This is a genomic window from Cryobacterium sp. MDB2-A-1 (assembly GCF_004402675.1).
Taxonomy (GTDB): Bacteria; Actinomycetota; Actinomycetes; order Actinomycetales; family Microbacteriaceae; genus Cryobacterium; species Cryobacterium glucosi.
Map to the genome: position 1 here is coordinate 56,510 of NZ_SOFK01000030.1, position 55,494 is coordinate 112,003.

60 protein-coding genes and 1 pseudogene (2 of these 61 only partly in view) are annotated in these 55,494 nt (G+C 67.2%); 16 read left to right on the plus strand and 45 right to left on the minus strand.

Going from position 1 to position 55,494, the window contains the following annotated elements:
- On the minus strand, positions 1–443 hold the 5' portion of the coding sequence (locus tag E3O39_RS12125) for an MFS transporter (protein ID WP_241975193.1). 886 nt of this gene lie to the left of the window's left edge; the window shows 443 of its 1,329 coding nt (coding positions 1–443); the start codon lies at positions 441–443; the stop codon falls past the left edge of the window.
- 229 nt (positions 444–672) lie between these two features.
- The gene (locus E3O39_RS12130) at positions 673–1,464 is read right to left on the minus strand and encodes an IclR family transcriptional regulator (protein ID WP_134448460.1); all 792 of its coding nucleotides are present in this window, start codon (positions 1,462–1,464) and stop codon (positions 673–675) included.
- 175 nt (positions 1,465–1,639) lie between these two features.
- Here E3O39_RS12130 and E3O39_RS12135 point away from each other — a divergent pair, with 175 nt between their 5' ends.
- A complete protein-coding gene (locus E3O39_RS12135) occupies positions 1,640–2,512 on the plus strand; it encodes an NAD(P)-dependent oxidoreductase (RefSeq protein WP_347233245.1) in 873 nt (290 codons plus the stop codon).
- Positions 2,513–2,536: 24 nt separating this feature from the next.
- Here E3O39_RS12135 and E3O39_RS12140 read toward each other — a convergent pair whose 3' ends face one another.
- The 4 genes from E3O39_RS12140 to E3O39_RS12155 form a co-directional block, all read right to left on the minus strand.
- On the minus strand, positions 2,537–3,067 hold the full coding sequence (locus E3O39_RS12140; RefSeq protein WP_134448464.1) for a gluconokinase: 531 nt from the start codon (positions 3,065–3,067) through the stop codon (positions 2,537–2,539).
- Positions 3,068–3,073: 6 nt separating this feature from the next.
- Positions 3,074–4,129: an L-idonate 5-dehydrogenase gene (locus E3O39_RS12145; RefSeq protein WP_134448466.1), complete on the minus strand. Its 1,056-nt coding sequence runs from the start codon at positions 4,127–4,129 to the stop codon at positions 3,074–3,076.
- A gap of 79 nt (positions 4,130–4,208) precedes the next feature.
- A complete protein-coding gene (locus tag E3O39_RS12150; protein ID WP_134448468.1) occupies positions 4,209–4,976 on the minus strand; it encodes an SDR family NAD(P)-dependent oxidoreductase in 768 nt (255 codons plus the stop codon).
- 19 nt (positions 4,977–4,995) lie between these two features.
- The gene (locus E3O39_RS12155; RefSeq protein WP_134448470.1) at positions 4,996–6,054 is read right to left on the minus strand and encodes a D-2-hydroxyacid dehydrogenase; all 1,059 of its coding nucleotides are present in this window, start codon (positions 6,052–6,054) and stop codon (positions 4,996–4,998) included.
- 101 nt (positions 6,055–6,155) lie between these two features.
- Here E3O39_RS12155 and E3O39_RS12160 point away from each other — a divergent pair, with 101 nt between their 5' ends.
- Together E3O39_RS12160 and E3O39_RS12165 are read left to right on the plus strand one after the other, a co-directional pair.
- Positions 6,156–7,094 (plus strand): NAD(P)-dependent oxidoreductase, encoded by a 939-nt coding sequence (locus tag E3O39_RS12160; protein ID WP_134448472.1) that lies wholly within the window; start codon positions 6,156–6,158, stop codon positions 7,092–7,094.
- A gap of 114 nt (positions 7,095–7,208) precedes the next feature.
- Positions 7,209–8,108 carry a D-hexose-6-phosphate mutarotase gene (locus E3O39_RS12165; RefSeq protein WP_134448474.1) on the plus strand — a complete coding sequence of 300 codons (900 nt, stop codon included), beginning with the start codon at positions 7,209–7,211 and terminating at the stop codon, positions 8,106–8,108.
- Positions 8,109–8,170: 62 nt separating this feature from the next.
- Here the strand turns inward: E3O39_RS12165 and E3O39_RS12170 are convergent, their stop codons facing one another.
- The gene (locus E3O39_RS12170) at positions 8,171–9,631 is read right to left on the minus strand and encodes a nitronate monooxygenase (protein ID WP_347233244.1); all 1,461 of its coding nucleotides are present in this window, start codon (positions 9,629–9,631) and stop codon (positions 8,171–8,173) included.
- A gap of 291 nt (positions 9,632–9,922) precedes the next feature.
- On the opposite strand from E3O39_RS12170, the gene E3O39_RS12175 reads away from it, so the two are divergent.
- Positions 9,923–10,189, plus strand: coding sequence for a GlsB/YeaQ/YmgE family stress response membrane protein (locus E3O39_RS12175; protein ID WP_134448476.1), 267 nt, complete (start codon positions 9,923–9,925; stop codon positions 10,187–10,189).
- A 72-nt stretch (positions 10,190–10,261) separates the two neighbouring features.
- Here E3O39_RS12175 and E3O39_RS12180 read toward each other — a convergent pair whose 3' ends face one another.
- A complete protein-coding gene (locus E3O39_RS12180) occupies positions 10,262–10,795 on the minus strand; it encodes a DinB family protein (RefSeq protein ID WP_134448478.1) in 534 nt (177 codons plus the stop codon).
- An 84-nt stretch (positions 10,796–10,879) separates the two neighbouring features.
- Between E3O39_RS12180 and E3O39_RS12185 the strand changes: the two genes are divergently transcribed.
- Together E3O39_RS12185 and E3O39_RS12190 are read left to right on the plus strand one after the other, a co-directional pair.
- A complete protein-coding gene (locus E3O39_RS12185) occupies positions 10,880–11,290 on the plus strand; it encodes a DUF4383 domain-containing protein (protein ID WP_134448480.1) in 411 nt (136 codons plus the stop codon).
- 71 nt (positions 11,291–11,361) lie between these two features.
- Entirely contained in the window at positions 11,362–12,030 is a 669-nt protein-coding gene (locus tag E3O39_RS12190) for a hypothetical protein (RefSeq protein ID WP_134448482.1), read from the plus strand.
- 7 nt (positions 12,031–12,037) lie between these two features.
- Here the strand turns inward: E3O39_RS12190 and E3O39_RS12195 are convergent, their stop codons facing one another.
- Positions 12,038–13,330: an ATP-dependent RecD-like DNA helicase gene (locus E3O39_RS12195; protein WP_134448484.1), complete on the minus strand. Its 1,293-nt coding sequence runs from the start codon at positions 13,328–13,330 to the stop codon at positions 12,038–12,040.
- A 150-nt stretch (positions 13,331–13,480) separates the two neighbouring features.
- Here E3O39_RS12195 and E3O39_RS12200 point away from each other — a divergent pair, with 150 nt between their 5' ends.
- The gene (locus E3O39_RS12200) at positions 13,481–14,563 is read left to right on the plus strand and encodes a hypothetical protein (RefSeq protein ID WP_134448486.1); all 1,083 of its coding nucleotides are present in this window, start codon (positions 13,481–13,483) and stop codon (positions 14,561–14,563) included.
- A 16-nt stretch (positions 14,564–14,579) separates the two neighbouring features.
- Here the strand turns inward: E3O39_RS12200 and E3O39_RS12205 are convergent, their stop codons facing one another.
- From E3O39_RS12205 to E3O39_RS12275, 15 genes are all read right to left on the minus strand, one after another.
- Entirely contained in the window at positions 14,580–16,589 is a 2,010-nt protein-coding gene (locus tag E3O39_RS12205) for a cytochrome c oxidase assembly protein (protein WP_174774570.1), read from the minus strand.
- Between the two features lie 154 nt (positions 16,590–16,743).
- Positions 16,744–17,031 (minus strand): HU family DNA-binding protein, encoded by a 288-nt coding sequence (locus E3O39_RS12210; protein WP_134448488.1) that lies wholly within the window; start codon positions 17,029–17,031, stop codon positions 16,744–16,746.
- 310 nt (positions 17,032–17,341) lie between these two features.
- On the minus strand, positions 17,342–17,647 hold the full coding sequence (gene rpsN, locus E3O39_RS12215; RefSeq protein ID WP_134448490.1) for a 30S ribosomal protein S14: 306 nt from the start codon (positions 17,645–17,647) through the stop codon (positions 17,342–17,344).
- A gap of 3 nt (positions 17,648–17,650) precedes the next feature.
- Positions 17,651–17,818, minus strand: coding sequence for a 50S ribosomal protein L33 (gene rpmG / locus E3O39_RS12220; protein ID WP_134448492.1), 168 nt, complete (start codon positions 17,816–17,818; stop codon positions 17,651–17,653).
- Positions 17,818–18,054, minus strand: coding sequence for a 50S ribosomal protein L28 (gene rpmB, locus E3O39_RS12225; RefSeq protein WP_134448494.1), 237 nt, complete (start codon positions 18,052–18,054; stop codon positions 17,818–17,820). Before rpmB ends, rpmG begins: the two co-directional genes overlap by 1 nt.
- Positions 18,055–18,229: 175 nt before the next feature.
- Positions 18,230–18,637, minus strand: a complete 408-nt coding sequence (locus tag E3O39_RS12230) for a Fur family transcriptional regulator (RefSeq protein ID WP_134448496.1) — start codon at positions 18,635–18,637, stop codon at positions 18,230–18,232.
- Positions 18,634–19,506, minus strand: coding sequence for a metal ABC transporter permease (locus tag E3O39_RS12235; protein WP_134448498.1), 873 nt, complete (start codon positions 19,504–19,506; stop codon positions 18,634–18,636). The genes E3O39_RS12230 and E3O39_RS12235 overlap by 4 nt, the downstream gene beginning before the upstream one ends.
- Positions 19,506–20,387, minus strand: a complete 882-nt coding sequence (locus E3O39_RS12240; RefSeq protein WP_134448500.1) for a metal ABC transporter permease — start codon at positions 20,385–20,387, stop codon at positions 19,506–19,508. Before E3O39_RS12240 ends, E3O39_RS12235 begins: the two co-directional genes overlap by 1 nt.
- Positions 20,388–21,179: a metal ABC transporter ATP-binding protein gene (locus E3O39_RS12245; protein WP_134448502.1), complete on the minus strand. Its 792-nt coding sequence runs from the start codon at positions 21,177–21,179 to the stop codon at positions 20,388–20,390. It lies immediately after the preceding gene.
- A gap of 4 nt (positions 21,180–21,183) precedes the next feature.
- Entirely contained in the window at positions 21,184–22,212 is a 1,029-nt protein-coding gene (locus E3O39_RS12250; protein WP_198413434.1) for a metal ABC transporter substrate-binding protein, read from the minus strand.
- Between the two features lie 76 nt (positions 22,213–22,288).
- Complete coding sequence (locus E3O39_RS12255; RefSeq protein ID WP_134448506.1) at positions 22,289–23,047, minus strand: VIT family protein; 759 nt, start codon at positions 23,045–23,047, stop codon at positions 22,289–22,291.
- A gap of 105 nt (positions 23,048–23,152) precedes the next feature.
- Positions 23,153–24,562: a dihydrolipoamide acetyltransferase family protein gene (locus E3O39_RS12260; RefSeq protein WP_134448508.1), complete on the minus strand. Its 1,410-nt coding sequence runs from the start codon at positions 24,560–24,562 to the stop codon at positions 23,153–23,155.
- Between the two features lie 45 nt (positions 24,563–24,607).
- Entirely contained in the window at positions 24,608–25,567 is a 960-nt protein-coding gene (locus E3O39_RS12265; protein ID WP_134448648.1) for an alpha-ketoacid dehydrogenase subunit beta, read from the minus strand.
- A gap of 98 nt (positions 25,568–25,665) precedes the next feature.
- The gene (gene pdhA, locus E3O39_RS12270) at positions 25,666–26,793 is read right to left on the minus strand and encodes a pyruvate dehydrogenase (acetyl-transferring) E1 component subunit alpha (protein WP_134448510.1); all 1,128 of its coding nucleotides are present in this window, start codon (positions 26,791–26,793) and stop codon (positions 25,666–25,668) included.
- A 4-nt stretch (positions 26,794–26,797) separates the two neighbouring features.
- Entirely contained in the window at positions 26,798–27,901 is a 1,104-nt protein-coding gene (locus E3O39_RS12275) for a histidinol-phosphate transaminase (RefSeq protein ID WP_241975189.1), read from the minus strand.
- A gap of 115 nt (positions 27,902–28,016) precedes the next feature.
- Here E3O39_RS12275 and E3O39_RS12280 point away from each other — a divergent pair, with 115 nt between their 5' ends.
- Positions 28,017–28,409: a phage holin family protein gene (locus E3O39_RS12280; protein ID WP_134448512.1), complete on the plus strand. Its 393-nt coding sequence runs from the start codon at positions 28,017–28,019 to the stop codon at positions 28,407–28,409.
- Positions 28,410–28,457: 48 nt separating this feature from the next.
- Here E3O39_RS12280 and E3O39_RS12285 read toward each other — a convergent pair whose 3' ends face one another.
- Together E3O39_RS12285 and E3O39_RS12290 are read right to left on the minus strand one after the other, a co-directional pair.
- Positions 28,458–29,954 carry a hypothetical protein gene (locus E3O39_RS12285; protein WP_134448514.1) on the minus strand — a complete coding sequence of 499 codons (1,497 nt, stop codon included), beginning with the start codon at positions 29,952–29,954 and terminating at the stop codon, positions 28,458–28,460.
- Positions 29,951–30,316, minus strand: a complete 366-nt coding sequence (locus tag E3O39_RS12290) for a hypothetical protein (RefSeq protein ID WP_134448517.1) — start codon at positions 30,314–30,316, stop codon at positions 29,951–29,953. The genes E3O39_RS12285 and E3O39_RS12290 overlap by 4 nt, the downstream gene beginning before the upstream one ends.
- 151 nt (positions 30,317–30,467) lie before the next feature.
- Between E3O39_RS12290 and E3O39_RS12295 the strand changes: the two genes are divergently transcribed.
- A complete protein-coding gene (locus E3O39_RS12295) occupies positions 30,468–30,995 on the plus strand; it encodes a low molecular weight protein-tyrosine-phosphatase (protein WP_134448652.1) in 528 nt (175 codons plus the stop codon).
- Positions 30,992–32,374, plus strand: a complete 1,383-nt coding sequence (gene purB, locus E3O39_RS12300; protein WP_134448519.1) for an adenylosuccinate lyase — start codon at positions 30,992–30,994, stop codon at positions 32,372–32,374. Before E3O39_RS12295 ends, purB begins: the two co-directional genes overlap by 4 nt.
- A 5-nt stretch (positions 32,375–32,379) precedes the next feature.
- On the opposite strand, the gene E3O39_RS12305 is transcribed toward purB, so the two are convergent.
- The 11 genes and pseudogenes from E3O39_RS12305 to E3O39_RS12355 form a co-directional block, all read right to left on the minus strand.
- A complete protein-coding gene (locus E3O39_RS12305) occupies positions 32,380–32,640 on the minus strand; it encodes a hypothetical protein (RefSeq protein ID WP_134448521.1) in 261 nt (86 codons plus the stop codon).
- Positions 32,637–33,263, minus strand: a complete 627-nt coding sequence (locus E3O39_RS12310; protein ID WP_134448523.1) for a DUF308 domain-containing protein — start codon at positions 33,261–33,263, stop codon at positions 32,637–32,639. The genes E3O39_RS12305 and E3O39_RS12310 overlap by 4 nt, the downstream gene beginning before the upstream one ends.
- Positions 33,264–33,378: 115 nt before the next feature.
- Positions 33,379–34,752, minus strand: a complete 1,374-nt coding sequence (locus tag E3O39_RS12315; RefSeq protein ID WP_134448525.1) for an NAD(P)(+) transhydrogenase (Re/Si-specific) subunit beta — start codon at positions 34,750–34,752, stop codon at positions 33,379–33,381.
- Positions 34,749–35,060: an NAD(P) transhydrogenase subunit alpha gene (locus E3O39_RS12320; RefSeq protein WP_134448527.1), complete on the minus strand. Its 312-nt coding sequence runs from the start codon at positions 35,058–35,060 to the stop codon at positions 34,749–34,751. Before E3O39_RS12320 ends, E3O39_RS12315 begins: the two co-directional genes overlap by 4 nt.
- A complete protein-coding gene (locus E3O39_RS12325) occupies positions 35,060–36,223 on the minus strand; it encodes a Re/Si-specific NAD(P)(+) transhydrogenase subunit alpha (RefSeq protein WP_134448529.1) in 1,164 nt (387 codons plus the stop codon). Before E3O39_RS12325 ends, E3O39_RS12320 begins: the two co-directional genes overlap by 1 nt.
- 119 nt (positions 36,224–36,342) lie before the next feature.
- Positions 36,343–37,734: a replicative DNA helicase gene (gene dnaB, locus E3O39_RS12330; RefSeq protein WP_134448531.1), complete on the minus strand. Its 1,392-nt coding sequence runs from the start codon at positions 37,732–37,734 to the stop codon at positions 36,343–36,345.
- A 436-nt stretch (positions 37,735–38,170) separates the two neighbouring features.
- On the minus strand, positions 38,171–38,620 hold the full coding sequence (gene rplI / locus E3O39_RS12335) for a 50S ribosomal protein L9 (RefSeq protein WP_134448533.1): 450 nt from the start codon (positions 38,618–38,620) through the stop codon (positions 38,171–38,173).
- 8 nt (positions 38,621–38,628) lie between these two features.
- Entirely contained in the window at positions 38,629–38,892 is a 264-nt protein-coding gene (gene rpsR, locus E3O39_RS12340) for a 30S ribosomal protein S18 (RefSeq protein WP_035835236.1), read from the minus strand.
- Between the two features lie 61 nt (positions 38,893–38,953).
- Complete coding sequence (locus tag E3O39_RS12345; protein ID WP_134448535.1) at positions 38,954–39,457, minus strand: single-stranded DNA-binding protein; 504 nt, start codon at positions 39,455–39,457, stop codon at positions 38,954–38,956.
- Positions 39,458–39,676: 219 nt separating this feature from the next.
- Positions 39,677–40,045: pseudogene (gene rpsF, locus E3O39_RS19880) on the minus strand (30S ribosomal protein S6); the annotation flags it as partial.
- Positions 40,046–40,313: 268 nt separating this feature from the next.
- Entirely contained in the window at positions 40,314–41,747 is a 1,434-nt protein-coding gene (locus E3O39_RS12355; protein WP_134448654.1) for a CCA tRNA nucleotidyltransferase, read from the minus strand.
- Between the two features lie 79 nt (positions 41,748–41,826).
- On the opposite strand from E3O39_RS12355, the gene E3O39_RS12360 reads away from it, so the two are divergent.
- From E3O39_RS12360 to E3O39_RS12385, 6 genes are all read left to right on the plus strand, one after another.
- Positions 41,827–44,190, plus strand: a complete 2,364-nt coding sequence (locus tag E3O39_RS12360; RefSeq protein ID WP_134448539.1) for a DUF6049 family protein — start codon at positions 41,827–41,829, stop codon at positions 44,188–44,190.
- On the plus strand, positions 44,183–45,802 hold the full coding sequence (murJ, locus tag E3O39_RS12365; protein ID WP_134448541.1) for a murein biosynthesis integral membrane protein MurJ: 1,620 nt from the start codon (positions 44,183–44,185) through the stop codon (positions 45,800–45,802). The genes E3O39_RS12360 and murJ overlap by 8 nt, the downstream gene beginning before the upstream one ends.
- Positions 45,803–45,968: 166 nt before the next feature.
- Positions 45,969–46,943, plus strand: a complete 975-nt coding sequence (gene trxB, locus E3O39_RS12370) for a thioredoxin-disulfide reductase (RefSeq protein ID WP_134448543.1) — start codon at positions 45,969–45,971, stop codon at positions 46,941–46,943.
- A 9-nt stretch (positions 46,944–46,952) separates the two neighbouring features.
- Positions 46,953–47,276: a thioredoxin gene (gene trxA, locus E3O39_RS12375; protein WP_134448545.1), complete on the plus strand. Its 324-nt coding sequence runs from the start codon at positions 46,953–46,955 to the stop codon at positions 47,274–47,276.
- Between the two features lie 137 nt (positions 47,277–47,413).
- Positions 47,414–48,733, plus strand: coding sequence for a PLP-dependent aminotransferase family protein (locus E3O39_RS12380; RefSeq protein ID WP_134448547.1), 1,320 nt, complete (start codon positions 47,414–47,416; stop codon positions 48,731–48,733).
- Positions 48,734–48,774: 41 nt separating this feature from the next.
- On the plus strand, positions 48,775–49,734 hold the full coding sequence (locus E3O39_RS12385; protein WP_134448549.1) for a D-alanine--D-alanine ligase: 960 nt from the start codon (positions 48,775–48,777) through the stop codon (positions 49,732–49,734).
- A gap of 595 nt (positions 49,735–50,329) precedes the next feature.
- Here the strand turns inward: E3O39_RS12385 and E3O39_RS12390 are convergent.
- From E3O39_RS12390 to rpmH, 8 genes are all read right to left on the minus strand, one after another.
- A complete protein-coding gene (locus E3O39_RS12390; protein WP_134448551.1) occupies positions 50,330–51,418 on the minus strand; it encodes a ParB/RepB/Spo0J family partition protein in 1,089 nt (362 codons plus the stop codon).
- Positions 51,418–52,356: a ParA family protein gene (locus tag E3O39_RS12395; protein WP_134448552.1), complete on the minus strand. Its 939-nt coding sequence runs from the start codon at positions 52,354–52,356 to the stop codon at positions 51,418–51,420. The genes E3O39_RS12390 and E3O39_RS12395 overlap by 1 nt, the downstream gene beginning before the upstream one ends.
- An 85-nt stretch (positions 52,357–52,441) precedes the next feature.
- A complete protein-coding gene (gene rsmG, locus E3O39_RS12400; RefSeq protein WP_241985064.1) occupies positions 52,442–53,080 on the minus strand; it encodes a 16S rRNA (guanine(527)-N(7))-methyltransferase RsmG in 639 nt (212 codons plus the stop codon).
- Between the two features lie 6 nt (positions 53,081–53,086).
- On the minus strand, positions 53,087–53,605 hold the full coding sequence (locus E3O39_RS12405) for a R3H domain-containing nucleic acid-binding protein (protein ID WP_134448554.1): 519 nt from the start codon (positions 53,603–53,605) through the stop codon (positions 53,087–53,089).
- 75 nt (positions 53,606–53,680) lie between these two features.
- Positions 53,681–54,658 (minus strand): membrane protein insertase YidC, encoded by a 978-nt coding sequence (yidC, locus tag E3O39_RS12410; RefSeq protein WP_134448555.1) that lies wholly within the window; start codon positions 54,656–54,658, stop codon positions 53,681–53,683.
- Positions 54,659–54,666: 8 nt separating this feature from the next.
- The gene (yidD, locus tag E3O39_RS12415; RefSeq protein WP_134448656.1) at positions 54,667–54,978 is read right to left on the minus strand and encodes a membrane protein insertion efficiency factor YidD; all 312 of its coding nucleotides are present in this window, start codon (positions 54,976–54,978) and stop codon (positions 54,667–54,669) included.
- Between the two features lie 22 nt (positions 54,979–55,000).
- Positions 55,001–55,396 carry a ribonuclease P protein component gene (gene rnpA, locus E3O39_RS12420; protein WP_134448556.1) on the minus strand — a complete coding sequence of 132 codons (396 nt, stop codon included), beginning with the start codon at positions 55,394–55,396 and terminating at the stop codon, positions 55,001–55,003.
- Between the two features lie 8 nt (positions 55,397–55,404).
- Positions 55,405–55,494: the 3' portion of a 50S ribosomal protein L34 gene (gene rpmH, locus E3O39_RS12425; RefSeq protein WP_010204566.1), read on the minus strand. It continues 48 nt past the right edge of the window; 90 of the gene's 138 nt are visible here — the last part of the coding sequence; its start codon lies beyond the right edge, outside the window; it ends in the stop codon at positions 55,405–55,407.

The following is a 55,494-nucleotide window of genomic DNA, read 5'->3' on the forward strand; positions in this document are numbered from 1 at the left end:
AGCAAGGTTCCTGCCTGAATCCCAATGAAGGGGAGGGCCGCGAAGAAGCCGCGTCGGCGAACGGGTGCGTATTCGGCCATAAGGACCGTCGCGCCCGCCTGTTCGGCGCCAGCACCGAAGCCCTGCAAGAGCCGGAGCAAAACCAGGAGAGCCGGGGCCCACAGGCCGGCCTGCTCATAGGTAGGCAAGACGCCGACGAGAGTGGATGCGCCACCCATGATGGCGATCGTCGTGAGTAGAACCCATTTACGACCGAGCTTGTCGCCGATCGTGCCGAAGAAAAGCCCCCCGAGTGGACGTGCGGCGAAGGCCACCCCAAAGGTGGCGAAGCTCGCGACCAGGGCAACGGCAGGTGTGAGGTTGGAGAAGAATACCTTGCTGAAAATCAGGGCCGACGCGAGCCCGTACAGGGCGAAGTCGTAATATTCCAGCGCACTGCCCACGCTTGATGCCAAAGTGGCCCGACGAAGATTCGCCGCGTAATCCGGATCCGAGGCCCCACTGGAACCGCCCGGTTGATTCTCACTGCTCACGATGTCTCACCCTCCATTGGATGACCCCTGAGTCGAATGAATTACTCGGAATTCACCCAAGTCGAGGCGTCGATGCGGGCGTCTGTGCCCGTAGGAATGATGCTACACCCGGCTGAACAGAGTTCGGCATTCTGAACGATTATTTTTCGACAGGAACAATCGTCGGTCGCGTCAGCTCCGCTGCCGCCATCCGAAGAGCCGCCAGGACGCGCGCCCGCTCCTCCGGCGAATCATTCGGGTGCACCAGCGACGCACCGATTCCGAACGATGGTTCTCCGCTTCGCGTCGAAGGGACGAGGACTGCCAAACCGACCACGCTCAAGTGGATCTCACCCTCATCGATGGCATATCCGCGCTCCCGCGTCATCTTCAACTTCCGCTGCAACGTCTCCAGGTCCTTCGTTGAACGATCAGTGAAAGTCACGAGTCGATTGGGGTCCGCGTACAGCGCTTCAACCTCGTCCGGTGGTAGTTCCGCGAGGAGTACCGTACCCACCGCGGTCGCTGACGACGGGTAGCGATCTCCGACGCCCGCAGACAACGGGAACCGCTCCCTCCCTTCGTACGCCGCCAGATAGAGGACCCTGGCTCCGTCCAACATTGCAATCTGCACAAGTTGTGTGGTGAGCACCTCCGACTCCTCGCAGATCCGGTAGAACTCCCGAATCTGGTCGAACCCTGCGAGGTAAGCGCTTCCGAGCTCGACCGCGCGTCTGCCCAGTAGATATCCTCCACCGCTCCGCCGGATGAGCCCGCCCTCTTCGAGCGACGCACACAGATTGGACGTCGACGACTTGGCTATACCCAACTCTCGCGCGATATCGCTCAAGGAACGGGCGCGGCCGGGCGAGAGTGCGAGCAGATCGAGGATCCTGACCGCCTTCAAGACTGCCGGCGCCTGAGCACCCTTTTCAACCTCGATGACGCTCATTCCGCTTCCTCCTTGGCGCCGCGCTGCGCCGCATGGCGGCAGCCGAAACACACCCCGATGGTACCAGTCGCCCACTTTCACGGGGCGACCACCATCCACAGTGGTGAATGCGGTTCTGTATGCTGTTCAAATGTCAACGTTGCCCCCCGCCGAATCAGGTCCTGTATCCGTGGGAATGATCGGGCTGGGAAACATGGGGTTGCCCATGGCCCTGAACCTGCTCCGCGCCAGCGGACCGGACAGGCACATCCGCAAAGTCACGGTCACGGGGCGATCACGAGAACGTTCTGCGGCGCTACTGGCAGCCGGAGCGGCATGGGCAGGCACGCCGCGCGAACTCGCGGAGCAGTCGGACGTCCTCATCCTCATGGTTCCCGATTTGCCTCAGGTGGAGGAAGTTCTTTTCGGGCCAGACGGCGTCGCCGAAGCGTCCACGGAGCTTGTCGTGGTCGTCTCGGCCACGGTCTCAGCTGCCGGACTGCGCACGGTCGACGCTCGACTCCGTCACGGTACGCACGGGCGAATGGTTCTTGTCGACGCCCCCGTCAGCGGCGGCACCGAAGGCGCGGAAGCAGGAACACTCTCGATCATGGTCGGCGGCGACGTCGAACCCGTCGCACGCGTCCTGCCGGTCCTCAGCGCCTGTGGGTCCCCATTGAGACTGGGGCCACTTGGAGCCGGCGCCGTGGCCAAAGCCTGCAACCAGCTCATCGTCGCTGCGACAATGAGCGCGATCGCCGAAGCGAGCGTGATCGCCGAACGCTCAGGCCTTGACCTTGGCGCCCTGTTGGACCTTCTCCAGGGCGGCTATGCGGGCAGCCGCGTTCTGGAGACGAAGGGTCGACGGCTCGTCGAGCGCGACTACACGCCAACAGGGGCGGCCAAATTCATGGTCAAGGACCTGAGTTTCGCGGCAGCCGCTGCTGCAGATACCCGCACGGTGGCCCCGACCCTGGCCGCCGTGCGGGAATCCTTCCTACGGTTGACCGAAGCGGGCCTCGGAGACCAGGATCTCGCCGTCATCCACCGATACGTCGGCAGTCTTTGATTTCATTGGTCGAGGCTTCGGCAGCTACTGAGACACCGCCGGAACCCGCAGGGACGTGACCGCAGCGGCAACAATTTCGCTGACCCCTGCGGCGATGTCGACGACGGTTCCCTCCTCGGTGTCGCAGAGCGGCTCAAGAGTACGGAGTTGGGACTCCAAAAGCTCAGGCGGCATGAAATGTCCTCCGCGGTCGCGGAGGCGCGCCGCCAGTAATTCAGGAGTACCAGAAAGGTGCACGAAGTACGTTCCAGGCGCCTCGGCACGAATCGCGTCCCGATAGCTCCGTTTGAGCGCGGAGCATGCAATGACGAGCCCCTGGCCATCGGCTCGCGCGGCGGAAAGGGCGCCGCCGACGAGCGAGAGCCACGGCATCCGGTCCGCGTCGTCGAGGGGACGGCCTGCGGCCATTTTGGCGATATTGGCCGCGGGGTGGAGCACGTCGCTGTCGATGAACGACTCGCCGATGGCCCGCGAAAGCTGTTCACCGACTGTCGACTTGCCCGCACCGCACACTCCCATCACGACGACAAGCGGATGTTGGACGGAGTTGATCATGGCGTTCTAGTCCCGTTCTTCGAAGCTGAGTAAGACCTTGCCGGATGCAGCGGGGTCACGGGCGATTTCGAAGGCCGCAGCGGCCTCACCAACGGGGAAGACCTGGGTCACGATTCCGCCGACGTCGAGGGAGCCGTCGGCGAGAGCGGCCACGACCTCGTCGATCTCGTCATTGAACCGGAACGATCCGACGAGTTCCAGCTCGCGGACGATCGCCAGCGAGATCAGGGCCGGCTGCTCGCCAGACGGCAGCAGTCCGACCATCACGATGCGTCCTCCACGGGTGGCACCGCGCACCGCCGATTCGAGTCCCCGGTAGTTGCCGGACGACTCGATCACGATATCGGCGTCGACGCGCGCAATCGCGTCCGCATCGGTGGCGAGGAGCGTTTGGGTCGCACCGAGCAGGCGCGCCCTCGACAGGGGCGGCTCGACCGTGTCGACCGCGATGATCTCCGCTGCGCCATGGTGCCGCAGCACGGCGATCACGAGCGACCCGATCGGACCGCACCCGACAACGAGAGCTCGTCTGCCGCGCACCTCGCCTGCTCGCCCAACGGCGTGCCACGCAACGGCGGCCGGTTCCACGAGAGCGGCGTCGCGAAGCGACAGCCCCTTCGGGAGTTTCCGCAGCATCCGGCTGGGCAGCGCGACCCGCCTGGCAAATGCACCCGACCGGTGCGGGAACCGGGCAGCACTGCCGAGATAGGTCCCGCCCGGTGCAAGATTCGGCCGCTCGATCGGATAGCGACTGCCATCACCCGGCCCCGGCGTCAGGGGGTGTACCGCGACACGGGTCCCGGCAACGGGTCCGGATCCGTCCGCGGCCGACGTGACGACCGTTCCGACGATTTCATGCCCGAGCAGAAGCGGCTCTCGGAGAATGGATTCTCCGGCCGCCCCATCGAGCCAGTAGTGCAGGTCTGATCCGCAAATGCCACCGAAGGCGACCTCAACGACGGCCTCATCAGCCTCAGGCCGCGGCTCTCCGATGACCTCGACCCGAAGGTCTCCCTTGGCGTGGGCGACAACGCCGAGAACGCCGGTGTGAATATTCGACATGTTGGACTCCTCTGTCCTGTGAATGTGGTTCCGTTCGCTGAATCCGCTGTGTGCAGGCCAGGTTCCTGACCGGGTCTCGTCACACCACGGCGGTCATTCCGCCGTCGACGAAGATCGTCTGCCCGTTGACGAAGTCCGACGCGGGCGACACGAGGTAGATCAGGGTGCCGACCAGGTCTGCGACATCGCCCCAGCGTCCGGCAGGTGTTCGCGTGCGCACCCAGGAGCTGAAGGCCTCGTCCGCGACCAGAGCCTTCGTGAGCTCGGTCGCGAAATACCCGGGCGCGAGGGCGTTCACTTGGATGCCGCTGACCGCAAGGTCAGCACACATGCCCTTCGTCAGCATGGAGATTCCGCCCTTGGTCGCAGCGTATGGCGCAATGCCTGCTCGCCCGAGCTGGCTTTGCACCGATCCGATGTTCACGATCTTGCCGCTGCCGCGGGTCACCATCCCTCGAGCGGCCTGCTGGCCGACCAGGAATGCACCGGTGAGGTTGGTCGCGACGATGTCGTTCCAGTCAGTGAAGGTGAACTCGGTGAACGGGGCCCTGCGCTGAATTCCGGCGTTGTTGACCAGGATGTCCAGCACACCCCACTCATTCTCGATCGCCGCGATTCCATCGGCGACGGCGGCCGGGTCGGTGATGTCGAAGGTGGATGCGATCGTTTCCACCCGGCCGGATTTCTCCAGCCCGGAGCGGGCCGCGTCAACCTGATCGCGGTTGCGTCCGTGGACGACAACCCGCACTCCCGCGTCCGCGAGGCCGCCCGCGAGCGCAAGTCCGATTCCTCGGCTCGATCCCGTGACGAGTGCCGTCTTCCCCGAGACGTCAAATAGCGTGTTCATCAGTTCTCTCCTGTGTCTTTCAGTAGAACTCGACGGTATCGACCCGGTTTATCAGGGGTTGTCCGTCGAGGAAGCGAGTGGCATTGCGGGTGAAGAGCTCGGCGATCAGCCGGTCCTCTGCAGCGTTGAGAGCGGCGGTGTGCGGGCTGACCAGGACGTTCGGCAGGTCCCAGAATGGGCTGTCGGTGGCGAGGGGTTCTTCGGCGAACACGTCGAGGGCCGCGAACCCGACCCGGCCGTTCCGCAGCGCACGCAACAGTTCGTCCTGGTCGATGACGGTCCCACGTCCCACGTTCACGACGGTCGCGCCCGGCTTGACCCGGGAAAAGAACTCGCTGCCGAAGAGTCCGTTGGTCGCAGCGGTCCCGGGCAGGGTCGCGACGACAGCATCCAGCTCGTGCGCCACGGAGGGGATTTCTTCGGGCTGGATGAAGCGGGAGACTCCCGGGATGTCCTGCGAGCCGCGGGTCGTGCCGATCACGCGTGCGCCGAGTGCGGCAAGACGGGAAGCGACTCCGGCACCGATGCCACCGAGACCGGCGACAAGGACCGTCTGCTCACTCACAAGCCCCATGGTCCAGCGGCCACTCCAGGTGTGGTCGTGCTGCTGGGCAAGGAGGCGCGGCAATGACTTGGCGCCGGCGAGCACCCCGAAGAGTGCGAATTCGGCGAGGGGACCGCCATGCACGCCGGCGGAAGTCGTGAAGGCAACCCGTTCCAGCTGCGCCGCGCTGAGCTCTGCGGCGGCAACCTGTCCGCCGCCGCCCGCCGCCATGGTTTGCACCCAGCGCAAGCGCGGGTTGACTCCGACGGTCTTCTTCAGTGCCGCGGAATCGACGTCCGGGATGCCATAGAGCACATCCGCGCTATCGACGAGGGCCGTGAAACGCTCCTGCTGCGCAGCGGTGCGGTGGAAGGAAGGGTCGCCGTTGAAATCGCCGGGATGGCGCTGCGGGGGCAACAGCTCCTGATCGCGGATGAGCTGCAGGCGGGGTTCACCCGTTTCGATGCGGTGGCATAGTTCCTCGGACAGTGGAGCCGCGACAACGACTCGAAGGCGAGTATCTGATTCGATCACTGTATTTACCCTTTTCTGCGCCGAATAGGGGTCGGTGTGCGGCGCTCCTGAATGTCAAGCTGCATCCATCCTACTGAACAGAGTTCGCTAGAGTGAACGGCATGTCAAACCAACGTAGTTTTCCTGTTGCAAATTCGCTTACTGTCGGAGTCATTGGATTGGGAGTGATGGGCCGCCCGATGGCTGCAAGCCTCCTGCGCAGCCCTGCAGCCTCCTGGAACGTTGTCATCAGCGGACGAGGACGCGAACGCTATTCCGAACTCTTGGATTCGGGAGCCTCCTGGGCGGAATCCCCGCGGCGGCTCGCTGAACAGGCCGACATCATCGTCGACATGCTCCCGGACCTTCCGCAACTTGAACAGGTTCTGAACGGACCCGACGGTATCGTTTCGGGTATCACGACCCCCACTTTGTTGGTGATTTCCTCTACGTCCTCCGCGTCCGGCATCCGTGAGCTCGCGGACAGGCTCGCAACTGAGACCAACGGTCTCCTCCACGTCGTCGATGCCCCTGTGAGCGGCGGCGAAGACGGTGCGGTCGCGGGGACACTCTCGATTATGGTCGGCGGCAGCGCTGACGATGTCGACCTCGCACTGCCCGTGTTACGGGCCATCGGCGCCCCGGCGCACCTCGGTCCGCTCGGTGCCGGCGCAATCGCCAAGTTCTGCAATCAACTCATCGTGGCGGCGAATATTCTGGCGCTCGGCGAGGCTGCGGTCCTGGCGGAACGGAGCGGCCTCGACCTCGGCGCCCTCTTCGACCTTCTCGAAAACGGGTACGCGGGCAGCCGGGTCCTGGACAGCCGGAAGCGGCGTATCGTCGACGCGGACTATCGCCCGTCCGGAGTCGCGAGGTACATGATCAAGGACCTCCGCTACGCACTCGAAGAAGCCGATCGAACCGGCACCGATGCCGCTCAGCTACGTCTGCTGCTCGACACCTTCACCGATCTCACCGCACACGGTTTCGGCGACCAGGACATTGCGGTCACGCGGGCCTATGTCGAGTCGAAGAACCCGCCACCGGTCGCAGTCGCCTGACCGCACCCTGATGGTCCGATGTCTGCCACACAGCGGGCAGGCACCGGCTGAGAATCGCGCCCGCTCATCAACAGTCCCACTGTGGGAAAATCAGGTGAACCCTGGAGGTTTCCCATGTCAACCATTCCCACAGCACTTCCCGTCCTGCCGGCGTCCGTCCACCTCGCCCCCGGCGTCGGCGGGCTCCCCATCGTCCGTGTCACCGGCCGCGCCGGGTCGGCCGAGGTGTACCTGCACGGTGCGCACGTCGCCTCGTGGGTTCCGGCCGGCGGAGCCCCCGTGCTCTGGATGAGCGCGGCGAGCCGCTTCACCCCGGGCACCGCCATCCGCGGCGGAATCCCGATCTGCTTCCCCTGGTTCGGTCCGAACGCAGCGGATACGACGGCGCCGGCCCACGGGTTCGCCCGCGTGACCGAGTGGCAGCTGTCCGGCGCCGCCGAGGTCGCTGACGATGTGGTGCTGACCTTCCACCTGACGGACTCGCCCGCGACGCGCGCGTCGGCGTGGCCGCATCCGTTCGAAGCCCGCTACACCGTGACCGTCGGTGCGACGCTCCGCCTCGAGCTGACCGTGACCAACCGGGACACGGTGGCCGTGACCGTCGAGGAGGCGCTGCACAGCTACTTCGCGATCGACGACATCCACCGGACGACGGTCGCCGGGCTCGAGGGCGCCCCGTTCCTCGACAAGGTCGCGGGCGGCACGCTCGAGCCAGGGGCCGACGGCCCCGTTGGCTTCGTGGCGGAGACCGACCGGATCTACCCCGGCACCACGGCCACCACGGTCATCAAGGACGGGACGCGCAGCATCGCCGTCGCGAAGACCGGCTCCGAGAGCACCGTCGTCTGGAACCCATGGATCGACAAGGCCGCGGCAATGGCGGACTTCGGCTCCCAGGAATGGACCGGCATGGTCTGCGTCGAGACCTGCAACGTGGGCGCAGCCGCGATCACCCTCGCCCCCGGCACGAGCCACACGATGACAGCGGAGTTCACCGTCACTGAAGCAGCTTGAGAGTCACCTTTCCGGTCGAGAGTGACCGCTGTAACGGGCACTCTCGACCGGAAAGGTAGTGGTCAGGAGGCGGTCGGGGAGACCGGGGCGTCGCGGAGCAGCCAGCCGATGGCGTCCGCGGCGCTCCACCCTTCCGGATGTGCAGCGAGGAGCACGGCGGCCCCGTCGATGTCGTTGCCGAGCGTCAGCAGCGGCGCCTCGACGTAGCCGGTCTTGCGGGTCTGGCCGAGGCCGACGGTCGCGGTGAGCGCGTTGCAGAGGCAGGCGCGGCCGGCAGCATCCTCGGCGGTGCCTCCCTTGCGCACGTACATGTGCACGGGTTCGCTCGGGCAGCGGAACCCGACCGTGCCGTCCTTCTTCGCATAGGGCTCGCGCAGGTAGCTGAGGTCGCAGAGACGCACCCGGTCGGCGTAGACCGCCGGTTCGGACAACGTGCCCGGCAACTGGGCCACCTTGAACGGGAATCCCGTCGGCGAGGCGGCGGCGTCGGTGCGGATCGAGAGCTCCGTCGCGTCGAGGCGGCCGAGCACCTGGTCGCGCAGTTCGGGGGCGAGGCCGGACTCCTGGCTGAGCGCGAACAGGGTGCCGACCTGCACGCCCTGTGCTCCCGCGGCGAGCGCGACGGCGAGGCGTTCCGGCTGCCCGTAGCCGCCGGCGAGCCAGAACGGCAGGCCGAGTTCGGCGATCTTGACGATGTTCGCGTCGTCGCGCGGGCCGTAAATCGGCTGGTCGTCGTCGTCAAGGGTGAGCCGGCCGCGCGGGGGCGCGTTGTGCCCGCCTGCCGTCGGGCCCTCGATGATGAACCCGTCCGGGCGGATGTCCGCATCGCGCGCGAGGTAGAACGCGAGCACGTGCGCCGAGACGATGGCGAGGAAGAACGGGCGGAGTAGCGGCGGGAAGATCTCCGGCGTCAGCCCGAGGACGTCGACGGGATCCACGCTCACGGTGTGGACGGCATCCGCTTCGGCCCCGTGCACGTCGATGTCGATCGTGCCGACCCGGCCGGCGGCGAGCTCATCGAGGAGGTGCGGGATCTGGCGCGGGATGCCGGCGCCCATCAGGACGTAGTCGACCCCGGCGAGCATGGCGCCGAGTGCGGCCGGCGGGGTCGCCATCTGCACCTTCTCCATGTAGTTGATCCCGACGATCCCGGTGTGGCCCTCCTTGGCCAGCCAGACCTCGGTGAAGTTGCCGAGCACGCTGAGCTCCTGCTGCTCGCGGGTGGGCTTCAGGGACAGTTTGGGTACGGGAAGGTACGGCTCGCCCTCCGCGCGGCCCTCGGCCTGGAAGTAGCGCTCGAGAACGGGCCCGACCAGTGCGGGAACCGGGAACGCGGCGAGCGCCCGGCGGATGTGTCCGCCGGCGTCGCCGTCCTGAAGCCTGCGTGTGAGGACGGAGTCGAGGGCGACGCCGGAGACGACGCCGAGCTGGCCGGTGCGGGCCACCGCATTGGCGAGCCGCCAGGACGAGACGGCCATGCCCATGCCGCCCTGGATGACCACGGGCAGTGTTCTGTCGGACAAGAGGGCCTCCGTCGATCTGCGCCGGGGCGTCCGCCGCGAGAACGGGGGTGCCACTGCAGTCGCTGAGACCGGGGGTGATCAGTTGCAGGGCGCAGGGCAATCGTAACTCACGGCATATTCCCGAATCGGGTTGCATTCGGGCCGCGACCCCGTGACCGGGATACCGGATCGTGGCAGACTCGATGAGTAAGACGGAGATGGAGGCTGGCCTGCACCCGCGCCAGAGTCTGCGGGCAGGCATGTGATGACACACCATGTGAGACAACGCTTGTAAGCGAAAGGACGCTTGACATGAGTTTCATCGGATTTCTACTTCTCGGCCTGATCGCCGGCGCGATCGCCAAGGCCATCCTGCCCGGCACCCAGGGCGGCGGCTGGTTCGTGACCCTGCTCCTCGGAGTGGTGGGCGCGATCCTCGGCGGCTGGCTCGGGTCCCTCCTCTTCGGCGTCGGCATCGGCGATTTCTTCCAGCTGTCCAGCTGGTTGCTCGCCATTGCAGGGTCGATCATCGTGCTGCTGATCTATGGCGCCGTCGTCAACCGGAGGCACACCGCGTAGCGGCGGCCGCACACGCCCGGTGCATCACCACCGTCACCTGCGCTGCCCGCCTCAGAAACGGCAGCCGCGACTCTAGCGGTGCTCTGACACCGCGGTGACGTCGTGGAGGTGATGCACCGGGTCATGCACGAAGTACTGTCCCATCGTCGTCACAGTGAACCGGGCGCCGTCGCTGCGCCTGCCGACCCGACCGAGTTCGGCGGCGGGGACCGCGGTAAACGCAACGGCCGCGGATGCCGCGGCCTCGGCCAGTTCGACGGCGACCCGTTCCGGGGCCTGCTCGCCGTACCGTTCCGCCACGGCCGTCGCGTCCTGGTCCCAGTTCGGGAACAGGGGGTCGTCCTCCGAGCGCATCAGCGCGAGCCGGACGGTGAAAATACGGAACACATCGCGAACATGGGCGGCGTACTCCAGGGCGGACCAGGTGTGCTCGCTCGGCCGCACCGCGACATCCGCTCGCTCGAGCACGGGCAGCCAGGCCGCGGCGTTCTCGCGGATCAACCGTGGGATGTCCTCGAAGACGACATCCGCGGCGACGAAACCGCACTCGGGGCAGTGGCGCTCGAGCACCCAGGTCCAGTCCTTGGTGTCCGGGGGAATATTCATGCCGCGAGCCTACCAATCCGCTGTGAGGTTCATTCCGAACTACTGGCAACCGCACCCCCGCGGTCTCTACCAGGAGGAAATCTCATGCGCACTTCACCGAACCGCCTCGTCGCCACCGTCTTCGGAGCCGTCTACCTGCTCGTCGGCCTGCTCGGCTTCGCCGTCACGGGCGGGGTCAGCTTCATCGCCACCCAGGGCGGGCTCCTGCTCGGCCTCTTCGCCGTCAACCCGCTGCACAACGTCGCCCACCTGCTGATCGGCGCCGCACTGCTCATCGCCGGCCTCTCGGGCGTCACCGCGGCCAAGTCCGTCAACACCACGATCGGCGCGGTCTACCTGCTCCTCGGCATCGTCGGGTTCTTCATCGCTGGCTCGGAGCTCAACATCCTCGCCCTCAACACGCCAGACCACTTCCTGCACCTCGCCAGTGCGATCGTGCTGCTCGGTGCGGGCCTCGCCGCCGACAAGGTCGTCCGCCACTCCGCGGTCGCCTGAACCGCCGGCCGCTCCACACCCGCATTCGCCACGCAGCACGCCGCACCACGCATCCACGAACAGGAGCTTCGATGACCCCGATCAGCCGCCTCTGGCTCTCCTCTGCCGCCATCGGCGCGGGAACGATCCACCTCGCCGTGGGTGCGAGCGCCCCGGTGCTCCTCATGATCACCCTGGTCGGGCTCGGCGCTGCCGAGCTCGGCTGGGGCGCCGTAACGCTGGTCCGGGGGCGGGCACTCGCCCCCGGGGCAGCGCTCTTCGGAGCCCTGATCCCTGTCTTTGTCTGGGGCGCCGTCGCAACCCTCGGCAGCGGCCTCGGCGTGCCGGCGACCGCGACCGGCCTCCCGCTCCAGCCGATGGCCACCGCAACCCTCTTCGACCTCTTCCTGGCCGGCTCCCTTGCACTCGCCCTGCGCCGCACCCGCCGCGCCGCCAGCACCGGCACCACCACCACCACCGAGCGCGTTCCGAATTCAGGAGTTCAGGCCGAATCCGGCCCGAATCGCCCCGAGCCAACCCGAATCAGGCACCACGTCCTGGATTCGGCACACACCCCAGCGGGTGAGACGGCCGGCGGGTGGCGCTTCCTCGCGGCTCTCACGCTCGCCGCCCTCGTCGTCTCCGGGCTCACCACACCGGCGCTGGCCGCGACGGATGCCGGCGCGCACGCCGTCCCGCACGGCTCGCACGGTCTTCCCTCGGCCCCGACCCCCGAGACCCCGGCCGGCCACCACCACTAGCCGCGGGTCAGGACGCGGGCAGGGCGCCCTGGCTGCCCATGAACCGCTGCACGTCCTCGTCGACGATGATGTCGCTCGGCCGCAGCGGCCGGGTGAGGTAGAGCCCGTCGAGGCCGGTCAGCCGGCTGAGGGCAACGTAGGTCTGGCCGGGGCTGAAGACCCTGGTGCCGAGGTCGACGATCGCCCGTTCGTACGTCGCGCCCTGGGACTTGTGGATGGTGACCGCCCAGGCCAGCCGCAGCGGGAACTGGGTGAACTCGGCGACGACGTCCCTGCTGAGCTTCTTCGTCGCCTGGTTGTAGCTGTACTTGTACTTCTCCCACACGGCCGGCTCCACCTCGTGCGTCGTGCCGTCGATCTCGACGTAGACCGTCGAATCCACCTTCGTGACCGTGCCGATGCTGCCGTTGACCCAGCGCGCGCCGCCGTCGAGCGGGGAGTCGTTGCGCAGGAACATCACCTGGGCGCCCACCTTGAGCTCGAGCACCGCGTCCGCTGGATAGGTGCGGCCGCCGAAGTCACCGGTGACCTCTGCCTTCGCGGTGAGCGCCTTGCCCGGCAGTCGCTTGAGCGCGGCCGCGTTGATCCGGTTGACCGCGTCGTTGCGGGTGGCGAGGGTAATCACGCCCTCTGCAGGCGGGGTGCGGGCGCCCGCTGCGTTGAGCGCGCCGCCGATCTCCGCGGTGACCTGCCCGTAGCGCACGGCGTTCAGCATGTGCCGGAAGTCGGCATCCCGCTGCCGGTGCACCTCGGTCAGTTCGAAGATGCGCAGTTCAGCGCCCTTCCAGACCTTCGCGTCGAAGAACCACATCGACCGGTAGGTGTCGGTGAAGTACGCCCGCTCGTCGGAATCGCCGGGGACGGGCGCGAGCTGGTACGGGTCGCCGAACAAGACGATCTGCACGCCGCCGAAGCTGTCGTTCGGGCGCTGCCTGGCCTGCCGGAGGCTGCGGTCGATCGCGTCCATCAGGTCGGCGTTGACCATCGAGACCTCGTCGATCACGACGGTGTCGATCGTGTTGAGCAGCTTCTTGACCTGGTCGTTCTGGTCGATCGCGTGGTCGGCGATGACCCCGATCGGCAGCCGGAAGAGCGAATGGATCGTCTGCCCGCCCACGTTGAGCGCCGCGACACCGGTCGGGGCGGCGATCACGATCTGCTTGCTGGTGTTCCACGACAGGTGGTTCAGCAGCGTCGACTTGCCGGTGCCGGCGCGCCCCGTCACGAAGACGTTCTGGCGCGTGTTCTCGATGGCCTGGTAGACCTCGGCCTGCTCACGCGACAACGAAATCGGGGACACGGGTCGCTTTCAGTAGGAATGGAGGGAACATTCCACTGTATCCGCCCGGGCCGGTGCCGGGGGCGGATGCCGGGCATCCGTGGACATCGCAGCTCCCGTCCCGCACCCACGCACGCCGGCACCTCAGAATCGCGCCCGTAGAATGTGGACGTGAGCAACCGCGACCGCACGGCCCCGCGCGACCGGGGCCGAACCCTCGTCGCCGTCGTCGTGGTTGTCGTCCTCCTCGTCGCCGCGCTGTTCGCGGCGATCGGTTCGCTCAACCGCGAGGTGTACAGCGCGGGTGGTTTTGTGCGCCAGTACCTCGACGCCCTGGCCAGGCACGACACCGCGAGCGCACTCACCTTGCCGGGGGTGACCCCGACCACGGCAGAGCTGACGGCGGCGGGCCTGCCGACGGAACTTCCCGACACGCTGCTGCGGGCATCCGTGCTCAGTTCGATCACCGCGATCAGGCTCGTCAGCGACACCGTGAAGCCGGACGCCGCCGACACAGGCACAGGCACCGGCACCGGCACCGCCGAGGTGCACAGCGTGATCTACGCCTTCGACCTCGACGGTGCTCCGGAGACGATGGAGTTCCGGGTGGCCAGGGCGGGAACGTACGCGGCGGTCTTCGACTCGTGGCGCTTCGACACCAGCCCCCTCGCGGTGCTCGGCGTCACGGTCTTGCACGAGGCGAGTTTCTCGGTCAACGGCCTCACCCTCGACACGCGCGCGCACGCGGCGGCCGACGCCCCGGTGACGTTCTCGAACCAGGCCGCGTACCTCGCGTTCGCCCCGGCCCGGTACACGATCGCGCACGAGTCGGCCCTGCTGAGCGCGGCGCCGCAGTCGGTTCCCGTGACGCAGTCCGGGGCGACGGATGTCTCGGTCGACGCCGAACCGAACGCGTCCTTCGTCGGGCAGGTCCAGTCGGAGCTCAACGCCTTCCTCGATTCCTGCGCGACGCAGACGGTCCTGCAGCCCTCGGATTGCCCCTTCGGGATCGAGATCAACGACAGGGTCAAGTCGGTGCCGACCTGGTCGATTCCCGAATACCCGGCCGTGACGCTCGCCGCCGGGGACACCGCCTTCGACATGCCGGCGACGGCAGGCAGGGCGCACATCAAGGTCGCCGTGCAGTCGCTCTTCGACGGGGACCTCAGCACCCGGGATGAGGATGTTCCGTTCGCGGTCGCGATCCAGGTCGTGGTCGGGGCCGACGGGTCGCTCGCGATCCAGCTCCGCTGACCGATTCCGGCAGGGACTAGGGCTGCCGGGTGTCCCGCGAGGCGAGCCGCTCGAGCTGGGCGTTGTAGCGGATGAGCTCGGCCTCGCCGGTCCGGTCGGCGTTGCGGTCCTTGCGCCGGGTTTCCTTCTCGTCACTGCGGGACCACTGGATCGCGACGGCGATCGCGAGCGCGATCGTCGGGATCTCGCCGACGCTCCAGGCGATGCCGCCGCCCAGCTGTTGGTCGGCGATCGCACTGACCCCCCAGGTGCGGCCCATCGCGCCGTACCAGTCGGCGAGGAGCAGGCCCGTCCCGGTCATCAGGGCGACCCCGAAGAAGGCGTGGAACGCCATCGTGCCGAGCAGCAGCAGCAGCCGGAAGGCGTAGGGCAGCCGGTACGGCACCGGGTCGATGCCGATCAGGGACTGCACGAACAGGTACCCGGTGATCAGGAAGTGCACGACCATCCACTCGTGCCCGATATGGTCGGTCGTCGCCCAGCTGAACAGGTTCGAGTAGTAGAACACCCAGAGGGAGCCGGCCCAGAGCACTGCGGCGACGATCGGGTTCGTCAGGACGCCCGCGTACCGGGAGTGCACCGCGAGGAGGATCCACTCGCGGGCTCCGCGGCTCTCGTCGGTGCGCTTGTGGATGGCCCGGGCGGCAAGGGTGATCGGGGCGCCGGGCACGAGGAACACCGGCACGAGCATGGTGAGCGCCATGTGCATCAGCATGTGCGACGAGAACAGATACTTCGCGTACAGGTTGGCGCCGCCGTTGGTGATGTAGAAGAGGATGAGCATCCCCACCACCCAGGACACGGTCCGGTAGACAGGCCAGGAGTCACCGCGCTTGTGCAACCGGTAGACCCCGGCCAGGTAGAAGAAGATCCCGAAGGCGCAGAACAGCACCCAGGCCAGGTCGAAGTCCCACTCGGTGAAGTACCGGGCGAAGGTCAGCTCTGGCGGCAGCAGCTCGCCGGTGAGGATCTGCGCGGGGGTCGAGGTGGCGACCTGGGTCGCCACGACCTGGGCGACCGGGGTCGCGGTACGGGCGAGCGCCGCAGCAACCCCTGAGGCGAGTCCCATGAAAGCGAGCTCGCCGACCACGAGCCACCAGAACCAGGTGCCCGCGCTGCGGCCGGCGGCGCCCGGTCCCGCGAGCGTGGCCCGGCGCATCCGCTCGACGAGGAACCGGCGCTGCAACACACCGAAACCGCCGAGCGTGATGAGGGCGACGACCTTCACGAGCACGAGGATGCCGTACGGCGTCAGAAGCCGGTCGATGCTGCCGATCCGCAGTTCGGCGCTGACGTAACCGGAGGCCGCGACGACGATGAAACTCACGAGGGCGAGCGTCGAATACCGGCCGATGACGGCGTTGATACGCGTGCCCTCGAGCTGTTTGCGGAGCACGACGACCGTCAGGAGCCCGCCGAGCCAGATCGCCGCGAACACGAGGTGCAGTCCGAGTGCCGTGATCGCGACGTCGTGGCCCTGGCTGCCCGCTGCGTGGCCCTGGAGCGCCATCGGAACGAGGGCGCCGATCGCGAGGGCCGTGACGAAAACGAGCCCGGTCTGGCTGCGCACCGCGAAGCACAGCACCGTGACGCCCGCGGCGATGAGCGTGGTCGCGAGCCAGGCCTGGCCGAGTTCGATCTGGCTGAAGAACTGGCCGGCGGTCGCGCTGAAGCGGTCGTCGAAGGCCAACGGGACATCCGTCACCTGCAGGAAGGTCAGGAACCCGGTGAGAGCGGAGGCGGCGGTGAAGAGTGCCGCGGCTCCCGCGGCGAAGTCGAGCGAGGTGCCGTATGCGTTCTCGCGGGGGCTGAGCGCGAAGCAGGCGAGCACGAGGGCGCCGATCGTGCCCGCAGCACCGAGGTTGACGAGCAGCTTCGCCACCGGGAGTCCCCAGCGCACGAGCGGCCCCGGGTCTGCGAGCAGTTGCGCAGCAGCGCCGCCGCCGTAGGCGAGGGCCAGCAGGGTCGAGAGCACGGCCACCAGGAGGAGGGCTGCAGGACCGGAGATCCGCACGAGACGAGGCACGGCTCCAGCTTAACCGGCCAGCCGGGTGGGTATGCCGAGAGCGGATGCCACGGACCGGACGCAGAGGAGGGCGCCGGCCGAAGCCGACGCCCTCCTCTGTATGAAGCAGGTGAAGCAGATGAAGCGGGTGAAGCAGGTGGAACGGGTGCCGATGTTACTTGGCGGCGGCCTTCAGCTTGCTGCCGGCGGTCAGCTTGACGCGGTGGCCTGCTGCGATGGCGATTTCTTCGCCGGTCTGCGGGTTGCGGCCGGTGCGCGCCGCGGTGGCGGTGCGCTCGACGCCGAGCCAGCCCGGGATGGTGACCTTGCCGTCGCTCGCGACGGTTTCGGCGAGTGCGGCAAAGAATGCGTTGAGCACGCTGTCGACGGCAACCTGGCTCTGGCCAGAGTCTGCGGCAACCTTGGCAACGAGCTCGGTCTTGTTCAGCGACTTGTCAGCCATTGAGTGTCCTCCTCGGACCTTCGTCTGTAAAAAACAGGTATGCGGGTAATGCGGGCGACGCCAGAAGGCGCATCCGTTGGTCGGTTGGACCGCGTTGAATCTAACAGAGTTCCGGGAACTTCCGCGTATTTCCGGCGTTTTTCGGCATCTTGGGGCGCTTTTTGCCCTTCCGGGAGTGCCATTTCCGCTGTGCGCGGAATCCGGGGTCCCTCGACGAGACATCCGCCCGGGTACGAGAAAGGGGATGTCGACCGAAGTCGACATCCCCTCATTCGCGGAACCGGAGTTCAGCGAAGCGATTCAGCGGGTGTTACCAGCTGGACTTGGTGATGCCGGGCAGCTCGCCGCGGTGCGCCATGTCGCGGAAACGCACGCGCGAGATGCCGAACTTGGAGAGGTGGCCACGGGGGCGACCGTCGACGGCGTCGCGGTTGCGCACGCGCACCGGCGAAGCGTTGCGGGGAAGCTTCTGGAGGCCGAGGCGGGCTGCCTCGCGCGACTCGTCCGTACCGGACTCGTCGACGAGGGCCTTCTTCAGCTCCAGGCGCTTGACGGCGTAACGGGCAACAACGATCTTGCGCTGTTCGTTACGGGCGATCTTGCTCTTCTTGGCCATGTGTTAGCGCTCCTCTCGGAAGTCAACGTGCTCGCGCACTACGGGGTCGTACTTCTTGAGCACGAGACGGTCGGGGTCGTTACGACGGTTCTTGCGGGTCACATACGTGTAACCGGTGCCGGCCGTCGAGCGGAGCTTGATGATCGGGCGGACGTCATGCTGCTTGGCCATTAGATTTTCTCCCCACGGGCGAGCAGGTCCTTGACGACCGACTCAATGCCACGAGCATCGATAACCTTGATTCCCTTGACCGAGAGGGTCAGGGTGACGTTACGGCGCAACGAAGGCACGTAGTACTTTTTGGTCTGTACGTTCGGGTCGAAACGACGCTTGGTGCGTCGGTGCGAGTGCGAAACGTTGTGTCCAAAGCCGGGAACGGCTCCGGTCACCTGGCAGGTTGCTGCCATGGTTCTCCTCCAATACCGAAGGGCGAATGCCCTTCCCAAGATCTCTTGTCGGCCGGGCACAGCAGTTCCACTTCACTGGTTCAGAAAGCGAAGCCGATGTATTCCGGCAGTGCACGCAAAGATATGCGCAGCAACCGCCAACTCTACGGGTCGACGGGTGTCCGCGCAACTCCGCTCAGGCGATGGCGGCGGCGGCGGATGCCGCGGTGCACGCCGCGCACAGGCCGAACACGTCGACGACGTGGGCGGCCTGGGTGAAGCCGTGCTCGGCGGCGACGTTCTTCGCCCAGGTTTCGACGGCATCCGCTTCGATTTCGACGGTGAGGCCGCAGTGCCGGCAGATCAGGTGGTGGTGGTGGTCTGTCGTGCTGCAGGCCCGGTAGAGGCTTTCGCCGTCGGGCGACTGCAGGCAGTCGGCCTCGCCTTCGCCCGCGAGGTCGGCGAGGGCGCGGTAGACCGTCGCGAGTCCGATCGGGGATCCGGTGGCGTGCAGGCGGGTGTGCAGGCCCTGCACGCTCACGAATCCGACCGTGTCGCTGAGGGCGGTGCGCACGGCCTCGCGCTGCCAGGTGTTGCGCTTCATGACTCCCACCCTAGGCTCGCCCGGGCGGCGGCACGACCGGAAGCCGGCCGGGTGGGCAGGGCGGCGGTCCGGGAACTGCCGGCCCGGGAGCGGATCTGACGCACGGCGAGAGCCAGGAGGAAGAACGCTGCTGCGGTGAGCGCGATCGCGGGCCCGGCGGCGACGTCGAGGGCGCGCGAGAGCAGTACCCCGCTGATCCCGGCCGTCGCCCCGAGGACGGGTGCCGCGACGAGGATCTGCCCCGTGGTGCGGGCGAGCAGGCGTGCGGCGGCCGCGGGGGCTGCGATCAGGGCGATCGCGAGGATCGCGCCGACCGCGGGCATCGCGGTCACGACGGTCGCGGTGATGAGGCCCAGGGTCAGGAGTTCCATCGGCCATTCCCGGTATCCGGCCGCGCGGTATCCACTCGCATCGAAGGTCGAGAACAGCAGTTCCTTGCCGAAGAAGACGATCACCAGAACGGCGACCACGAGGACGCCGCCGGCGAGGCCGATGTCGGAACCGGTCGTGGTCAGGATGGATCCGACGAGGAACGAATCGACGTGAACGGGCAGCGACGGGTTGAGCGCCTGCAGGAGCACCCCGAGCGCGAAGCCCGCCGTGAGGACGATGCCAGAGGCCACCTGGCTGCCCTGGCGGCGCACCCGGCCGATCACGGTCATGATTCCGACGATGGCGATGCTCGCGACGAAAGCCCCGAGCGGAATGCTCAGCCCGAGCATGGCCGCGGCGACCGCGCCGGGGAAGGTGGCGTGGGTGAGGGCCTGGGCGAAGAAGGTGCGCCGGCGCAGCACGACAAGGGAGCCGACGAGGCCGCAGAGTGCGCCGATCACGGTCGCGGCGATGAGGGCGGTGCTGAAGTAATCCATCAGAGCACCGCCGCGGGCCGAGGCTGCGGCGCGCGCAGCCGGTCGAGCAGGAGTCGGCCGACGAGGGCGAGGGCGTACCCGGCGACGAGTACGAGCACGACGGTCGCGCCGCTCGGCAGGTTGATGCCGGCCCCCACGGATGCCACATAGCCGAGGGAGAGGCCGAGCCACGCCGCGACGGCGGCGAACACCGCCGCGACCGGGAACAGCAGCCACAGGCGCACGGTCACGAGCCGTGCGACCGCGCCGGGAACGATCAGCACCGCGAGCACGAGCAGGGTTCCGACGGCGCTCGACGCGGCGACGACGACGAGCGCGATCGCCACGTTGAGCACGAGGTCGAGCACGAAGGGCCGGTAGCCGACGGCGGAGAACCCGGTGCGGTCGAAGGCGCGGAAGAGTTGCTCCTTGAGTGTGACTCCCACGAGGAGGAGGGCGATCGCGCAGATCACGATCGTCTGGACGACCTCGACCACGCTGATCGTGAGCAGCCGCCCGAACAGGAGCTGTTCGAGCTGGCCGACGTAGTTGGTCTGCCGGGACACGACGATCACGCCGATGCTGAACATGGCCGTGAACACGATCGCGATCGCGGCGTCGACCGGCACAGCCTTGCGCATCAGCACCGCCAACACGATCGCAGTGAGCACTGCCGCGACGATCGCCCCCGCGAAGAGGCCCTCACGGCCGCCCCAGACGAACCCGATCGCGATGCCGGGAAACACCGCGTGGGTGAGCCCGTCGCTGATGAATTCGAGCCCGCGCAGGTTGACCAGCACGCCGACGATGCCCGCGACGAGGCTCAGCACGAGGAGCACCACGAGGGCGCGGGACATGAACGGCAGGGAGAAGGCGTCGAGAAGCGCGCCCCAGGCATCCACTCAGTGCCCCGTGTGGCTGGGCACGACGACGGTGTGCTCGTCGAGTTCGACCCCGACGGACCGGAAGGTGCGCTGGACGTTCTCAAGGCTGAGCACCTCGTCGAGTGGGCCGAAGGCGACCTGGCCGCCGTTCAGCAGCAGGACCGATTCGCAGACGTCGCGGGCGAGTTCGAGGTCGTGCGTCGAGATGAGCACGGCAACACCGTCGGCCTTGAGTCGCTTCACGGTGTCCACGAGCGCGTTGCGGTTCTCCTGGTCGAGGCCGTTGAACGGTTCGTCGAGCAGGAGCAGGCGGGGCCCGGATGCGAGGGCGCGGGCGAGGAGGCCGCGCTGCTGCTGGCCCCCGGAGAGTTCGCCGAACCGGGTCCTGGCGCGTTCGGAGAGGCCGACGGCCTCGAGGGCCGCTGCGACGTGCGCGCGGTCGCGTTTGCCGGGCAGGCGCAGCCAGCCGAGGGAACGGTATCGCCCCATCATGACCACCTGTTCGAGGGTGACCGGGAATTCCGGGTCGAGCTCGTCGGCCTGGGGCACGTACCCGACCGCGCCTGCGGGGGCCGGGGATTCACCGAGCACTTCGACCGTGCCTGCTGTGCGATGGATCAGGCCGAGCACTCCCTTGAGTAGGGTCGACTTTCCCGAACCGTTCGGCCCGATCAGGGCGACGGCCTCACCCGCGCGCAGGTCGAAGGCGACGTCTTCGAGCGCGGGCGTCTGGGCGTATGCGAAGGATGCCCCGGCCACGTGGAGGGCGAGCGGCGCGGCGGTCCGCGGTTGAGAATCGTTCTCGTTCACGTGTTCACTCTCGCAGGTCTGCCGGTACGGCGGTGGGGACTCTGCCCCAGGACTCGAGGATCAGGCGCACATTGTGCAGCTGAGAGGCGACGTAGGTGGCACCGTCGCTGCCGGCCGGGCCGAGGGAATCGCCATACAGGGCGTCGTCGCCGGAGTACACGGTGACGCCGGCCTGCCGGGCGATCGTGTCGGCGGCCTTGGGGCTGATCGAGGCCTCGGAGAACACGGCCTTGACGCCGGTGGCCTTGATCTTCGTGACGAGTTGGTCGATTTCGGTTGCGCTCGGTTCGGCGTTGTCGTCGAAGCTCGGGATCACGCTGCCGACGTAGGTGATGCCGTATGCGGCCGTGAAATAACCGAAGGCGTCGTGGTTGCTGACGAGAAGCCGCTCCGCGCCGGGGACCGGGTCGATGTTCGCGCGGATCCAGCCGTCGAGCGCGGCGAGCGTGCTTCCGTAGCCGGCGGCGTTGGCCGTGAAGGCAGCTGCCCGGTCGGCGTCGGCGGCACTCGCGGCCGCGAGACCGGCGGCGATGGTGCGGGTCATGGCTTCCGCGTTCGCGACGTCGGTCCAGATGTGCGGGTTGCCGCCCGCGTGGTCGTGTGCGGCATCCGCCGTGTGGGGGGCCTCGTCGTTTCCGGCGCCGCTCTCTGCGATCGTGATGCCCGCATCGGAGTCGATCGTGACGCCATGGAAGCCGGAGGCGTCGATCGCGTCGGTGAGCCATTCCTCGAGGCCGACGCCGTTGATGACGAGCACATCGGCGCGGCCGAGGGCGGTCAGGTCGGCCGCGGACGGGTCGTAGCTGTGCGCGCTCTGGTTCGGCTGGATGAGCTGGGTCAGCGTGACGCCCGGGGCATCCCCGATCACGTTGCGGGCAAGGTCGGCGACCTGGGTGGTTGTCGCGACGACCCGGAGGTCGCCCGATGCTCCTCCGGAGCCTCCGGCCGAACCGGGCGTCGTGGGCGAGCATCCGCTGAGGGTGAGCGCGGCCGCGGCCAGGAGCGCGGGTACGAGGATTTTCGAGGGGGTCACGTAAGCGACGCTATCCCTATTGATAATGATTGTCAAAACCATTAGGTGGGCTCGCCACCGCTTGGTGGCTGGCGGGCTAGACGACGCCGGAGGTGCCGAGCAGGGACCCGATCAGGAAGGTGACCACGAGCGCGGCGGCGCCGCCGAGCACGACGCGGATGATCGCCCGCAGCTTGGGGCTGCCGCCGAGGTGGGCGCCGGTCGCGCCGAGGGCGGCGAGGGCGACGAGCACGGCGCCGAAGGTGATCGGGATGCGCACACTCGCGGGCAGGAGCAGGATCGCCAGGAACGGGAGCAGCGCGCCGAGGGTGAACGCCGCGGCGGAGACCCAGGCGGCATGCCAGGCGCTGACGACGTCGTCTTCCGTGATGCTGTGCTCGGCCAGCAGGTGGGCGCGCACAGGGTCGATCGCGGTGAATTCCGTGGCGACCTGGCGGGCGGTCGCGGGCGCGAGGCCCTGCTTTTCGTAGAGTTTCGCGAGTTCCTCGAGCTCGCCCTCCGGGTCGATGCTCAGTTCGTGCTTCTCGCGCGCGATCAGGGTGCGCTGGCTGTCGCTCTGGCTGCTGACGGAGACGTATTCACCGAGGGCCATCGAGATCGCCCCGCCGACGAGACCGGCTGTGCCGGCCGCGGCAATGACTGCGGTCGAGCCGCTCGCGCCGGCGACGCCGACGACGAGGGCTGCGACGGAGACGATACCGTCGTTGGCGCCGAGCACCCCGGCGCGAAGCCAGTTCAGGCGGCCGGCGTGGCTCTCGGTGCGCTTCCGGTCGTCGGCTGCGGCTTCGACCGCAGGAGCGACGGGGGCGATTCTGGCGGGGGCGATGGAGGTCATTGGAACATCAGACCACAGGGAATCCACGTCCGCCAGCGTGGAAAGCCTTACCTCACCAGCGCGTTAAAGAGCTGGTGAGGTAAGCCTTCCCAAAGTCTGAACCCGCTATTCGAGGAGGAGGGCCGGTTCCTCGATGATGCTCGCGACATCCGCCAGGAAGCGGCTCGCCACGTCTCCGTCGACGACCCGGTGGTCGAAGCTCGCGCCGATGGTCGTGACCTGGCGCACGCGCACCTCGCCGTCGACGACCCAGGGCTTGGGCTTGATCGTGCCGAGGGCGACGATCCCGGCTTCGCCGGAGTTGAGGATCGGGGTGCCGGTGTCCATGCCGAAGACGCCGATGTTCGTGATCGTGATCGTGCCCCCGGCCTGGTCTGCCGGCGTCGTCTTGCCGTCGCGCGCCGTGAGGGTGAGCGTCTCGAGGGCGCGAGCGAGCTCGAGGAGGCTCATGTCCTGGGCTTCCTTGACGTTCGGCACGATCAGCCCGCGCGGGGTGGCCGCGGCGATGCCGAGGTTCACGTAGTGCTTGATGATGATTTCCTGATCGGTGAAGACCGAGTTCACGGTGGGGTTGCGGCGCACGGCCCAGATCATCGCCTTGGCCATGATCAGCATCGGCGAGACCCGCACCCCGGCGAAGTCGGTCGAGGCCTTGAGGCGCTTGACGAACTCCATCGTGCGCGTGGCGTCGACGTCGACGAACAGGCTGACGTGCGGCGCGGTGAACGCGCTGCCGACCATGGCCTGCGCGATCGCCTTGCGCACGCCCTTGACCGGGATGTGCTCCTCACGGTCGCTCGGCCACTCGGGCGTCTGGATGTTGCGGAACACGCTCGCCTGGGTCGCCCCGCGCAGCACGTCCTCGCGGGTGACGTCGCCGACGGGGCCGGTCGCCTCGACGAGGGCGAGATCGACGCCGAGGTCCTTCGCGAGCTTGCGAATCGGGGGCTTGGCGATGACGGGACCGGCGGATGCCGCGCGCGGCGCCCGCGCCTGGGCTGCGGCGGCCGGCCGGGGCGTTTCGATCGCGGGAGGAGCGATCGAGGCGTGCGGCGCGGCACCGTCGGATCCCCGACGGCGACGGGTCGGCACGCTCGGAGCGGCTCCCCGACCGACGAGCACCTTCGGCTCCTCAGCGGTGATGGTCGACCCGGTGTCGAGGGCTGCGCCGGCCAGCTCGGTGACGTGTGCGGCGGGGACCTGTCCTGCTCCGGCATCCGCCGTCACGGCAGCGGGAGCAGCGGCCGGAGCCGGACTGACGGCTGCGGGCTCCTCGGCGGGGACGATGGTGATGATCACCGTTCCGACGTCCACGGTCGTTCCGACCTCCACGAGGATGGCGCCGACGACGCCGACGAACGGAGACGGCAGTTCGACGAGCGACTTGGCCGTCTCGATCTCGACGAGCACCTGGTTGATCGACACGGTGTCGCCGGGGGCGACCCGCCACTCGACGATTTCAGCCTCGGTGAGGCCCTCACCGACATCGGGAAGGGTGAAGTTCAGGACGCTCATCTGGATTCCTTGCTGTGGGTCATGCGAGGTGCGGGGCGGTGCATGTCAGTAGGCGAGGGAACGATCGACCGCTTCGAGGACCCGGTCGGGGGACGGCAGGAAGTGGGTCTCGACGGCCGCGGGCGGGAAGGGGGTGTCGAAGCCGGAAACCCGCAGCACGGGAGCCTCGAGGTGGTAGAACGAGCGCTCCGTGACGGTCGCCGCGATTTCCGAGCCGACGCTCACGAAGCCGTATGCTTCCTGGGCGACGACCAGGTGGCCGGTCTTCTCCACGGAGGTGAGGATGGGGCCGTAGTCGATCGGGGAGATCGAGCGCAGGTCGATGACCTCGATGCTGATGCCCTCGACCGCGGCGAGTTCGGCGGCCTGCAGCAGGACAGTGACCATGGCGCCATGGCCGACGAGGGTGACGTCGGAGCCGGCACGGACGACCCGGCTCGCGTGCAGGGGAATCCCGCTCGCGCCGAAACGGACCTCGCCCTTGGGCCAGTAGCGGCTCTTCGGCTCGAAGAAGATGATCGGGTCGTCGGAGGCGATCGCCTCCTGCATCATCCAGTAGGCGTCGTGCGGGTTCGAGGGGCTCACGACGCGCAGGCCCGGGGTGTGCGCGAAGTACGCCTCCGGGCTCTCCTGGTGGTGCTCGATCGAGCCGATGTGTCCGCCGTAGGGAATCCGGATCACGACGGGCATCGTGACCTGGCCCTCGTGCCGGTTGCGCATCCGGGAGAGCTGGCTGGTGATCTGGTCGAAGCCGGGGAAGACGAAGCCGTCGAACTGGATCTCGCAGACGGGACGGTAGCCGCGGAGGGCGAGGCCGATCGCGGTGCCGACGATGCCGGACTCTGCGAGCGGGGTGTCGAGCACGCGCTTGTCGCCGAATTCGGCGTGCAGGCCCTCGGTGACGCGGAACACGCCGCCGAGCGGTCCGATGTCCTCGCCCATCATCAGGACCTTCGGATTGTCGAGCATCGCCTGCCGGAGGCCGGCGTTCAGGGCCTTGGCCATCGGGAGGTTCGCCGAGGTGGCTGGAACGGCGGATGCTGCCGCGGGCACTGCAGAAGCGGCCGGCTCCCGGACCGGGGTCTCGGTCACGATCGTGTCGCTCACGCGTCGCCTCCTTCGAAGGATGCTTCGTATCGGTCGAGCCAGGCCTTCTGTTCCTGGATCAGCGGGTGGGGTTCGGCGTAGACGTTGTCGAAGATGACGGAACGCTCGGGCGAGCGGATCTCGAGGGCGCGGCGGCGGACATCCGCTGCGTGGTCCTCGGCCTCCTCGTCGACGGCGTCGAGGAAGTCCTGCTCGACGCCGAGGCCCTGCAGGTAGGCGCGGAACCGGACGATCGGGTCTTTCGCGACCCAGGCGGCGAGTTCCTCCGGGTCACGGTACTTGGTGGGGTCGTCTGCGGTGGTGTGCGCACCGACCCGGTAGGTCATCGCCTCGATCAGGGCGGGGCCCTTGCCCGCGCGCGCGTCGTCGAGGTGCTTGGCGGTGACGGCGTAGCTCGCGAGCACGTCATTGCCGTCGACCTGGGTGCCAGGCATGCCGAAGCCGCCGGCGCGGAGGTAGAGCGGGGTGCGCGACTGCCGGGTGACCGGCACCGAGATCGCCCAGTGGTTGTTCTGCAGGAAGAAGACCTGCGGGGTCTGGTAACTCGCCGCGAAGACGAGGGCCTCGTTCGCGTCACCCTGGGAGGAGGCTCCGTCGCCGTAGTAGACGATGACCGCCTCGTCGGTTTCGGGGTTGCCGGTCGCGGTCGTGCCGTCGAGCTGCATGCCCATCGCGTATCCGGTCGCGTGCAGGGTCTGCGAGGCGAGCACGAGAGTGTAGAGATGGAAGTTGCCGTGATCCTCGGGGGTCCAGCCACCGAGGGTGACGCCGCGCAGCATCCGCAGGATGTCGACGAGGTCGAGCCCGCGGATCATGCCGACGACGTGCTCACGGTAGGAGGGGAAGACGTGGTCCTGGGGGCGGGTGGCATACGCGCTGCCGACCTGGGCGGCCTCCTGGCCGTGGCTCGGCACCCACAGGGCGAGCTGGCCCTGCCGTTGCAGGTTCGCCGCCTCCTTGTCGAAACGACGGACGACGACCATGTCACGGTAGAACCTGCGGAGGTCGTCTTCGGTCAGGCGGTCGAGGTAGGGCATGAACTCCGCCGCCGCCTCGCTCGGCTCGACGAGCCCGCTCGTCGAGAGCACCTGAACCAGGGGTGAGTCGTTCTCGCGCGCTGCCATCGTACTAACCTAGCCGCCGGGCCGAATGCCCTATTGGTAGATTTTGTACAAGTTCCGCGCAGGTTCGCAGTAGTTCTTCCACAGATTCTTCCTCGCCAATTGAGATCCGGATCCCCTCGGGGAAGGGCCGCACCACGAGTCCGGCCGCACCGAGCGCCTCGGCGGCGACACCGGTTTCCGCGCCCGTCGGCAACCAGATGAAGTTGCCCTGGGGTGCGGGAGTGTTCCAGCCCTGCTCGGTGAGCGCGCGCCAGATCGTGTCACGACGGGTGCCGATGGTGCGCACCCGTTCCATGAGTTCGTCATCGACATCGAGCGATGCGATCGCGGCAGCACTGGCGACCCCCGTGACCGACAGTGGAATCGCCGTCGCACGGGCAGCGTCGAGGATCGCAACCGGCCCGAGGCCGTAGCCGACCCGGAGCCCGGCGAGGCCGTATGCCTTGGAGAAGGTGCGGAGCACGACGAGGTTCGGGTAGCGGCCCAGCAGGGAGATGCCCCTGACGGCGTCGGGGTCGGTCACGAACTCGGCGTACGCCTCGTCGAGGATGACGAGCAGCGTCGAGGGGACGACCGCCATGAAGGCCTCGAACTCCGCAGCGCGCACGATCGTGCCGGTCGGGTTGTTCGGGCTGCAGACGATGAGCACGCGGGTGCGGTCGGTGATCGCGGCGGCCATGGCGGTGAGGTCGTGGCCGTGATCCGGCCGGTTGGGCACCTGCACGCTCGTCGCGCCTGCGACGGTGACGAGGCTCGGGTACGCCTCGAAGGAGCGCCAGGAATAGACGACTTCGTCCCCTGGGCCCGCCGCGGCGAGGATGAGCTGGGAGAGCAGGGCGACGGAACCGCTGCCCACGTGCACCTCGTCCGGCGAAAGCCCGTAGCGTGCGGCGAGGCGTTCCCGCAGTTCGGACGCGGAGGCATCCGGATAGCGGTTGTACGTCGTCTCGGCGCCGACGGCAGCGATCACACCGGGCAGTGGCCCGAACGGGTTCTCGTTGCTCGAGAGCTTGAAGGCACTCGCGGCTGCCGCCTTTCCCTGCCTGTAGGCCGGGAGGGCGATGATTTCGGGGCGCAGTCGCACCGCTGACTGGTCTGTGGGGCTCACTCGGCGATTCTACGCCGGGGCGTATTCGCGCGACCGCATGAGCCGCGCGGAGACCGGGCGTGCCGCAGGCCGCGCCACCCAAGCGCAGCGCCCGGTCAGGTGCCATAGTGGTCGCATGGCCAGATTCCTGATCAAGCTCATCCTCAATGCCGTCGCCCTGTGGCTCACCACCCTCCTCGTCTCGGGAGTGAGTGTCGAACCCTATGCGCCGGACACCGGCGCCATCGTCGTGACGTATCTCCTCATTGCCCTCATCTTCGGTCTCGTCAACGGCGTGATCGGCGGTTTTGTGCGTGTCATCGCCTTCCCGCTCTACGTTCTGACCCTCGGCCTCCTCGCGCTCATCGTCAACGGCCTGCTCCTCATGCTCGTGGCCCTGATCTCCGACGGCCTCGGCTTCGGCTTGCATGTCGACGGCTTCTGGACCGGGGTGCTCGGGGCACTCGTTCTCGGCATCATCAGCTGGCTGCTCGGCGTGCTCGCGCGTCCCGCCACCGGCCGCCAGTAACCCGCCCCCGCACCTGGTTCACGGCCCGGGTTCACGGCCCGCCCGGGTTCACGGCCCGGTCACGCGGATGCCGCGCCACCGGGTGACCTCGGCCGGTCCGGTTGCGCCGACCCCGGCCAGGGTGTCCCGGAAGCGCAGCAGGTTCGGCTCCGCCGACCCGTCCATCAGGCGGGCGGTGGCCTGGTAGCTCGTGAGGGAATGCGCAGGCAATGCCTGCCCTGCCGGCGCCTCACCGGCGGCGAACGCCCTGCTGCGCACGAGGACCCGGTCGTCGACCCCTGGCGGCATGCCGCCGAACGCCGGAACGATGTCGTCGGTGTGCTCGACGGTGACGGCCTCCACCCCGGCCGGAATGGAGAGCGCTGCCGTCGGGCCGCCGAAGGAGGCGACACCGACGGTGTTGAATTCTCCGGACTCCGCGAGCTGGACCGCGATCTGACCGCCGAGGGAGTGCCCGACCGGGAGCACCGGGTCCTGCGGCTGGACACCGGCGGCGTGCATCGCCTCGACGACGGCGCGATACGAACCGGAGGGGCCGAGGTTGCCTGGGCCCGAACCCGCGTCGCCCGCCGCAGCGCCGGCGACATCGCTGGTCAGGTCGAACGGCTGCCCTGTGCCGGTCGGGTCCCACTCCGCGGTGCCGCCGACATAGACGATCCAGGACGGCGGGGAGCCAGCGTTGCCGGCGTAGCGCTCGATCCGGATCTGCGGACCGTCGGCCCTCGCGTCGGGGATCCGCCGCGCGAGCTCCCCGAAACCGTCAGGGGGCAGGGCCGCGAGGACGGCCGGATGCACCGGGCTCCCGGTCTCGGTCACCCGGTGCACGCTCACCGGCGTCTCCACGAGCAGGCCGAACGGACGGACCAGGAGCAGCGCCGCCCCGGCGACGGAGGAGACTCCGAGCAGGCCGAGTCCCTCGTCGCCCAGTTCGAGTGCTGCGGGAAACGGCAACCCGAGCGCGCCGACGGCCGCGTCGTCGGCGGAGGACACGAGCACGCGCACCGCGGCGACGACGGCCGGGTCGCTCAACACTCCCGGGTTCGCCTGGAACCAGGCCGCGACCTCCGCCAGGCTCCCTCCGGCCACAGAGTCGCCGAAGAGCGCCCGGCTCACGAGGCCGCCGAGGACGAAGGCCGCGAGGTTCGGCAGCGCACCGAGGATCATCAGCGGGGCTGCACGCCCCACGAGGTAGCCGAGCCACGCTCCCGCGACGCCGCTCGCCCGCTCGACCACCCGTTCGACGCGCCCGTATCCTTCCGCGGCCGTCAGGAGCGCGTCGGCGAGCGCCCTGCTCCGCTCACTGATGTCGGCGAGCACGGTGTCGGTCCGCAGGATGCCGAGGCCCGGGTCGGCGTCCGTCCAGCGCACGGCCGGGGTCGGCGAGGACTCGAGCGCCCGGATCCGGGCGAGCCGGGCGCGCCAGGACTCGGATTCCGTCTGGAGCGCCCGGAGCACGGCCGCCTCGGCGAGAACGGCGTCCGTCGCGACGAGGGTTCCACCACCGCCGGAGATCAGTAGTCCCTCGCCGGACCCCGGCCCCCTCACTCCGACCAGCCTCCGGGGGTCGCCCGGGCTCCGCCCGGTGCCTGCGGCACCAACGTCGTCGCAGCGGCCGCTGCCGTCACCTCCTCGGCCGCGAGTTGAGCCTTCACACTGTCGATCCGCGCGAGCACCGCCGTGAGGGTCTCCTCGATGCTCCGCTCCGCCCTGGCCAGGAGCGCGGCGAGTTCCCAGCGGCGGTCGAGGTAGGCGCGCTGCGCCTCGGAGCGCCACTCTGCCGGGGCGCCGGCGGGGAGAAGCCGGCGCGCCGCGAGGGCGATGTCGTCGGCCAGGGTGCGCAGCAGCATCCGCTGGTGCCGCAGTTCGGTCAACCGGTCGGTTTCCGGCGGATACTGCCACCACTGCATCGGCCTGCCCTTCCGCGAGGCCGACCCGGCGGGCCCCGACAGACCGATCCTGTGCGCCACTACCCTCCGGAGCGCCCGCCGACGGGAACCCGGGGAAAGCGAAGTCCCCCGAGCAGGTGTGGAGGAGGCGAAAGTGACGGACAATGGAGCCATGACCTTCTCGGCGATCCGCCCCGACGAGGCGACGCCCTTTCGGATCATCTTCGTCTGCACCGGCAACATCTGCCGCTCGCCGATGGCGGAGATCACCCTGCGCGACCTGGTCACCCGGTCCGGGCTCGGCCGGCTGATCTTCACGAGCTCTGCGGGCACCGGCGACTGGCACGTCGGCGAGCAGGCGGATGTCCGCACGGTCGCCGCCCTCAAACGGCAGGGGTACGACGGCAGCCACCATCGCGCCCGCCAGTTCGACCCGGTCTGGTTCAGCGATTACGACCTCGTCGTCGTGCTCGACCGCACCCAGGAGCGCATCCTGCGCAACTGGGCGGTGAGCGACCGGGACAGGAGCAAGGTGCGCCTGCTGCTCAGCTTCGACCAGGAACAGGCGTCCCTGCACGACGTGCCGGACCCGTACTATTCCGACGATGCGTTGTTTGACTCGGTATTGGGCATGATTGAGAAGGCAAACTTCGCGCTCTTCGCGCAACTAGAGCCCGCAATTCGACAGGGAGTCCGATGAGTCCACTACCCCCCCAGGTCCTCAGCCCGCTAGACGGCCGCTACCGGGCCGCCGTCACCGAACTCGGGGAGTACCTGTCGGAGGCCGGACTCAACCGCGCGCGGGTGCACGTCGAGGTCGAGTGGCTGATCACCCTCACCGATCGCAGCCTGTTCGGTTCCACTCCGCTCGACGCCGGACACAAGGCCTCGCTGCGCGCCCTCGTCACCGGCTTCGGCCAGGCCGAGATCGACGAACTCGCCGTTCTCGAGGCCACCACCCGCCACGACGTCAAGGCGGTCGAGTATCTCGTGCGCCGCCGCCTGACCACGCTCGGCCTCGACCGGATCAGCGAGCTCACCCACTTCGCCGCGACGAGCGAGGACATCAACAACCTCGCGTACGCCCTCACCGTGAGCTCCGCCGTGCGCGAGGTCTGGCTGCCCAAGCTCCGCGCGACCATCGGACTGCTCCGGCTGCGCGCCCTCGAATACCGGGCGGATGCGATGCTCGCCCGCACCCACGGCCAGCCGGCAACGCCGACGACCGTCGGCAAGGAGATCTCGGTCTTCGTGTACCGGCTCGAGCGCCTGGCCGCGCAGGTCGAGGCCAACGACTATCTCGGCAAGTTCAGCGGTGCGACCGGAACATTCGCGGCGCACGTCGCCGCGGATCCCACGATCGACTGGCCGGCCGTGTCCCGCGCCTTCGTCGAGGGCCTCGGGCTGACCTGGAACCCGCTCACGACCCAGATCGAATCGCACGACTGGCAGGCCGAGCTGTACTCGAAGGTGTCCCACGTCAACCGGGTGCTGCACAACCTCGCAACGGACGTGTGGACCTACATCTCCCTCGGCTACTTCCGGCAGATCCCTCAGGCCGGCGCGACCGGCTCATCGACGATGCCGCACAAGATCAACCCGATCCGCTTCGAGAACGCCGAGGCGAACCTCGAACTGTCCTCGGCGATCCTCGACTCGCTCGCCGCGACCCTGGTCACCTCGCGCATGCAGCGGGACCTGACCGATTCGACGACCCAGCGCAACATCGGCGTCGGCTTCGGCCACTCCCTGCTCGCCCTCGACAACATCGTGCGCGGGCTCGGCGAGATCGACATCGACAGGGCCCTGCTCGCTCACGATCTCGACGTCAACTGGGAGATCCTCGGCGAGGCCATCCAGACCGTGATCCGGGCGGAGGTCTCGGCCGGCCGGTCGACGATCGCAGACCCGTACGCGCTGCTCAAGGAGCTCACCCGTGGCAAGCGGATCAACCAGGCCGACCTCGTCGCCTTCGTCTCCGGGCTCGAGATCGGGGAGGACGCCCGGGCCCGCCTGCTCGCGTTGACTCCCGCGGCATACGTCGGCCTCGCCGACAGTCTCGTCGACTACCTCGGCTGACCGGCTTAGGGCTGCTGGCCCTTGTCCTGCTCGTCGATGTCGGTCTTTTCGGCGTCGTTGGGCTTGATGTTGAGCACGAGCATCGCGATCACGACGAGCACGACGATGAACGCGATGCCGAACCCGACCAGGGCGAGCAGCGGCTCCCTCGTGCTCATCAGCACGACGAGCCCGAGGAAGAGGGCCATCACGCCGGCGAGGCCGACCAGTTCGAGCGGCTTCAGTACTTCGGAGCGGCTGGGCTTGCGCGGCGTGTTCTGGGTCACTGAGTGTCCGAATCGTTGGGTGCTGCGGGGTGAATCGAGTCGAGGGGGACCTGGGCGGCGCCGGCCGCCACGGCCCACTTGAGTGAGAACGCTGCGATGCCGAGGTAGACCGCGAGCATCACGAGATAGGCGCCGAGCAGGCCGACGGAGACGACGACGTTCGGCGGCAGCACCAGCACAACGATCGCGAACAGCACGGTCGCCGCGCCCATCACGAGCCAGTCACGGTCTGCAGGGTCCCTGCGCCGGGCACGGATGCCGCTCGACAGTTCCAGGAAGCCGGTCACGATGCCCCAGACCGTGACGAGGTAGAGGAAGAAGCCGAGCCCCCCGCCGTGGAAGCCGAGCGCGAGCGCCCCGGCTACGACACCGGCGACGCCCTGCACGAGGAAGGCGCTGCGTTCACGGGAGTCTGCGAGAGTGCGGCGGCTCAGCACGGCGACGGCGACGCCACTCACGAAGGCGAAGGCGCCGAACACCACGAGCCCGAAGTCCGGGGAGTGGTTCGCGGTGAAGGTGATGAGGATGGCCGGGACGACGGCGATCGCAGCGCGCACGAGGGGCACTGTCCAATACCCCGCGGTGCGGTGGTCCGTGCGGGCGTTGTCGGGTGCGTCGGCCATGCGAAGACCCCTTTCCTGCCTGCGGCTTCCTGCCGGTAGCGGATGCTCGTTGTCGGGTAGCGAGACTGGCCAAGTCTACGCGGGCCGGCTCGGAGCATCCGCTCGGTGACAGAGCCTAGAGCGCGTTGACCGCGCCGAGGATCTTGGTGAGGGAATCCTTGGCGTCGCCGAACAAAAGCGTCGTCTTCGGGTCGTAGAGCAACTCGTTCTCGATGCCCGCGAAGCCGGGGCGCATCGAGCGCTTGAGGAAGACGACCTGGCGGGCGTCGCCGACGTCGAGAATCGGCATCCCGTAGATCGGCGAGCCGGGCGAAGTCTTGGCCGCGGGGTTGACCACGTCGTTCGCGCCGACGACGAGGGCGACGTCGGTGTTCTTGAACTCGGGGTTGACCTCGGCCATTTCCTTGAGCGACTCGTACGGAACGTTCGCCTCGGCGAGGAGCACGTTCATGTGCCCCGGCATCCGCCCGGCGACCGGGTGGATCGCGAAGACGACCTCGACGCCCCTGGCCTGCAGGGTCGTTGCGAGTTCGGCGATCGTGTGCTGGCCCTGGGCGACGGCAAGGCCGTAGCCGGGAACGATGACGACCCGCTGGGCGTAGTTGAGCAGCACAGCGACGTCTTCGGGGCTGGAGGACCGGACAGGACGGTCGCTCTGCGTGGTCGAGCCCGCGGTCGAGCCGCCCTTGAAGGCGCCGAACATGATGCCGCTGACTCCGCGGCCCATTGCGGCGGCCATCGCGCGGGTGAGGATCGTGCCGCTTGCACCGACGAGGGTGCCGGCGACGACGAGCAGGAGGTTGCCGATCACGATGCCGGAGGCCGCGACGGCGAGCCCGGTGAATGCGTTCAGCAGGGAGATGACGATGGGCACGTCCGCGCCGCCGACCGGCAGCACGAGCAGGGCGCCGACGACGAGGCCGAGAACGAGCAGCACGACCGCCCAGCCGGCGGCACCGGTGCCGACGACGAAGCCGCCGGTGACGAGCGCCAGGAGGACGATGCCGCCCATGACCCAGGCCAGCCCGGGGAACACGAGCGGGCGGGAGCTGATCAGGCCCTGGAGCTTGCCGACAGTGACGGCGGAGCCGGCGAAGGACACCGCGCCGACGAGCATCGTGAAGACGACGGCGACCCTGGTCCAGCCATTGGCGCTTTCACCGAGTTCGAGCATGGCCACCAGGGCGGCTGCGCCGCCGCCGACGCCGTTGAAGAGGGCGACGAGCTGGGGCATCTGCGTCATCTGCACGCGGCGGGAGATCGGGGCGGCGATGGCCGAGCCGACGGCGATGGCCACGATGATGGCGGGGATGTTGTCCATCCGGACCGAGAAGAACACGGTGATGACGGCGAGGAGCGCTCCGGCGGCGCCGATCAGGTTGCCGCGCCGTGCGGTCTTGGGCGAGGACAGCCCGCGGAGGGCGAGGATGAAGCAGACGGCGGAGACCAGGTAGAGGAGCCCGGTCCATTCGGGGCTGAGCAGGCTCATTTGGCGGTGTCCTTCGCGTCGGTGCCGGCCGGTTTGCGGGGGGCGAACATTTTGAGCATCCGGTCGGTGACGACGAAGCCGCCGACGAGGTTCGCTGTCGCGAGGAGCACGGCGAGCAGGGCCACGACCAGCAGCCAGATAGTGGTCGTCTGGCCGGCGACGGTGATCGCGCCGATCAGGATGATGCCGTGAATGGCGTTCGCGCCGCTCATCAGCGGGGTGTGCAGGGTGCTCGAGACCTTCGAGACCACTTCAAAGCCGACGAACACCGCCAGCACCACCACGGTCAACAGGGTGATCGGATCCATCAGTCTTCTCCTTGCAGCGCGGCCTGGGCCGCGAGGGCGGCCTTGGTCGGTTCGTGCGTCACTTCGCCCGAGTGGGTGAGGCATGCGCCGGCGATGACCTCGTCGGTGAAATCGGGGGCGACCGTGCCCTCGCTCGTCATGAGAGCGAGCAGGTTCGCGACGTTCTTGGCGTACAGGCGTGAGGCGTCAGCGGGCATCGTGGATGCCGCGTCCTTCATCCCGACGAGGGTGACGGTTCCGTCCCCGCTCGCGACCGGAACGAGGGTGTCGACGCCGGCGACGACGCCTTCGACGTTTCCGCCGGTTTCGGCGGCGAGGTCGACGATGACGGAGCCGGGCCGCATGCCGGTGACCATGTCGTGCGTCACGAGCAGGGGTGCAGGGCGGCCGGGGATCGCGGCCGTGGTGATGAGGATATCCGCCGCGGCGACATGGGGGGCGAGGAGCTCGCGCTGGCGGACGGCGCGGTCTTCGCTGAGCTCGCGGGCGTACCCGCCCGCGCCCTCGACGGCATCCAGGTCGAGCGTCACGAAGGTTCCGCCCATCGAGGTGACCTCGTTGGCGGATGCCGGGCGCACGTCGTACGCGGAGACGCGCGCGCCGAGGCGCTTGGCCGTCGCGATCGCCTGCAAGCCCGCGACGCCGGCGCCGAGGACGAGGACGCGCGCGGGCGGGATGGTGCCCGCGGCAGTCATGTACATCGGGAAGAACCGCGGGAAGCGGATGGCCGCCTCGAGGACGACCCGGTAGCCGGCGACGAGGGCCTGCGAGGTCAGGGCGTCCATCGACTGGGCGCGGCTGATGCGCGGCACGAGTTCGAGGGCGAAGGCGGTGACGCCGGCCGCGGCCAGGGCCGTGACGGTCGGGAGTTCGTTTGCGGGGGCCGCGAGTCCGACCGTGACGAGGCCGGAGTGGAGCCTGGCGGCGAGCGAGGGGGTGAGCGGTCGCACGTGGCAGTAGACGTCGAGGTCATCGAGCGCGAGCTCGGGGACGACGGTGGCACCGGCATCCGTGTATGAGCGATCGGAGAATCCTGCAGCGATGCCGGCGCCGGCCTCGATCAGGACATCGACACCGAGGCCCCGTAGTTGCTGCACAGTCTCCGGTGTCGCGGCGACACGCCGCTCTCCCTCGATGCGCTCTCGCCCAATGCCAACCTTCACGCGGGTATCTCCTTCGCGGCGGCCAGCCACGAGCAAATCCGGACAACCCGAAAGCTTGCGCGGTTTTACCGCCCTCCCGCTAGCGTACCGGGGAAGAGGGGGTCGTTTTAACGCGGAATCTACGAACCGGGCGCGAGATCGGCGAAGCGCGAATAGTGGCCGTGGAAGGCGACGGTGACGGTTCGCGTCGGACCGTTGCGGTGCTTGGCGACGATCAGGTCGGCTTCGCCGGCGCGGGGGTTGTCCTTTTCATATGCGCTCTCGCGGTGCAGCAGGATGACCATGTCGGCGTCCTGCTCGAGCGAACCGGACTCCCGGAGGTCGGAGATGGCCGGCATCTTGTCCGCACGCTGTTCCGGTCCACGGTTGAGCTGGGAGAGGGCGATCACGGGCACCTGCAGTTCCTTGGCCATGAGCTTGAGAGCCCGGGAGAACTCGCTGACCTCCTGCTGTCGGGACTCGACCTTCTTGCCCGATGTCATCAGCTGCAGGTAGTCGATGATGACCATTTTGAGTCCGACGCGCTGCTTGAGCCTGCGGCACTTGGCCCTGATCTCGACGAGGGTCATGTTGGGGCTGTCGTCGATGTAGAGCGGGGCGTCGTTGATGCGTCCGCGGGTGGCCGCGATGGTGGTCCAGTCGCGCGCGTCGACCGTGCCCTTGCGCATGCTCTGCAGGGGCACGGATGCCTCGGCAGAGAGCAGGCGCATCGCGATTTCGCTGCGGCCCATTTCGAGGGAGAAGAAGATGCTCGGCATGTCGTGCTTGATCGAGGCCGAGCGCGCGAAGTCGAGCGCGAGCGTCGACTTTCCGAGGGCAGGACGTGCCGCGACGATGATGAGCTGGCCGGGGTGGAAACCGTTGGTGAGCTCGTCCATGTCCGCGAAGCCGGTCGGCACGCCGGTCATCTGGCCGTCTTTGCCTTTGGCGGCTTCAATCTCGTCGATTGCCGCCGTCACGGCGTCGGTGAGCGGCACGTAGTCTTCGGTCTCTGTGCTGCCGGTGACGGCGTAGATCTCGGCCTGGGCGTTGTTGACGAGGTCGAGCACCTCGCCTTCGCCCGAGTACCCCATCTGGGCGATGCGGGTCCCGGCCTCGACGAGGCGGCGCAGCAGGGCCCGCTCGGCGACGATGGAGGAGTAGAAGCCCGCGTTGGCGGCGGTCGGGACGAGGCTCGTGAGCGTGTGCAGGTAGTCTGCGCCGCCGGCTCGGGAGAGTTCGCCGAGTTTGGTGAGTTCGTCGGTGACGGCGATGACGTCCGTCGGCTCACCCTGCGCATAGAGCGACAGGATCGCATCGAAGATCAGCTCGTGCTTCGGGATGTAGAAGTCCGCGGCGCGAACGGTCTCGACGACGTCTGCGACGGCGTCCTTGCTGAGCATCATGCCGCCGAGCGCGCTCTGTTCGGCCAGGAGATCGTGGGGGAGCGTTCGTTCGGTGTGCCGGGTCTCTGTGCCGTTGCGCAGATCGGTACCGCGTTTGTCCGCCAGACCCAGGTGTGCGATCGACAACCGTGCCTCCTCTGTCCGTGGTGATGTTCTATCAGGGACCGCCGACACCATCGGACGATTCCGGCACACCTCGAAATCCGGCCGCGTGCCCACCATACGGACCGGTTTCCGCTGGAAACAAACCACCCTGTGGATAACACTGTGCAGAATGAGGGCGAAACGCCGCGAGGCTTGTGCACAACCTGTGGACTCGGCTGTGGACAACTATTCTTCTTTGAAAATTTAATGCACTTTGATCAGGCATAAATTCTATTCACAGCTGTGGGTAAAAAGCTGGTTCAAGTACACCTTGAACGTTGGTGCCCAGAAGAAATCCTGTGTACAAATGTGGGGATTCATCAACTGAAATCACCCTCGAAAGGGGTGGTTGGAGCCTTAAACGAGCCTAGCGGCGGACTCCGGTGGGAGTCCGCCGCTAGGCCGGCAGTGTGACTGCTTACTTGGCAGCAACCACCACGAGGGTGATGGTGGCGCTCAGTTCGTCGCGAAGACGAACCGTTGCCTGGTGCTCGCCGACGGACTTGATCGGGCTGAGCTCGATCTTGCGCTTGTCGATGGCACCGAGGCCTGCAGCGGCGACGGCTTCGGCAACATCCGTGGTCTTGACGGAGCCGAAGAGGCGTCCGCCCGTTCCGGCCTTGACGACCAGACGGACCTTGGTGTTCTCGATGGTTGCCTTCAGGGCCTGGGCCTCTTCGAGCGTGGCGTGCTCACGGGCGACACGAGCAGCCTTGATCTGTTCGATCTGCTTCTCGCCTCCGCGGGTCCAGGAAACGGCCCAGCCCTGCGGGAAGAGGTAGTTACGGGCGAACCCGTTCTTGACCTCGACGATGTCGCCGGGTGCACCGAGGCCGGAGACCTCGTGCGTCAGAATGATTTTCGACATTTGGCTACCTACCTGCCTGAGCCGGCGTAGGGCAACAACGCCATTTCGCGGGCGTTCTTGACGGCACGGGCGATGAGGCGCTGTTCCTGGACGGAGACACCGGTGATACGACGGGCGCGGATCTTTCCACGCTCGGAGATGAACTTGCGCAGGGTGGGGACATCTTTGTAATCGATGACACCAACCCGGATCGACTTCGCGGGAGCGGCGTTCTTGCCACCCTTAGCTCCGCGGAGCGGCTTGCGGCGGTCGCCGCTCGACTTTCCAGCCATGATTTCCTTACTTTCTTAAGAAGTGCGTTTCAGCCTGACGGCGCCGGAGCGCCGCGATCGGCTAGAAGGGTGTCTCGTCGCTGAAGTTGCCCGGGGTGTTCCACACGTCGCCACCGGTGTTCACGGCGGCGGGAGGAGTGGCTGCCCAGGGCTCGTCGTTCCCGGCCGCTGCGGAGTTACCGCCGCGCGGGGAGGAGGACGATGCAGCGCGAGTGAGCGAAGCAGTGGCGTACTTGAGCGAAGGACCGATATCGTCGATTTCGAGCTCGAAGCTTGTGCGCTTCTCGCCTTCCTTCGTTTCATAGGAACGCTGCTTGAGCCGCCCAGTAGCGACGACACGAGAACCCTTGGTCAGTGAACCGGCGACGTGCTCGGCGAATTCACGCCAAACGCTCGCGCGCAGGAACAATGCGTCGCCATCTTTCCACTCGTTGGCTGCGCGATCGAAATTGCGCGGAGTGGATGCGATGGTGAAGTTGGCAACCGCCAGCCCGCCCTGCGTGTAACGCAGTTCCGGATCGCTGGTCAGGTTGCCCACCACGGTGATTACGGTCTCGCCGGCCATGGGCTACTTGTCGCTTGCCTTGTCGGCGGTGTCGACGGCTGCTGCGGGTGCCGGTGTGGCGACCGCTGCGGGCTTGGCGACTGCTGCCGGGGTGGCGACTGCTGCCGGGGCTGCAGGAGCTGCCGGGGCTGCGGCCTTGACGGCTGCTGCGGCGGGAGCCGATGCGGGCTTGACAGACGCGGCGACCTTGGCGGTCGGGGCGGCTGCGGCTTCGGCCTTCGCGGCAATGACCTTCGGGTTGGCTGCCTTGCGGGCTGCCTTCTCGGCGGCGAGCTTGCTCGCGACGGCAACCTGGGCGATGCCTTCTTCTGCGCGGAGAACCTTGGTGCGCATGACGGCTTCCGACAGCTTCAGCTGGCGGTCGAGCTCGGCCGTGGCAGAAGCGTTCGCGGTGAAGTCGACGACGGCGTAGATGCCTTCGGACTTCTTGTTGATCTCGTAAGCGAGACGGCGGCGACCCCAAACGTCAACCTTGTCAATCGTTCCACCATCGTTGCGAACAACGTTGAGGAACTTGTCAAGGCTGGGAGCTACGGTGCGCTCATCGATCTCGGGATCGAGGATAACCATCAACTCGTACTGATGCATGACTAACCCACCTCCTTCGGACTAAACGGCTGCAGAATCTCTGCAACAGGAGGGTTGTGCATGTGCTGAAGGCGGAGGCCGGGAATCCGGCGCGCAGACAACCTGCCTAGACTACTCGATGAGGCGGCCAAAAGCCACCACAGCGCCGCGGCGCCCTCCACGCCGTCTGTGTTCACATCAGTCCGAGCATGCCGGGACGCGCGTGGACCGTGCAGCCGGAAGCAGCGCTTGTGGAGAAGTGCGCACATCCGCCCCTGTTGAGGAGTGGCTACTGGCCTTGGCCCGCCCACCACGCCTGAAGGCGGCGCGTTGCCTCCTCGACACCGAGGGGGCCGTCGTCGAGGCGCTGTTCGAGGAGGAAACGGTAGGCCTCGCCGACCTCCCTGCCCGGTTTCACGCCGAGGATCGCCATGATCTGCTCTCCGTCGAGGTCTGGCCGCACTGCGGCCATCTCCTCCTGCTCGGCGAGTTCGCGAATGCGCTGCTCGAGGTCGTCGTATGCGAAGCCCAGCCGGTCGGCCTTGCGCCGGTTGCGGGTGGTCACGTCGGCCCTGGTGAGGATGTGCAGTCGTTCGAGCTGGTCGCCGGCGTCGCGCACATAGCGGCGCACGGCCGAATCCGTCCAGGCTCCCTCGGTGTACCCGAAGAAGCGCAGGTGGAGCTCGATCAGCCGGGAGACGGCCGCGATCGTGTCGTTGTCGAAGCGCAGCGCACGCAGGCGCTTCTTCGCGAGCTTGGCGCCCACCACATCGTGGTGGTAGAAACTCACGATTCCGCCTGGCTCGAGCTTCCGGGTCGCCGGCTTCCCGATGTCGTGGAACAGGGCGGCGAGCCGCACGATCAGGTCCGGTCCGCCCGGGAAGCTCTCCCGGGACTTCTCGTAGCCGATCGCCTGGTCGAGCACGGTGAGGGTGTGCTGGTAGACGTCCTTGTGGTGGTGGTGCTCGTCGACCTCGAGGCGCAGCGCCGGAATCTCCGGCAGGACGATGTCGAGCAGGCCGGAGTCAACCAGCAGCTCGAGGCCGCCGTGCGGGTTGTCCGAGAGGAGCAGCTTGCAGAGCTCTTCGCAGACCCGTTCCGCCGAGATATTGCGGATGCTCGACGCCATCGCGTCCATCGCGATCGCGGTGTCGAGGTCGAGGGTGAAACCGAGTTGGGCGGTGAACCTGGCGGCACGCATCATCCGCAGCGGGTCGTCGCCGAAGGAAATCTCCGGCGAGATCGGCGTCCGCAGGACCCCGGCCATGAGGTCGCCGATGCCGTTCGCCGGGTCGACCAGGGTCAGCCCGGGAAGGCGCAACGCCATCGCGTTGACCGTGAAGTCCCGGCGGAGAAGGTCGTCCTCCAGGCTCAGCCCGAATACGACCTCCGGCTTCCTGGTCACCCCGTCGTAGCTGTCCGCCCGGTAGGTGGTGATCTCCACGGTCTCGCCGGCGACCTTCGCCCCGATGGTCCCGAAGGCCCGGCCGATATCCCACTGCGCCTCGGAGATCGGGGTGACGATCTCGAGGATCTGCTCCGGGGTCGCATCCGTCGTGAAATCGAGGTCGTGCAGGGTCCGGCCCAGGAACGCGTCGCGCACCGGACCGCCGACGAGGGCAAGCTCGTGGCCCGCAGCCTCGAAGGCCAGGGCCAGGCGGGATACGGAAGGAGTGGCAGCCAGGTCGCCCAGCCGCGTGAGGGCTGTCGCGACGCTCTGCATGCCCCCCATGTTAGTTCCTGGTCGCCGGCGCGGCAGCCGCAGACCGGTTACTCAGGGCGCACGCCGTAGAATCCCCTATATGGTGGCCGAGTCAAGTACTGCGCGTCGGCCCGCGCACCCGACGGCGGCGAGCGGCCGCTGGTCGCACCTCAGGGTCCCCGTCTCCGCCCTCCTGATCGGCATCCTCGCCGGACTGCTTCCCCTGGCTTCGTCCGGCTTCATTCCCGGCGCGCCCACCAGCGCGGCCGCCGCCGCGACGGCGACTCCGACGCCGACGCCGACAGCGGATGCTGCGACGACGGACCAGGTCACGGTGACGGTCGCCCCCGTCTCGCTGGCGCCCCTGCGGTCAGGACAGGACCTCGCGGTCACCGTAAGGATCACCAACGGCAGCGCCGAAACCATCACCCCCGGCACGATCGATCTCTACCTCGCCGAACGGGCACTGACCAGTCGCAGCGCACTCACCGCCTGGCTGCATCCCACCAAGACGGGCAAGCCCGGCGACCTGATGCTGCGTTCGGCACTTCCGGCCGCCATCCCGCCAGCGGGAACGGCGACCGTCGCCATCTCGGTGCCCTCCGCGGACGTCGGCCTCACCTCGGGCAACGCGTGGGGCGCCCGCGGCATCTCGGCCACGATCACCGAGGACGGGTCCGTCCTCGCCCAGGGGCGGGGCACCTTCGTCTGGTATTCCAACGAGGTCGTCACCCCGGTGGCCCTCGCTGTCGTGATGCCGATCACGGTGCCGGAGCAGACCGAGGGTCTCATCCCGGCGAAATCACTCGAAACCTACACCGCGCCGGGCGGCAGGCTGAGCCGGCAGCTCGACGGCGTGATCAACCGCGACGTGACGATTGCGATCGATCCGATGATCATCGCGTCGATCCGTATCCTCGGCAACACGGCACCGGCGAGTGCCGTGGCCTGGCTCGGTCGCCTCGGTCAGGCGAAGAACGATATATTCCCGCTCGGCTATGCGGATGCCGACCTCACCCTTCAGCACCAGGCCGCTGCCGGCACCCTCCTGGTTCCCCTCTCATTCGACCAGTCGATCAACGCCTCGGATTTCACCTCCCCGACACCGGCACCGACACCATCAACATCAACTCCGACACCGACCCCGACTCCGACGGCAACCGGCAGCGCCCCTGCCGGCCTGACCGACACGACGACCGACACGACGACCGACACCGCGACTCCGACTCCACCCCCGACCTCAGCACCCGTGATCACTCCGGGCACAGTCCCCACGAGCGAGCAACTCCTGGCCTGGAATTACACGGCAACGGACATCGGCTGGCCGCTGACGGGCACGGTCTCGGCCGCCGACCTCGATGTCTTCACGGCGGGCGGCCTCTCGAGCCTCATCCTCGGCGGGGCAAACACCGCGCAGTCTGACCTCACCGAGACCCCCAACGCGAACGTGGTCCTGGCCGGTGGGCATGGAAACGCCCTGGTCACCGACGAACCCATCTCTGCAGCGCTCCGGACGGCGGCCACCGCGACGACGGATAGCGACTGGCAGGTGGCGATGGCCGAGCTGAGCTCCCAGATCGCGGTGGTCTCCGCCGAGCGTCCCGCGACCGTGCGCACACTCCTCGCCACGTTCGACCGTGACACCGTGCCGGGTGGAGTCCGGTTGAGCGAAACCCTCGCGGCCCTTTCGGGCCTGGGCTGGCGTGCACCGGCGACCGTGGCCGCCGCACGTGCGGCGTCGCCGGCCACGGACGTGAGCTTCCAGTCCCAGGCGGTGTCCGATGCCCGCATCCTCACGGCGCGCACTCTGCTGCACCGTGAAGGTGAGGTGACGGCGTTCTCGACGGCACTCTCCAAACCGCTCGCCATCACCGCCACCCAGCGACTGACGACGCTCGCGCTGCTGTCGACGAGCTGGGCGCAGGATACGGGTGCCTGGAGCGAGGCCGTCGACTCGAGCCTCGCGGACTCCTCTGTACTGCTCTCCTCGATCAGCGTGTCCACGAAGGGTCCGATCAACGTCGTCGGCAGTCAGGTCGACATCCCGATCACCCTCGACAACGCCCTCGGGCAGTCCGTGACGGTGAAAGTCCAGGTCGTCCCGTCCAACGGCCGACTCATCGTCGGCGGCGATGTCATCGAGGCGACGATCGAGGCGTCCTCGGCCAGGACCGTCAAGGTCCCCGTGACGGCCGCTGTCGGGAATGGTGCGGTCACGCTGCGGATCACCCTCTTCTCCCCGGACGGTTCCGTCGTCGGCCAGCCCAGTCAGATTCCGATCAACGTGCGTGCGGACTGGGAGGGCCTCGGTTCGCTCATCTTCGCCGCCCTGCTCGTGCTCTTCTTCGGATTCGGGATCTGGAGAAACGTGCAGCGCCGCCGCCGGGAACGTACTGCGGTCGCGCAGGCGACAGATGCCCCTGTGGAGCCCCCCGTCGATCCCCCGGTCGTGCCGCGTGGCTAGCATCGGGCGCGCGAGCGCCTTCCTCGCCTCGGGCACGATCGTCTCCCGCATCCTGGGATTCGTGAAGGTCATCGTCCTCGCCGGCGTGATCGGCCTGTACGGCACGAGCGCCGACGCGTTCGCGCTCGCCAATCAGCTCCCGAACACCGTCTACACGATCGTCGCAGGCGGAGTCCTCACCGCGGTCCTCGTCCCCCAGATCGTCAGGGCCGGACTCCACGTCGACGGCGGCACCGCGTACATCAACAAGCTGCTGACCCTGGCGCTCAGCATCCTCGCGGTCACCACGCTCGCCGCAACACTCCTGGTCCCGGTCATCACGCCCTTCATCGGCCTGCACCTGCCTCCAGCGCAGTTGGACCTCGCCATCGCCTTCGCTTATTGGTGCATGCCGCAGATCTTCTTCTACGGCCTGTACACGGTTCTGGGGGAAGTGCTCAATGCGAGAAAGTCGTTCGGACCGTTCACCTGGGTTCCGGTTCTCAACAACGTGGTTGCCCTGGCCGGAATCGTCGTCTTCGCCCTCGTGGCCGGGGCCGACCCCAACGGTGATCGCACGGCGAGCGACTTCACCCCGGGCATGGTCGCACTGCTGGGCGGCACCGCCACGCTCGGCGTCGTCGCGCAGGCCGTCGTGCTCTTCTATTTCTGGCGTCGGATCGGACTCCACTTCCGCCCCGACTTCCACTTCCGCGGGGTCGGGCTCGGCGCCGCCGGCAAGACCGCGAGCTGGACCTTCGGCATGCTCCTGCTCAGCACGGCCGCCGGGATCGTCGAAACCCAGGTCGTCACCCAGGCCACGGGCAAGGCGTCTGTCGCCGTGCTCGCAACAGCCTGGCTCATCTTCATGCTCCCGCACTCGGTCATCACCGTTTCCGTGGCCACCGCCTACTTCACCGGCATGAGCGAGCATGCCTCCCGCGGTGACGTTGCGAAGCTCAGAACGGATGCCTCGTCGGCTATACGAGGCACGTCACTCCTGATCGTGCTCGCGTCGACGGTCATCCTGGTCTGCGCCTACCCGTTCGCGGCGGTTTTCACCCAGGGGAAGTTCGAGCAGGTGCAGGGCACCGGGAACGTCATCATCGCCTACATTCTCGGCCTCGTCGCCTTCTGCGTGCTCTTCGTCCTGCAACGCACGTTCTATGCGCTCGGCGACACCCGCACCCCGTTCTTCTTCACCCTGTTCCAGGTCATCCTCGTCGTGACCGGAGTGCTCGCGTGCTCGCTGCTGCCCCCGGCCTGGATCGCCGTCGGCATCGCACTCGTCGTGACGGTCTCCGGAATCCTGCAAACGATCCTGGCCGGCCACTTGTTGCGGCGTCGTCTGGGCGGTCTCGACGGCCGTCGTATCCTGCGGAGCCTCGTCCGGTACCTGGTCGCCGCGATTCTTCCCCTCATCATCGGCCTCGGAATCCTCCTGCTCCTCGGCGGCACTCACGAGGGCGGCTTCGCCGTCTCCGGACGGCTCGAGGCCATCCTGTCGATGCTCATCATCGGCGGCGTGATGTCCCTCGCCTACTTCGGAATGCTGCTGCTCATGCGCAGCGATGAACTCAGGGTCTTCCTGGTGCCGCTGATCAACCGGTTCCGCCCGCGCGGCACGAACTAGTCCGGCACGCCACCAGCAAGGTGGTCCCCGGGCCGGGCACACTGGCAACCGGCCGTGAACGCAGGCCCCCGGCTGGGAGGCGCGGAATAGCATCCGATTAGGATGTGTTGTACCCGGCAGCGAGGCAGCCACACCTGCCCTGCCCCCACTGCGAAGGAGTCTACGCGTGCGTCAGATCATCATCATCGGCTCCGGCCCTGCCGGATTCACGGCCGCCATTTACGCCGCGCGCGCCAACCTCAAACCGCTCCTCATCGCGAGCTCGGTCGAGGCAGGCGGCGAGCTGATGAACACGACCGAGGTCGAGAACTTCCCCGGCTTCCCCGAGGGTGTCCAGGGCCCCGACCTCATGCAGAAGATGCAGGAGCAGGCCGAACGCTTCGGCACCAAGGTCGTCTACGACGACGTCACCGAACTCGACCTCACCGGCGCGGTCAAGACCGTCACGCTCGGTTCCGGCGAGACCCACGAGGCCCTGACCGTGATCTTCGCGACCGGTTCCGCCTACCGCAAGCTCGGTCTCGAAGACGAAGAGCGCCTCTCGGGGCGCGGCGTCTCCTGGTGTGCGACCTGCGACGGCTTCTTCTTCAAAGAGAAGGAGATTGCCGTGATCGGCGGCGGCGACTCCGCCATGGAGGAAGCCACCTTCCTCACCCGGTTCGCGAGCAAGGTCTACGTTGTGCACCGCAAGGACACCCTGCGCGCCTCCAAGATCATGCAGGATCGCGCCTTCGCCAACCCGAAGATCGAGTTCGTCTGGAACTCGACGGTCTCCGGCATCACGGGCACGGATGCCGTCGACGGCCTGGTTCTGCGCGACACGGTTTCCGGCGCCGAAAGCATCCTTCCCGTCGGAGGGGTCTTCGTCGCCATCGGCAATGACCCGCGCACCCACCTCGTCCACAAGCAGCTCGATCTCACGACGGACGGCACGATCGCCGTCGCTGGACGATCCTCCCTGACCAGCCAGGCGGGCGTCTTCGCCGCTGGCGACGTCATCGACCCGCACTACCGCCAGGCCGTGACCGCGGCCGCCTCCGGCACCGTGGCTGCGCTCGACGCGGAGCACTACCTCGCTTCCCTCCCCGCGGAACTGCTGGCCAGCGCCGGCGACTCCACATTCGCAACAGCCACCAACTAAGGAGCACACATGTCCGCACGCGCCGTTACCGACGCGACTTTCGACCAGGAAGTCATCAACAACGAGAAGACCGTCCTCGTGGACTTCTGGGCGGAATGGTGTGGCCCCTGCCGCGCCGTCAGCCCCATCCTGGACCAGATCGCCGCAGAGCACGCCGACAAGCTCGACATCGTCAAGCTCAACGTCGACGACTTCCCCGCCCTCGCCGCGAAATACCAGATCACGTCGATCCCGGCCATGAAGGTGTTCCAGAAGGGCGAGGTCGTCAAGACCGTCATCGGCGCCAAGCCGAAGGTCGTCCTCGTTTCCGACCTGGCCGCATACCTGGCCTAGAGGCCCTCTCCCCGCTTCGGTCGGTTTCACGTGAAACACCGGACGTAGAGATGAACGAAGCCCGCCCGGCACCGTCGGGCGGGCTTCGTCGTATCCGGGTGGGCCTACGATTGAACCCTCACCAGAACGGATGTGACGTGACTGCACAGGGCTCTTCCCAGGCCGGTAACAACCTCGACCCGTGGTACCACCACTACGCCGAGCGAGCCGCCGGGCTGCGGGCCTCCGAGGTGCGGGCCCTCTTCGCCGTCGCCTCCCGCCCCGAGGTCGTCTCACTGGCCGGGGGAATGCCGTTCGTGGCAGCGCTGCCCCCGGACCTCGTGGTCAACGCCATGGAGCGGGTCATGCGTGAGCAGGGTCCCGTCGCCCTGCAATACGGCTCCGGCCAGGGAGTACCCGCTCTCCGCGAACAGATCCTCGAGGTCATGGCCCTCGAAGGCATCCGCGCCCATGCCGACGATGTCGTCGTGACCACCGGCTCGCAGCACGCCCTCGAACTCGTCAGCAAACTCTTTCTCGATCCCGGTGACGTTGTGATCTCCGAGGGACCGAGTTACGTGACTGCCATGGTCATCTTCAAGTCGTACCAGGCCGAGGTCGACCATGTTCCCATGGACGAACACGGTCTCATCCCTGAAGCCCTGCGTGAGCACATCCAGCAGCTCCGTGTTGCAGGCAAGACCATCAAGTTCCTGTACACGATCCCGAACTTCCACAACCCGGCCGGGGTCACGCTGAGCTGGGAACGGCGTATCGAAATTCTCGAGATCTGCCGCGCCAACAACATCCTCGTCCTCGAAGACAACCCGTACGGCCTGCTCTACTTCGACAAGCCGGCACCGGATGCGATGCGCTCCCTCGAACAGGACGGCGTCGTCTACCTCGGCACCTTCTCCAAAACCCTCGCTCCGGGTTTCCGGGTGGGTTGGGCCCTCGCACCCCACGCGATCAGGGAAAAGCTGGTGCTCGCGAACGAGGCCGCCGTTCTGTCGCCGAGCTCGTTCAGCCAACTCGTAATCTCGGAGTACCTGGCCACTGCCGATTGGAAGGGCCAGATCAACACCTTCCGAGGCGTGTACCACGAGCGCAAGGACGCCCTGCTGAATGCACTGGACGAGTACCTGCCCGAACTCACCTGGACGAATCCCAATGGGGGATTCTATGTCTGGGTCACCCTGCCGCAGCTGCTCAATTCCAAGGCGATGCTCCCGCGCGCCGTCAAGGAGCTCGTCGCGTACACGCCGGGAACCGCTTTCTTCGCCGACGGCGACGGCCAGCAGAACATCCGCCTGTCGTTCTGCTATCCCACCCCTGCCGAGATCCGGGTCGGCGTCCGTCGACTCGCGACCGTCGTCCGCGATGAGCTCGACCTTCTCGAAACGTTCGCCGGAACCGGCTCGCTCGATCCGCTCCGCACACCCGGTCGCTTCAACCCGCTGCCGACCGACATCTCCTAGCCCACGAACCACCCCAAGCGATTAGCAAGGAATCCCTGATCATGACCGATATTTCTCCCCTCGCGATCATCGTTCTCGCCGGCGGAATCTCGCATGAGCGCGATATCTCGCTCCGTTCGGGGCGTCGGGTCGCGGACGCGCTCACCGGCCTCGGCCACAAGGTCACCCTCCTCGACCCGCAGGCGGGGCTCCTGCTCGACCTCACCACCCGGGCCCCCGATGTCATCTTCCCGGTCGTGCACGGAGCCACCGGGGAAGACGGCGCGCTCCTCTCGCTCCTGGAGACGACGGGTATCCCCCACGTCGGCTCCCGCGGAGGTCCGGCGAGCCTCGCCTGGACGAAGCCCACGGCCAAGGAACTCGTCCGACGCGCCGGGTTCGCGACACCGAACTGGATTGCCCTCTCCAAAGAGACCTTCCGGGACCTCGGAGCGGCGAGCGTTCTCGAGCATCTCCTGACAGCACTTCCCACTCCCCTTGTCGTGAAGCCATCCCAGGGTGGATCCGCGCAGGGTGTCACCATCGTCGAGACCGCGGCCGAGCTTCCGCGGGCCATGGTCGAGGCCTACACCTACAACTCGGTGGCCCTCGTCGAAGAAAAGGTACGCGGCACCGAACTCGCCGTCACGGTCATCGACTCCGGACTCGGTCCGGTCGCCCTCCCCGCCGTCGAGATCGTGCCCGTCAATGGTGTCTACAGCTTCGAGGCCCGCTACAACGCCGGCGAGACCCTCTTCTACGCACCAGCGCGCATCACCGCGGACATCGCCACTCTCGTCACCCAGACGGCTGTCGATATTCACACACTGCTCGGACTCCGGCACATCTCCCGGATCGACCTGATCGTCGACGAAGACGGCGTTGTCTGGTTCCTCGAAGCCAACGTGCTCCCCGGGCTCACGGAAACCTCCCTGGTCCCCCAGTCCATCGAAGCGTCGGGTGCGACGCTCGGCGACGTCTACGAGTCACTCGCGCGAGCCGCGGTCGCGACCGTCGACTGACTTCGATCCGACAAGATCGTCCATTTCTCCCGAAAATCAGCCCCTTTGGGGCGCGAATCGGACATTCCCGGAGCGCCGGAATCGGCTTAGGATGCCTTCTGAAGACCTGAAATCACGCAGAACCGGCGTTCCCACTCGTCTTTCCTGACAACGTTTCACGTGAAACACTCGCGCCAGAAATGACGGGAGGCAGAAAATCCGCGCAAGAGCACGTTTCACGTGAAACATGCGCTGCATTCTGCACACCCCACAGGCACGCTGGTGATTCACCCTGCACGGCGGTGGCCCCTTGAGACACCGGATACATAGAGAATGGCTTGAGTCTAACGCTATGTTTCACGTGAAACATACCTGGGGTTCGCGTCTCGTGACACCGTTTCACGTGAAACATACTTGGGGTTCGCGTCTCGTGACACCGTTTCACGTGAAACATGCGCAGAACGTCGCGTCGACCAGGCGCCCCGGTGATGAAGCGCGCCAATTGCGTCATTTCGTACCAAGCACTCCGCGAGTGAATCGGCTCACCTGACGCGTGTGCGTGCGTGATGTCTCACGTGAAACACCGTAGGGGAGCAGGCCTGTTCGACCGAGGGATCTAATTCGACCCGAAGCCGGGCTCTCCCAGAACCGCAAGAATCCGGTTCAGGTCGCCGATCGTGGCAAAATCGATATTGATCTGTCCCTTACGCGCGCCCAGGTTGATCTTCACCCGGGTGTCCAGGCGATCGCCAAGGTGTGAAGCGATCTCGTCGAGGTGACCCTGGCGTTTGCCTGCCGATGGTCGAGGCGCCTGCGCCTTCGGCACTGCCGTCGCCGCGGCTTCCGCCGCCCGCACAGAGAGGTCCTCGTTGACGATCTTGTCGGCGAGACGAAGCATCCCTTCCGGATCGCCCACGGAGAGGATCGCACGGGCGTGACCGGCGGACAGGACACCCGCGGCGACCCGTACCTGGACGGCTTCCGGAAGCTTCAGGAGACGGATCGTGTTGGTGATTTGTGGCCTTGACCGGCCAATTCGCTGTGCGAGCTCGTCCTGGGTGATTCCAAAGTCCGCGAGCAGCTGCTGGTACGCCGACGCCTCTTCGAGCGGATTGAGCTGGGCACGATGCAGGTTCTCGAGCAGTGCGTCGCGGAGCATGTCGATGTCCGCGGTCTCCCGGACAACGGCGGGGATGGAATCGAGGCCCGCTTCCTTGGTCGCCCGCAACCGACGCTCGCCCATGACGAGTTCGTATTTTCCGGGCTGATCGGGGAGGGGGCGCACCACGATCGGCTGCAGCACACCGACCTCGCGAATGCTGTGCACGAGTTCCGCAAGATCGGATTCGTCGAACACGCTGCGGGGCTGCACGGCATTCGGGACGATATCGAACGGATTGAGGTGCGCGAGCCGGGCACCGGGAACCGGTACGAGGACGGGCGCATCCGCATCCGCCGGCTCGACGACAGCAGAACCGCCCTCGACCAGGCCGTCCTCTGCGGGAGCACCCGAGTCCGGCACCGCGGTGAGTCCGACAGCGTCGATCCCGGCCTTGTCACCCGCCGCCGCGAGTGCGGCTGCCGCGCTCGCCTTCGCCGCCGGGGAGTACGGGAAGAACACGTCCACGGGACGGGCGAGGGTCGGGTCGTCTTGAATCGGAATCAGGGCGCCGATACCGCGGCCGAGGCCTGTTCTCTTCGCCATTACTGTCGTTCTCCTGTCCGGGGGGCACCGCGTCTGGCGATTTCCGCTGCTGCTTCAAGGTAGGAGAGCGATCCTGCCGAGTTCAGGTCGTAACTGATCACGCTCTGACCGTAGCTCGGCGCCTCAGAAACCCGCACAGAGCGCGGAATGAGGGTACTCAACACCTGGTCGGGGAAGTGATCGCGCACGTCCTGCGCCACCTGGTTGGCCAGGTTGGTGCGGCTGTCGTACATCGTCAGCAGAATGGTCGATACCGTGAGTTCGGGGTTCAGGTGCTTCTCGATCAGTTCGATGTTCTTGAGCAGCTGGCTCAGGCCTTCGAGCGCGTAGTACTCGCACTGAATCGGGATGAGGACCTCTTTCGCGGCGACGAAGGCGTTGATCGTGAGGAGCCCGAGGGATGGGGGACAGTCGATGAACACATAGTCGTAGGGATCCGTCATTGCGGAGAGGTGCACGGTGAGGGCACGACTCAGCCGCTGTTCGCGGGCGACGAGGGAGACGAGCTCGATCTCGGCTCCCGCGAGGTGGATCGTCGCCGGTACGCAGAAGAGCGAACCGAATTCGGGGCTGCTCTGCACAACGGAGGCGAGTTCTACGTCGTTGATGATCACGTCATAGACGCTCGGGGTGTCCGCGCGGTGTTCGACGCCGAGCGCTGTCGAGGCATTTCCCTGCGGATCGAGGTCGATCACAAGTACCCGGGCACCCTGCCGGGCCAGGGACGCTGCCAGGTTCACGGCGGTCGTGGTCTTGCCAACGCCGCCCTTCTGGTTGGACACCGTGATGATCCGGGTGCGCTCGGGCTTGGGCAGCTTCTCCGCTGCGATCACCTGACGCCTGCGCGTGAGCTCGGTGATTTCCCTGGCGAGGGGAGTGCTGCTGTCAAAACCGCGTGCGGCCGTGGTGTCGTGCTGTTCCTGGCCGGGTTGTTTCACGTGAAACCTTTACGTTCGACGGTTGAAGAGCCATCCGAGGGTGATGCACGATCCGTGTTCGCGTGTGCGAAACGCCAATCGGGGACTAATCAACTGTAGCCCTTATGACTCGCGTCACGTCCTGCAGCACGCCCTCACCGAGGGTGATCACCTCGACATTACTGAGGTAGAAGCGACGAATCTCCTTCGCAGCCGCCGAAATTTCGCCCTGCGCACCAGCGCCCTTCATGAGCACGAGCTCGCCCCCTGCCCTGAGGAGCGGCGCCGTCAGGGGAATCAGTGTTCGGAAAGCGCTTACTGCGCGCGCGGTGACCTGGTCGAGCGGATGCGGAAGGTGCAGGTCCTCAGCACGGGCGCGCGTCACGGTCGTGTTGGTCAAACCGAGCTTCGCAACCTGCTCGGTCAGCCAAGCCACCCGGCGCTCCATCGGTTCGATCAGCACGAAGTCGACGTCGGGCCGAATGATCGCGAGCACGAGTCCGGGCAGTCCGGCGCCGGACCCGACGTCGCCGACCAGTCCGGGCCGGAGCAGCGGGGCCATGATCGCACAGTTCAGGATGTGCCGGCTCCAGAGCCGGGGCAACTCGAGCGGGCCGATCAGGCCGCGCTCCTCGCCCTGCGTCGCGAGGTTGGCCGCGAAGGCCCGTGCGACGTCGATGCGGTCCCCGAAGAGCCCGGCCGTGACGACCGGTTCGATCTCGAGCGTGTCGTTCACGGGTTCCACGTGAAACTACGCCGCGATGATGACCGTGTGACGGTCGCGGCCTTCGCCCGTCGACTCCGACACGTAACCGTGCTCGGAGACGAGGTCGTGCACGAGCTTGCGCTCATAGGACGACATCGGCGGCAGGGAGGCTTCCGTCGCGCCTGCGGCGATGCGCTCGATCGCCCGGGTCACGAGGACGCCGAGCTCCGCCTGGCGGGCCTCACGGGAGCCGCCGATGTCGAGGATCAACCGGGAGAACGACCCGGTCTTGTTCTGCACCGCGAGGCGGGTCAGTTCCTGCAGGGCGTTCACGGTGTCCGGGCGGGAGAGCAGGCGCAGGCTTCCGGCATCCGTCGAATTGACCGACACGTAGGCGCGGCCGTTGCGGGCATCGATGTCGATGTCCCCGTCGAGGTCGCAGATGTCGAGGAATTCCTCGATGTAGTCCGCGGCGACGTCGCCCTCCTTCTCGAGCTGATCGAGGGTGGGGGAGTCGTCTTCCGCGGGGGAATCCGCGGCGATCACGTCGGTGTTCTCAGTCACGATGTCCGTCTCTTCTGTGTTCTGCTCAGTCGTTCTGTTCAGGCCCTTCGGCCTGTTCAGTCGCTTCGGACCAGTCTATTTCTTCGGGCCGGTCTGCTTCTTGGCGCGGGACTTGCCGACGGGCTGCTGACGCTGCGGCTGCTGCTTCTTCGGCTCTTCGACCACGATGATGTCGCCATCCTTCGCGATGAGCTTTCCCTTGCGCGCGAGACGCTCCTCGCGGGCCTTGGCCGCTTCACTGCCCGGTGTCGGCATGTTGCGGATGACCAGGAACTGCTGGGCCATGGTCCAGATGTTCGAGGTCAGCCAGTAGAACATGACGCCGAGCGGGAAGGCGATACCGGAGAAGGCGAAGACGAGCGGGAGTAAATACAACATCATGCGCTGCTGCTTGAACATCGGGCTCGCCTTGGTTTCCGGCGACATGTTCTTGGAGACGATCTGCAGCTGCGTGATGAACTGCGAAGCAGTCATCAGGACGACCATGGTCGCCGCGATGAGCATCACGGCGAGGTTGTACGGGCTGCCGGCCACGAGCAGCGCCCACTGCGTGGAGAACGATTCGTGCAGCGGTGCAACCCCGAACAAGGTCGCACTCCCGAAGCTCTCCGCAAGCTGGGAGTTGAGCGGACCGACGCCGGCCTTGGCGTGCTGCGCGTCGTTGAGGACGGAGAAGAGCGCGAAGAAGATCGGCATCTGCAGCAGGAGGGGAAGGCACGAGCTCAGCGGGTTCGTGCCCGTGCGCTTGTACAGTTCCATGGTCTCGCGGGACATTGCCTCGCGGGAGAACTGGTCCTTCTTACCCTTGTACTTGTCCTGGATCTTCTTGAGCTGGGGAGCGACCTCGAGCATCTTGCGCTGGCTGCGAATCTGCCGTACAAAGATGGGGATGAGCGCGGCGCGCACGACGAGCACGAGTCCCACGATCGCGAGCACCCAGGTGATGCCATCGTTGTAGCCGAGGCCAACGGTCGTGAACAACCAGTGGAAGGCGACGAGCAGGAGCTCGACAGCCCATTTCAAAGGCCAGAGAATCGTACCTAGGAGGTCCATACTTTGGGTCAGCCCTTTCCGTGGCTCACTGGGACTACAAATCCAAACGACGTCACGGCGTAGCGACGCTTGCGCTTCAGCGGAACGTCATCGACTCCGCCTTCGGCCCACGGATGACACCGGGCCAGCCGGCGTGCAGCCAGACCGGACCCGATTACAAGGCCATGTTCCTGAACGGCGCCGAGTGCGTACGCCGAACAAGAGGGATAGTACCTGCAAACGTCGCCATACAGCGGTGAGATCACCGCGCGGTAGACGCGCAGGAGCACAACCCCCAGATTGCGTGGGAGCAGAAGGACCCACGCCAACACCGTCTTCACGAGGTCAACCATCGCGGGCTACTCATCGGGAGGGCAGTCGTTCCGGCCGGCGATGGCCGGATCCGGTCGTGCCCGCCGCAATTCGGCGCTGGAAACTCAGGAGGGCCTGGCTGACTTCGGCCTGCAAAACCGGCCACTCCACTTCGTGCGCCGCAGGAAGTGCGCGAATGACGACATCCGTGCCCGGGTTCACCGTAGGGAGCAGACCGAAGCACGCCGCTTTCAGGCGACGTCGCATTCGGTTGCGCCGGACGGCGTTCCCCACGTTTTTGGCGACGATGAAACCAAACCGAGGGGGTAAGCCCTCGGAATTGTCACGCAGGTACGTCACGAAGTGCGGACCAACAACACGCACGCCACGGCGAACGACCATCTTGTAGTCGTTGCCGCTCGTGATGCGATTGGTCCCCGCGAGCACGTGAGTGCTTAGGCGGAAAGCTCGGTGCGACCCTTGCGACGGCGGGCACCGAGGATCGCGCGGCCGGCACGGGTACGCATGCGAAGACGGAAGCCGTG

What these genes read in the sequence shown, in the direction of transcription:
- E3O39_RS12390 (WP_134448551.1), bottom strand. Translation starts at nt 51,418, where the DNA reads ATGGCGAAGAGAACAGGCCTCGGCCGCGGTATCGGCGCCCTGATTCCG.
- pdhA (WP_134448510.1), bottom strand. Translation starts at nt 26,793, where the DNA reads ATGGCAGCGCGCGAGAACGACTCACCCCTGGTTCAGGTGCTCTCGACG.
- E3O39_RS12265 (WP_134448648.1), bottom strand. Translation starts at nt 25,567, where the DNA reads ATGGCCAAGGCCCTGAACGCCGGCCTCCGGCAGGCGATGCTCGACAAT.
- purB (WP_134448519.1), top strand. Translation starts at nt 30,992, where the DNA reads ATGAGTCCACTACCCCCCCAGGTCCTCAGCCCGCTAGACGGCCGCTAC.
- E3O39_RS12260 (WP_134448508.1), bottom strand. Translation starts at nt 24,562, where the DNA reads ATGAGCGTCCTGAACTTCACCCTTCCCGATGTCGGTGAGGGCCTCACC.
- E3O39_RS12255 (WP_134448506.1), bottom strand. Translation starts at nt 23,047, where the DNA reads ATGACCTCCATCGCCCCCGCCAGAATCGCCCCCGTCGCTCCTGCGGTC.
- rpsR (WP_035835236.1), bottom strand. Translation starts at nt 38,892, where the DNA reads ATGGCTGGAAAGTCGAGCGGCGACCGCCGCAAGCCGCTCCGCGGAGCT.
- E3O39_RS12135 (WP_347233245.1), top strand. Translation starts at nt 1,640, where the DNA reads ATGATCGGGCTGGGAAACATGGGGTTGCCCATGGCCCTGAACCTGCTC.
- E3O39_RS12210 (WP_134448488.1), bottom strand. Translation starts at nt 17,031, where the DNA reads ATGGCTGACAAGTCGCTGAACAAGACCGAGCTCGTTGCCAAGGTTGCC.
- E3O39_RS12345 (WP_134448535.1), bottom strand. Translation starts at nt 39,457, where the DNA reads ATGGCCGGCGAGACCGTAATCACCGTGGTGGGCAACCTGACCAGCGAT.
- E3O39_RS12230 (WP_134448496.1), bottom strand. Translation starts at nt 18,637, where the DNA reads ATGAAGCGCAACACCTGGCAGCGCGAGGCCGTGCGCACCGCCCTCAGC.
- E3O39_RS12290 (WP_134448517.1), bottom strand. Translation starts at nt 30,316, where the DNA reads ATGCAGTGGTGGCAGTATCCGCCGGAAACCGACCGGTTGACCGAACTG.
- E3O39_RS12140 (WP_134448464.1), bottom strand. Translation starts at nt 3,067, where the DNA reads ATGATCAACTCCGTCCAACATCCGCTTGTCGTCGTGATGGGAGTGTGC.
- E3O39_RS12355 (WP_134448654.1), bottom strand. Translation starts at nt 41,747, where the DNA reads ATGCAGAGCGTCGCGACAGCCCTCACGCGGCTGGGCGACCTGGCTGCC.
- E3O39_RS12190 (WP_134448482.1), top strand. Translation starts at nt 11,362, where the DNA reads ATGACCCCGATCAGCCGCCTCTGGCTCTCCTCTGCCGCCATCGGCGCG.
- E3O39_RS12165 (WP_134448474.1), top strand. Translation starts at nt 7,209, where the DNA reads ATGTCAACCATTCCCACAGCACTTCCCGTCCTGCCGGCGTCCGTCCAC.
- E3O39_RS12235 (WP_134448498.1), bottom strand. Translation starts at nt 19,506, where the DNA reads ATGGATTACTTCAGCACCGCCCTCATCGCCGCGACCGTGATCGGCGCA.
- rpmB (WP_134448494.1), bottom strand. Translation starts at nt 18,054, where the DNA reads ATGGCAGCAACCTGCCAGGTGACCGGAGCCGTTCCCGGCTTTGGACAC.
- rpsN (WP_134448490.1), bottom strand. Translation starts at nt 17,647, where the DNA reads ATGGCCAAGAAGAGCAAGATCGCCCGTAACGAACAGCGCAAGATCGTT.
- E3O39_RS12185 (WP_134448480.1), top strand. Translation starts at nt 10,880, where the DNA reads ATGCGCACTTCACCGAACCGCCTCGTCGCCACCGTCTTCGGAGCCGTC.
- E3O39_RS12160 (WP_134448472.1), top strand. Translation starts at nt 6,156, where the DNA reads ATGTCAAACCAACGTAGTTTTCCTGTTGCAAATTCGCTTACTGTCGGA.
- E3O39_RS12180 (WP_134448478.1), bottom strand. Translation starts at nt 10,795, where the DNA reads ATGAATATTCCCCCGGACACCAAGGACTGGACCTGGGTGCTCGAGCGC.
- E3O39_RS12175 (WP_134448476.1), top strand. Translation starts at nt 9,923, where the DNA reads ATGAGTTTCATCGGATTTCTACTTCTCGGCCTGATCGCCGGCGCGATC.
- trxA (WP_134448545.1), top strand. Translation starts at nt 46,953, where the DNA reads ATGTCCGCACGCGCCGTTACCGACGCGACTTTCGACCAGGAAGTCATC.
- E3O39_RS12130 (WP_134448460.1), bottom strand. Translation starts at nt 1,464, where the DNA reads ATGAGCGTCATCGAGGTTGAAAAGGGTGCTCAGGCGCCGGCAGTCTTG.
- E3O39_RS12310 (WP_134448523.1), bottom strand. Translation starts at nt 33,263, where the DNA reads ATGGCCGACGCACCCGACAACGCCCGCACGGACCACCGCACCGCGGGG.
- E3O39_RS12295 (WP_134448652.1), top strand. Translation starts at nt 30,468, where the DNA reads ATGACCTTCTCGGCGATCCGCCCCGACGAGGCGACGCCCTTTCGGATC.
- E3O39_RS12280 (WP_134448512.1), top strand. Translation starts at nt 28,017, where the DNA reads ATGGCCAGATTCCTGATCAAGCTCATCCTCAATGCCGTCGCCCTGTGG.
- E3O39_RS12145 (WP_134448466.1), bottom strand. Translation starts at nt 4,129, where the DNA reads ATGTCGAATATTCACACCGGCGTTCTCGGCGTTGTCGCCCACGCCAAG.
- E3O39_RS12315 (WP_134448525.1), bottom strand. Translation starts at nt 34,752, where the DNA reads ATGAGCCTGCTCAGCCCCGAATGGACCGGGCTCCTCTACCTGGTCTCC.
- E3O39_RS12360 (WP_134448539.1), top strand. Translation starts at nt 41,827, where the DNA reads ATGGTGGCCGAGTCAAGTACTGCGCGTCGGCCCGCGCACCCGACGGCG.
- E3O39_RS12150 (WP_134448468.1), bottom strand. Translation starts at nt 4,976, where the DNA reads ATGAACACGCTATTTGACGTCTCGGGGAAGACGGCACTCGTCACGGGA.
- yidC (WP_134448555.1), bottom strand. Translation starts at nt 54,658, where the DNA reads ATGGACCTCCTAGGTACGATTCTCTGGCCTTTGAAATGGGCTGTCGAG.
- rplI (WP_134448533.1), bottom strand. Translation starts at nt 38,620, where the DNA reads ATGTCGAAAATCATTCTGACGCACGAGGTCTCCGGCCTCGGTGCACCC.
- rpmG (WP_134448492.1), bottom strand. Translation starts at nt 17,818, where the DNA reads ATGGCCAAGCAGCATGACGTCCGCCCGATCATCAAGCTCCGCTCGACG.
- E3O39_RS12320 (WP_134448527.1), bottom strand. Translation starts at nt 35,060, where the DNA reads ATGGATCCGATCACCCTGTTGACCGTGGTGGTGCTGGCGGTGTTCGTC.
- E3O39_RS12385 (WP_134448549.1), top strand. Translation starts at nt 48,775, where the DNA reads ATGACCGATATTTCTCCCCTCGCGATCATCGTTCTCGCCGGCGGAATC.